The sequence below is a fragment of the Mesorhizobium sp. M1273 genome, from assembly GCF_040318195.1.
In the GTDB taxonomy this organism is placed as follows: domain Bacteria; phylum Pseudomonadota; class Alphaproteobacteria; order Rhizobiales; family Rhizobiaceae; genus Mesorhizobium.
In genome coordinates this window covers 1-57,671 of the sequence record NZ_JAMYLV010000033.1, presented here as the reverse complement: position 1 = coordinate 57,671, position 57,671 = coordinate 1, and the positions used below count along the sequence as shown (strand labels likewise).

44 protein-coding genes, 1 tRNA gene and 2 pseudogenes are annotated in these 57,671 nt (G+C 60.9%); 33 read left to right on the top strand and 14 right to left on the bottom strand.

Annotation, left to right across the window (positions count from 1 at the left end; translation table 11 throughout):
* Positions 1-189: 189 nt before the first annotated feature.
* The gene (locus tag NKH30_RS26340) at positions 190-1,461 is read right to left on the bottom strand and encodes an extracellular solute-binding protein (protein ID WP_352997488.1); all 1,272 of its coding nucleotides are present in this window, start codon (positions 1,459-1,461) and stop codon (positions 190-192) included.
* 106 nt (positions 1,462-1,567) lie between these two features.
* On the opposite strand from NKH30_RS26340, the gene NKH30_RS26335 reads away from it, so the two are divergent.
* Entirely contained in the window at positions 1,568-2,440 is an 873-nt protein-coding gene (locus NKH30_RS26335; protein ID WP_352491733.1) for a helix-turn-helix domain-containing protein, read from the top strand.
* 9 nt (positions 2,441-2,449) lie between these two features.
* Here NKH30_RS26335 and NKH30_RS26330 read toward each other — a convergent pair whose 3' ends face one another.
* Both NKH30_RS26330 and NKH30_RS26325 read right to left on the bottom strand, forming a co-directional pair.
* Positions 2,450-3,688, bottom strand: coding sequence for a M24 family metallopeptidase (locus tag NKH30_RS26330; RefSeq protein ID WP_352491732.1), 1,239 nt, complete (start codon positions 3,686-3,688; stop codon positions 2,450-2,452).
* A 187-nt stretch (positions 3,689-3,875) separates the two neighbouring features.
* Positions 3,876-4,214: a hypothetical protein gene (locus NKH30_RS26325; RefSeq protein WP_023675950.1), complete on the bottom strand. Its 339-nt coding sequence runs from the start codon at positions 4,212-4,214 to the stop codon at positions 3,876-3,878.
* A gap of 401 nt (positions 4,215-4,615) precedes the next feature.
* Between NKH30_RS26325 and NKH30_RS26320 the strand changes: the two are divergent.
* From NKH30_RS26320 to NKH30_RS26305, 4 genes and pseudogenes are all read left to right on the top strand, one after another.
* Positions 4,616-4,920, top strand: a pseudogene (locus NKH30_RS26320) (ferritin-like domain-containing protein); the annotation flags it as partial.
* Between the two features lie 493 nt (positions 4,921-5,413).
* Positions 5,414-6,628 carry a glycosyltransferase family protein gene (locus NKH30_RS26315; protein ID WP_352450264.1) on the top strand — a complete coding sequence of 405 codons (1,215 nt, stop codon included), beginning with the start codon at positions 5,414-5,416 and terminating at the stop codon, positions 6,626-6,628.
* Between the two features lies 1 nt (position 6,629).
* On the top strand, positions 6,630-7,874 hold the full coding sequence (locus NKH30_RS26310) for a glycosyltransferase (protein ID WP_352541931.1): 1,245 nt from the start codon (positions 6,630-6,632) through the stop codon (positions 7,872-7,874).
* Positions 7,871-9,049, top strand: a complete 1,179-nt coding sequence (locus tag NKH30_RS26305; RefSeq protein ID WP_352491730.1) for a glycosyltransferase family protein — start codon at positions 7,871-7,873, stop codon at positions 9,047-9,049. Before NKH30_RS26310 ends, NKH30_RS26305 begins: the two co-directional genes overlap by 4 nt.
* A 212-nt stretch (positions 9,050-9,261) precedes the next feature.
* On the opposite strand, the gene NKH30_RS26300 is transcribed toward NKH30_RS26305, so the two are convergent.
* Complete coding sequence (locus tag NKH30_RS26300; protein ID WP_352770469.1) at positions 9,262-9,930, bottom strand: class I SAM-dependent methyltransferase; 669 nt, start codon at positions 9,928-9,930, stop codon at positions 9,262-9,264.
* Positions 9,931-10,015: 85 nt separating this feature from the next.
* Between NKH30_RS26300 and NKH30_RS26295 the strand changes: the two genes are divergently transcribed.
* From NKH30_RS26295 to NKH30_RS26280, 4 genes are all read left to right on the top strand, one after another.
* Positions 10,016-10,381, top strand: coding sequence for a hypothetical protein (locus NKH30_RS26295; protein WP_352470896.1), 366 nt, complete (start codon positions 10,016-10,018; stop codon positions 10,379-10,381).
* A 17-nt stretch (positions 10,382-10,398) separates the two neighbouring features.
* Positions 10,399-13,113: an ABC transporter transmembrane domain-containing protein gene (locus tag NKH30_RS26290; RefSeq protein ID WP_352770398.1), complete on the top strand. Its 2,715-nt coding sequence runs from the start codon at positions 10,399-10,401 to the stop codon at positions 13,111-13,113.
* A gap of 157 nt (positions 13,114-13,270) precedes the next feature.
* Complete coding sequence (locus tag NKH30_RS26285; RefSeq protein ID WP_023675957.1) at positions 13,271-13,720, top strand: cyclic nucleotide-binding domain-containing protein; 450 nt, start codon at positions 13,271-13,273, stop codon at positions 13,718-13,720.
* 122 nt (positions 13,721-13,842) lie between these two features.
* Positions 13,843-14,697, top strand: a complete 855-nt coding sequence (locus NKH30_RS26280) for an MBL fold metallo-hydrolase (protein WP_352834883.1) — start codon at positions 13,843-13,845, stop codon at positions 14,695-14,697.
* A 1-nt stretch (position 14,698) separates the two neighbouring features.
* Here NKH30_RS26280 and NKH30_RS26275 read toward each other — a convergent pair whose 3' ends face one another.
* Together NKH30_RS26275 and NKH30_RS26270 are read right to left on the bottom strand one after the other, a co-directional pair.
* The gene (locus tag NKH30_RS26275) at positions 14,699-15,523 is read right to left on the bottom strand and encodes a polysaccharide deacetylase family protein (protein WP_352770393.1); all 825 of its coding nucleotides are present in this window, start codon (positions 15,521-15,523) and stop codon (positions 14,699-14,701) included.
* Positions 15,520-16,608, bottom strand: coding sequence for a glycosyltransferase family 4 protein (locus NKH30_RS26270; RefSeq protein ID WP_352770390.1), 1,089 nt, complete (start codon positions 16,606-16,608; stop codon positions 15,520-15,522). Before NKH30_RS26270 ends, NKH30_RS26275 begins: the two co-directional genes overlap by 4 nt.
* Before the next feature lie 74 nt (positions 16,609-16,682).
* Between NKH30_RS26270 and NKH30_RS26265 the strand changes: the two genes are divergently transcribed.
* From NKH30_RS26265 to NKH30_RS26230, 8 genes are all read left to right on the top strand, one after another.
* The gene (locus tag NKH30_RS26265; RefSeq protein ID WP_352470891.1) at positions 16,683-17,861 is read left to right on the top strand and encodes a DUF3095 domain-containing protein; all 1,179 of its coding nucleotides are present in this window, start codon (positions 16,683-16,685) and stop codon (positions 17,859-17,861) included.
* A 104-nt stretch (positions 17,862-17,965) separates the two neighbouring features.
* Positions 17,966-19,309 carry a nucleotide sugar dehydrogenase gene (locus NKH30_RS26260; protein ID WP_352770388.1) on the top strand — a complete coding sequence of 448 codons (1,344 nt, stop codon included), beginning with the start codon at positions 17,966-17,968 and terminating at the stop codon, positions 19,307-19,309.
* 51 nt (positions 19,310-19,360) lie between these two features.
* Complete coding sequence (locus NKH30_RS26255) at positions 19,361-20,701, top strand: adenylate/guanylate cyclase domain-containing protein (RefSeq protein ID WP_352684409.1); 1,341 nt, start codon at positions 19,361-19,363, stop codon at positions 20,699-20,701.
* A gap of 149 nt (positions 20,702-20,850) precedes the next feature.
* On the top strand, positions 20,851-22,746 hold the full coding sequence (locus NKH30_RS26250; protein WP_352770386.1) for an ABC transporter ATP-binding protein: 1,896 nt from the start codon (positions 20,851-20,853) through the stop codon (positions 22,744-22,746).
* Positions 22,743-24,641: an ABC transporter substrate-binding protein gene (locus tag NKH30_RS26245; protein WP_352770384.1), complete on the top strand. Its 1,899-nt coding sequence runs from the start codon at positions 22,743-22,745 to the stop codon at positions 24,639-24,641. Before NKH30_RS26250 ends, NKH30_RS26245 begins: the two co-directional genes overlap by 4 nt.
* A gap of 2 nt (positions 24,642-24,643) precedes the next feature.
* A complete protein-coding gene (locus NKH30_RS26240) occupies positions 24,644-25,642 on the top strand; it encodes an ABC transporter permease (protein ID WP_023675966.1) in 999 nt (332 codons plus the stop codon).
* A complete protein-coding gene (locus NKH30_RS26235) occupies positions 25,639-26,820 on the top strand; it encodes an ABC transporter permease (RefSeq protein WP_352614641.1) in 1,182 nt (393 codons plus the stop codon). Before NKH30_RS26240 ends, NKH30_RS26235 begins: the two co-directional genes overlap by 4 nt.
* Positions 26,821-27,028: 208 nt before the next feature.
* On the top strand, positions 27,029-27,508 hold the full coding sequence (locus tag NKH30_RS26230) for a class I SAM-dependent methyltransferase (RefSeq protein ID WP_352541938.1): 480 nt from the start codon (positions 27,029-27,031) through the stop codon (positions 27,506-27,508).
* A gap of 37 nt (positions 27,509-27,545) precedes the next feature.
* On the opposite strand, the gene NKH30_RS26225 is transcribed toward NKH30_RS26230, so the two are convergent.
* Positions 27,546-28,961 (bottom strand): adenylate/guanylate cyclase domain-containing protein, encoded by a 1,416-nt coding sequence (locus tag NKH30_RS26225; RefSeq protein WP_352541939.1) that lies wholly within the window; start codon positions 28,959-28,961, stop codon positions 27,546-27,548.
* Between the two features lie 204 nt (positions 28,962-29,165).
* Here NKH30_RS26225 and NKH30_RS26220 point away from each other — a divergent pair, with 204 nt between their 5' ends.
* The 3 genes from NKH30_RS26220 (at position 29,166) to NKH30_RS26210 (ending at position 32,178) form a co-directional block, all read left to right on the top strand.
* On the top strand, positions 29,166-29,972 hold the full coding sequence (locus NKH30_RS26220; RefSeq protein ID WP_352770379.1) for a hypothetical protein: 807 nt from the start codon (positions 29,166-29,168) through the stop codon (positions 29,970-29,972).
* Between the two features lie 91 nt (positions 29,973-30,063).
* Positions 30,064-30,588, top strand: coding sequence for a GNAT family N-acetyltransferase (locus tag NKH30_RS26215; protein WP_352470882.1), 525 nt, complete (start codon positions 30,064-30,066; stop codon positions 30,586-30,588).
* 204 nt (positions 30,589-30,792) lie between these two features.
* The gene (locus NKH30_RS26210) at positions 30,793-32,178 is read left to right on the top strand and encodes a hypothetical protein (RefSeq protein ID WP_352541942.1); all 1,386 of its coding nucleotides are present in this window, start codon (positions 30,793-30,795) and stop codon (positions 32,176-32,178) included.
* A gap of 78 nt (positions 32,179-32,256) precedes the next feature.
* Here the strand turns inward: NKH30_RS26210 and NKH30_RS26205 are convergent.
* Positions 32,257-32,467, bottom strand: a pseudogene (locus tag NKH30_RS26205) (adenylate/guanylate cyclase domain-containing protein); the annotation flags it as partial.
* A 171-nt stretch (positions 32,468-32,638) separates the two neighbouring features.
* Here NKH30_RS26205 and NKH30_RS26200 point away from each other — a divergent pair.
* Both NKH30_RS26200 and NKH30_RS26195 read left to right on the top strand, forming a co-directional pair.
* Positions 32,639-35,938 carry an adenylate/guanylate cyclase domain-containing protein gene (locus NKH30_RS26200; protein WP_352770375.1) on the top strand — a complete coding sequence of 1,100 codons (3,300 nt, stop codon included), beginning with the start codon at positions 32,639-32,641 and terminating at the stop codon, positions 35,936-35,938.
* Between the two features lie 19 nt (positions 35,939-35,957).
* Positions 35,958-36,638 carry a peroxiredoxin-like family protein gene (locus tag NKH30_RS26195; protein ID WP_352470916.1) on the top strand — a complete coding sequence of 227 codons (681 nt, stop codon included), beginning with the start codon at positions 35,958-35,960 and terminating at the stop codon, positions 36,636-36,638.
* A gap of 85 nt (positions 36,639-36,723) precedes the next feature.
* Here NKH30_RS26195 and NKH30_RS26190 read toward each other — a convergent pair whose 3' ends face one another.
* Complete coding sequence (locus tag NKH30_RS26190) at positions 36,724-39,696, bottom strand: trifunctional glycosyltransferase/class I SAM-dependent methyltransferase/polysaccharide deacetylase (RefSeq protein WP_352997487.1); 2,973 nt, start codon at positions 39,694-39,696, stop codon at positions 36,724-36,726.
* Positions 39,697-39,776: 80 nt separating this feature from the next.
* Entirely contained in the window at positions 39,777-39,908 is a 132-nt protein-coding gene (locus tag NKH30_RS26185; protein ID WP_352684428.1) for a glycosyltransferase, read from the bottom strand.
* Positions 39,909-40,058: 150 nt separating this feature from the next.
* On the opposite strand from NKH30_RS26185, the gene NKH30_RS26180 reads away from it, so the two are divergent.
* The 6 genes from NKH30_RS26180 (at position 40,059) to NKH30_RS26155 (ending at position 47,893) form a co-directional block, all read left to right on the top strand.
* Positions 40,059-40,277: a hypothetical protein gene (locus NKH30_RS26180; RefSeq protein ID WP_352500816.1), complete on the top strand. Its 219-nt coding sequence runs from the start codon at positions 40,059-40,061 to the stop codon at positions 40,275-40,277.
* Positions 40,278-40,315: 38 nt separating this feature from the next.
* A complete protein-coding gene (locus NKH30_RS26175) occupies positions 40,316-40,981 on the top strand; it encodes a DUF3450 domain-containing protein (RefSeq protein ID WP_352470876.1) in 666 nt (221 codons plus the stop codon).
* Positions 40,982-40,988: 7 nt separating this feature from the next.
* Positions 40,989-43,646: an OmpA family protein gene (locus NKH30_RS26170; protein ID WP_352770367.1), complete on the top strand. Its 2,658-nt coding sequence runs from the start codon at positions 40,989-40,991 to the stop codon at positions 43,644-43,646.
* 15 nt (positions 43,647-43,661) lie between these two features.
* Positions 43,662-44,153, top strand: a complete 492-nt coding sequence (locus tag NKH30_RS26165) for a Rab family GTPase (protein WP_352997486.1) — start codon at positions 43,662-43,664, stop codon at positions 44,151-44,153.
* A 3-nt stretch (positions 44,154-44,156) separates the two neighbouring features.
* Positions 44,157-45,227 (top strand): adenylate/guanylate cyclase domain-containing protein, encoded by a 1,071-nt coding sequence (locus NKH30_RS26160; RefSeq protein ID WP_352470874.1) that lies wholly within the window; start codon positions 44,157-44,159, stop codon positions 45,225-45,227.
* A gap of 440 nt (positions 45,228-45,667) precedes the next feature.
* A complete protein-coding gene (locus NKH30_RS26155) occupies positions 45,668-47,893 on the top strand; it encodes a mechanosensitive ion channel family protein (protein WP_352770363.1) in 2,226 nt (741 codons plus the stop codon).
* Between the two features lie 132 nt (positions 47,894-48,025).
* Here the strand turns inward: NKH30_RS26155 and NKH30_RS26150 are convergent.
* Positions 48,026-48,100 (bottom strand) — tRNA-Gly (locus NKH30_RS26150).
* Positions 48,101-48,330: 230 nt separating this feature from the next.
* Here NKH30_RS26150 and NKH30_RS26145 point away from each other — a divergent pair.
* From NKH30_RS26145 to NKH30_RS26130, 4 genes are all read left to right on the top strand, one after another.
* A complete protein-coding gene (locus NKH30_RS26145) occupies positions 48,331-48,828 on the top strand; it encodes a prolyl-tRNA synthetase associated domain-containing protein (protein WP_352458336.1) in 498 nt (165 codons plus the stop codon).
* Positions 48,829-48,913: 85 nt separating this feature from the next.
* Positions 48,914-49,906 (top strand): thioredoxin, encoded by a 993-nt coding sequence (trxA, locus tag NKH30_RS26140; protein ID WP_352458335.1) that lies wholly within the window; start codon positions 48,914-48,916, stop codon positions 49,904-49,906.
* 163 nt (positions 49,907-50,069) lie between these two features.
* Positions 50,070-50,741, top strand: a complete 672-nt coding sequence (locus NKH30_RS26135) for an LON peptidase substrate-binding domain-containing protein (protein ID WP_352470870.1) — start codon at positions 50,070-50,072, stop codon at positions 50,739-50,741.
* Between the two features lie 84 nt (positions 50,742-50,825).
* On the top strand, positions 50,826-51,062 hold the full coding sequence (locus NKH30_RS26130; RefSeq protein ID WP_352470869.1) for a Trm112 family protein: 237 nt from the start codon (positions 50,826-50,828) through the stop codon (positions 51,060-51,062).
* Between the two features lie 41 nt (positions 51,063-51,103).
* Here the strand turns inward: NKH30_RS26130 and NKH30_RS26125 are convergent, their stop codons facing one another.
* Genes NKH30_RS26125 through NKH30_RS26115 form a run of 3 tightly spaced genes read right to left on the bottom strand, consistent with a single transcriptional unit; the run spans position 51,104 to position 56,902 of the window.
* Positions 51,104-54,412 (bottom strand): error-prone DNA polymerase, encoded by a 3,309-nt coding sequence (locus NKH30_RS26125; RefSeq protein ID WP_352770358.1) that lies wholly within the window; start codon positions 54,410-54,412, stop codon positions 51,104-51,106.
* Positions 54,409-55,887: a DUF6504 family protein gene (locus tag NKH30_RS26120; RefSeq protein ID WP_352770355.1), complete on the bottom strand. Its 1,479-nt coding sequence runs from the start codon at positions 55,885-55,887 to the stop codon at positions 54,409-54,411. The genes NKH30_RS26125 and NKH30_RS26120 overlap by 4 nt, the downstream gene beginning before the upstream one ends.
* Positions 55,820-56,902, bottom strand: a complete 1,083-nt coding sequence (locus NKH30_RS26115; protein ID WP_352770353.1) for an ImuA family protein — start codon at positions 56,900-56,902, stop codon at positions 55,820-55,822. The genes NKH30_RS26120 and NKH30_RS26115 overlap by 68 nt, the downstream gene beginning before the upstream one ends.
* Before the next feature lie 183 nt (positions 56,903-57,085).
* Between NKH30_RS26115 and NKH30_RS26110 the strand changes: the two genes are divergently transcribed.
* Positions 57,086-57,508 (top strand): metallopeptidase family protein, encoded by a 423-nt coding sequence (locus tag NKH30_RS26110; protein ID WP_023680515.1) that lies wholly within the window; start codon positions 57,086-57,088, stop codon positions 57,506-57,508.
* The last annotated feature ends 163 nt before the right edge of the window (positions 57,509-57,671 follow it).

The window sequence follows — 57,671 nt, the reverse complement described above, 5'->3', positions numbered from 1 at the left end:
TGCTTTCAAGTTCTTGCCTTCTCCCCTTGTGGGAGAAGGTAGATCGGCGCGTAGCGCCGAGACGGTTGAGGGGTGATGGCCGGAGTGCCGCCGGCGCCAAGCTGGAGCACCCCTCATCCGTCGCCTTCGGCTCCCCTTCTCCCACAAGGGGAGAAGGGGAGCCGCGCGCTCGGAGCCGCCTCGTCTAGATCACGACTTGACGGGCAGGCCGGTCGCCGCGGCGATCTGGCTTGCGGCATCGTCGAGCGCTGCCTTGGCGTCGGGATAGCCGCCGGCCAGATATTTGGTCTGCACCGCGCGGATGATGATTTCGGCGTCGCTCTGGAACGGCGTGCCGCGGCTGGGGACGACCTTGGGCAAGGTGCCGAGGATGTCCTTCCACACGGCTTGGCCACCCCAATAGGGCAGGCCCTCGGAGACATAAGGGTCGTTGAGCGCCGAGATCAGCGACGGCACCAGGCCGAAGCCTTTCAGCATGGTGATCTGGCCCTCATTCGTCGCAAGCGTGTATTTCAGATAGGCGTAGGCGGCTTCCTTGTTCTTCGACACCGAGGTGATGGCGAGCGAGGAGCCGCCGAGATTGGCGGCGCGCGGACCGTCGGCGGTCAGGCTCGGCATCAGATAGACGCCCCATTTGCCTGCCCCATCGGGCGATTCGGTGCGCACGGTGCCTTCATACCAGCCGCCATACATCTGCGTGGCGACCTTGCCGGCGGTGTTGTTGGTGATCTTGGTGCTCCAGTCGGCAGAGGAAATGATGCCGGCGTCCTTCATCTCCTTGATCTTGGTCATGGCATCGACGCATTTGGGCTGGTTGACCGTGATCGATTGCCCGTCGGCGGAGAAGTAGGCGCAACCCTGCTCGTTGGAGATCATGCGGAAGAATTCGGAATCGCCGTTGAAATCGGCGTTGGTCATCGTGACGCCGGGATTGGCGGCCTGGATTTTCTTGGCGGCGGCGATGAAGTCGTCCCAGGTCTTGATCGAGGACTGATCGACGCCAGCCTTCTCGTAGAAGTCGCGGCGGTAGAACATCGCCACTGGACCGGAATCCCAGGGCATCGCATAGGCCTTGTCGTCAACCTCGAGCTCGGTACGCTTGAAGTCGGGGAATTTTGCCTGGTCTTCCGCGGTGTAGCCGAGCGTATGCAGGTCGACGAAGCAATCCGGGAACTGGCTCCAGTAGTTTTCGGCTTCGCCGTTCTCGATCGTAACGATGTCAGGCAGCCCCTCGCCGCCGGCGGCACAGCCGGCGATTGATTTGTCGTAGGTCGGCTGGTTGCCAAGGTCCTCGACCGTCACCTTGATGTCGGGATACTGCTTGTTGAAGCCCGCTATGGTGGCCTTCAGCGACGAAGCGGCGATATTCCAGCTCCAGATCGTGATTTCACCGGACTGCGCAAAGGCCGGGCTGGAGCCCAAGGCAAGCGCGAGCGCGGCGCAGGTCAATTTTATGCGCATTGAAATCCTCCCATTTCAGTTGCTCTCTGTTTGCGAGCGTGGCTAGACTAGGCCTCGGGAAAGCCTTGTCCGCGACAAAGGGAATAAGAAATGAGCGGAAAGTAAGATGCCGGAAAGGCCGTTTTACCAGCCTGGCGCCAGCAGCGTGGAGGGCCTGCCGCTGCTGCTGCAGATGTTCCACACCCAGCCCCTGGTGATGCTAAAGCCGCATTGGCACGCCCAGGTCGAGGTGAATTTCATCGTGCGCGGCGCCGTGCATTACCGCATGGACGGGCACGGGCTTTCGCTTTCTGCGGGTGACATGTGCCTGTTCTGGGGCGGCCTGCCGCACCAGATGGACGAAGCGTCCGACGATGCCATCTATGCCGGCGCGCATTTGCCGCTGGTGCATTTCTTCCGGCTGCATTTGCCCGTCGATGTCCGCAACAGGCTGATGACCGGCGCGACGCTGGTGACCGACGCCACCGACCGGTCGGACGACCACAATTTCGAGCGCTGGAATCGCTATGCCCGCTCCGGCGACCCGGTCAAGGCCGAGCATGCCGTCAACGAGCTTTTGCTGCGGCTGGAGCGGGTGCGCTTCGAGCCTTACCGGCTGGTGCCCGAAACCCCGGTCGAACAGGAGATAGGCAGTCCCTTCGATCAGCAATCGCTGCGCAATGTCGGGCGCATGTGCGACTTCATCGCCGAGAATTTCCTCTACGAGATCGATTGCGTCGACATCGCCGCGGCGGCCGATATCCATCCCAAATACGCCATGAGCATATTCAAGAAATCGACCGGCATGACGCTCAATGAATATGTGAACTTGCTGCGCCTCAGCTACGCGCAGGCGCTGCTGATGCATCAGGATGCCAATGTGCTGCGCGTCGCCATGGAATCGGGCTTTGGCTCGCTCAGTGCCTTCAACAAGTCGTTCCGCAAGCTTTCCGGCATGTCGCCGTCGGATTTCCGCAGGGGCGTGGCCAGCGCCAGATAACGGCTGGATTCAAGCGATAATATCCAGGCGCCTCGGCAGGCGGTTCATCGGCGACGGCCCGTTGGCGGTGATCAGGAACTGGTCCTCGAGATTGAAGCTGGCGAGACCGTCGATGTAGAGCGGGATTTCGAATGCCAGCACCATGCCGGCCTCGATCACGACATTGCTGTCGGCCGAGATGAACGGCCATTGCTCGGAAAACACGGAATTGCCGACGCCGTGGCCGAAATGGCCGCGGCGATAGGAACGCAGGCCCTGGCGCGCCAGGCTTTCGCTGGCGGCGCGATGCACGGCGGCTAACGGCTTTCCGGGCATAAGCGCGGCAAGCCCGTCGGCGAAGGCGCGTTCGGCTATCGCATGCAATTCGGCCTGTTCGGGCGACGGCGGCCCGAAGGTGAAATTCCGCGACATATCCGAGGCATAGCCGTTCACGCTGCACACCATGTCGGCCTTCAGCGGATCGCCGGCGGCGGCGACGACGTCGGCGCCTTTTGGGCGAGCGCCCAGCGTGACGTATTCCGCCGTCGAGATTTGCTGCGACGACCCGGCGGCTGCATCCGCGACGCCTTGCCGGTAAAGCGCGACCAGCTCAGACTGACGCATGCCGGTCGTCGCATGCTGCTGCAGCCGCGACAGGCCGGCTTCCGACAGGGCGATGCCCTGCTGCAGAAGGTCGATCTCGCTCTGCGATTTGATTGCCCGCAGCCTGTCGAGAACCGGCGAGCCGTTGACCAGGGCAGTGCCCGGCAACATTGCCTGCATCGCGGAAAAATCGCTGGCCGAGACGAAATCCAGCTCGATGCCGAGCGTCGCACGCTCCAGCCCGAATTCTGCGAGGATCGTTTTCAGCTCGCGGACGGAGCGGGCAAGCTCGAAGGTCGCCGGACGTGAAAAACCGGGGGCGCGGCCAACCAGGCCGGCCTCGATGCGCTGCGCAACAGGCCGGTCGGCCGTCGCCGGCTCGAGCGACGCCGATTCGATCCAGATCGCATGCGTGCGCAGCACGGCGCCGGCCATCGCCGCCCGGAGCCGGGCAGCCTGGAAATCCGCCACCACGACGCCGAGCGGCAGGTCGCCTCGCTTGGGAATAACGACGAAACCGGCACCGGCCCGCCGGAACAGGCCGGCCGGGCCGATCCAGGCACCGGTGGCATATTGGAACGCCTCGGGCTCGCAAAGCACCAGCGCCTCGATGCCGGCGCGCTGCATCAGGTCAGTTGCGCGCTCGCGGTCGACAAAGCCGGCCATGGGATCTCCTCGAATGCACTCGAATCCGACGCCGATGCGGCGTCGTTTGGCCTTAGCGTAGCTTCAGTGCCGCCGTGGAGCAGCTTTTTTCTGGAAGCGCTGTTCACCTTGAGAGTTCGTCGTCGGGAAACGAAAAAGCCGCGGCGAACCACGGCTTTCAACGCGACAAGTGGTCTGTTTGGAATGCTTACTCGGTTTCGTCAGAGGTGTCGTCGGCAGTGTCTGCCGCGTCTTTCGCGGCCTTCCTGTCCAGCGCTGCCTGCAAGGCCAGCGTAGCCTGCGGTGAGGCCGGTGTCGTGGCAACGACCGCCATTGCATGAGCAACGCCGGTCGTCGACTTGTCCTTGGCCGCGGCGGAAGTGGCGGCTCCGTGTCCCTGCGAGCCGGCCCCGGCCGAGTTTCCGCCGTTACCGTTGCTGCCGCCATTGCCGTTGCCATTGCCATTGCCCCCGGGAGCAGCGAGTACCGGAGATGCGACAAGGGTGAGAGCGGCTACAGTCGCGAATAGACAGGTGCGCGTTTTCATAGTTCCTCCTTCGAGTCGCCCTCCCGCCAGGATGGGTTTCAGATGAAAAACGTCAGGACTTTCGAATCCGAAAGTCGGCTGTTACCTAGCTTTGTTCAAATACAGTATTCTACAAGACGGACCTTGGTCCGAAATCGATACGCAAAAGTCCTGGATTTTATCGACAGCGTACTTCGGACGACCGCAGCGGCGGGATTTTTGCTGCCGGCAGATCCGGCGCCGCTACAGCGCAGTGTGCGTCGGCTGACATCAGGCTAGGGTCGAGGAAACCTAGTTGCTCGACCATCGGTGAGATCATTCAAGGCGATTGAGAAACATTCCACATCTCCTGAAGTTGGGAGCGCAGGTGCGCTTTTGAGGTGCCAAAATGTTTGATGCCGGCGGGCTTTTGGGAGGAAGCCATGATCCGCGTCACGCCTGCATTTCGTGTTTCGCGCCGCCGCGCGTTGCAGTTTGGCCTGGGAGCAACGCTCGCTTCGGCCACCGGCCTTGCCCCGGTTTCCCGGGCCTATGCGCAGGATGAGGTCAAAGACGAAGACATTTTTTTCCGGTTCGCCCTCAATCTCGAATATATGCGGAAGCCGAATATTACCTGCGCGGTACAACCGGAAAAGGGATCGAAGACTCGGATACTGGCCCGAAGGCCGGCGCTGTCGTTGGCGGCAAACAGGTCAGCTTTGACACGCCTGCAATCGGCGAGTTCATGTGCCCATGGCGTCCAAAAAGCTAGTGAGTTCAATTGGCTCGCCCGAAAAGAGTCGAACTCCTGACCCTTAGATTCTGGTCTGAGAAGTCAAGATCTAGGCGGTTCGAACGTGTCCCCTACTCCGTCAACGCTCCGGCTTCCCACCGCCAAGGCACATCATGGTTTAGGAGCTTGGCTTAGACGCTCGAAGTGAAGTACCCAGCCCATACCTTATTCCATTCTGGAGTTTCCACGTTTTTCGCAGCGGTCAAGGCCGCCGAGAATCCGAGATGGTCAATACCAGTGAAATGATGCAGGTTCTTCTGGACCACGTGGCAAGCAGGCCGCTGAGCAGACGTAGCTTCCTGGTTTCAGCATATGGACCCTCTTTGTAATACGAATTGAAAATTGCGCCCTCATGTTTCAGAACAGGTCGGTAGACCCGCGAGGATGATTTCGAATCCTGCGGGTCGCTCACGGTCCTCAAGGCGAGAATTCTAAGAGACGTTCAACAATGACCCAGCACGCAGAAAACGCTCGAATTCTCATGTACAGCCACGACACGTTCGGGCTCGGCCATTTGCAGCGCTGCCGGACTATCGCGCATTCGCTGGTCGAGGATTTCCGCGGACTTCAGGTGCTCATCATTTCGGGTGCGACTATCGCTGGCGCCTTCGATTACCGCGCCCGTGTCGACTTCGTGAAGATCCCCAGCGTCATCAAGCTGCGCAACGGCGAATACACGTCGCTGGAAAAGGACATCGATCTGCATGAGACGCTAAGGATGCGCCAGTCGATCATCCGCCATACAGCTGAGACCTTCCGGCCCGATATCTTCATCGTCGACAAGGAACCGCTCGGCCTGCGCGGTGAGATTGAGGACACGCTGTCCTACCTCAAGACGCGGGGCACCACGCTGGTGCTTGGCCTGCGCGAGGTGATGGATGCGCCGCATCTGCTCGAAGCAGAGTGGGCGCGCAGAGACGTGATGCGCAAGATAGGCGTCTTCTACGACAAGGTCTGGGCCTATGGTCCGCCGGATTTCTACGATCCGTTGACGGGCTTGGATGTGCCCCCGGCTGTCAGGGCAAAGATGAGGTTCGTCGGGTTCCTGCAACGGAGCCTGCAGCGGAACGAGTTGCCCGGCCACCGGCCCGAGGGCGACTATATCCTCGTTACTACCGGTGGCGGCGGTGACGGCGCCGATCTGATCCACGACGTCATCGATGCCTATCAGCAGGATCCGCAATTGCAGCATAGAGCCCTGATCGTGCTTGGGCCTTACATGCCGGCGCGCAAGCGCAACAAGCTGCTCAAGAAGGGGTCCAAGATCCCCTACATCAAGATCATCGAGTTCGACAACCGCATGGAAGACCTGATTGCCGGCGCCAAGGCGGTAGTGGCGATGGGCGGCTACAACACCTATTGCGAGATACTGTCTTTCGACAAGCCGGCGCTGATCGTGCCGCGCGTCGAGCCCCGCCGGGAACAACTGATTCGCGCACGGCGCGCAGCCGAACTCGGCCTCATCGAGATGCTTTTGCCGGAAGAAGCCGAGGACTCCCGGCGGTTTGCCGATGCACTGAAGGTGCTGCCGGACCGGCCCCGCCCATCGCAGAGCAATCCGCATCTGACGCTCGAAGGGCTGCCTCATATTTCCGAAATCGTCGCGGAACTGCTCGACCGGCGGGCCGGCCATCACCTTTCGGTCATTGAAGGAATGACCTGAGTTGCAACATCGCAAGATCGTCGTGGTTCTGAAGGGTTATCCGCGGCTGTCCGAAACCTTCATCGCGCAGGAACTGCTCGGTCTTGAGCGTGCGGGGTTCGACCTGATACTCGTCGCGCTCAGGCGGCCGACCGACGAAAAACGCCACCCCGTGCATGACGAGATCAAAGCGCCCGTCCATTATCTGCCGGAATATCTGCATGAAGAGCCGCTGCGCGTGCTTCGCTCGCTGTTTGCCTGTCTGCTGCGTCCGGGCTTCTGGCGCGCGCTCGGATGGCTGGCTGCCGATATGCCCCGCGACTTTACGCGCAATCGCGCGCGGCGCTTCGGGCAAGCGCTCGTGCTGGCGGCCGAATGGCCGGAAAACGCGGGCTGGCTGCATGCACATTTCGCGCACACGCCTGCATCGGTGACGCGCTATGCCAGCCAGCTTCGTGGCCTGCCGTGGACCTGCTCGGCCCATGCCAAGGACATCTGGACTTCGGCGGACTGGGATCTGGCCGGCAAGCTTTCCTCGGCGCGCTGGACGGTCACTTGCACGAAAACCGGCTTCGACCGTCTGAAAAAACTCGATAACGGCAACTCGTCCGTGCATCTGAGCTATCATGGGCTCGACCTTGATCGCTTCGGCAGTTTCGGCGAGGCGCGAAAGCAGCATGACGGCTCGGCTCCGGACGAACCGGTTGTCGTTCTGAGTGTCGGGCGCGCCGTTGAAAAGAAAGGTTATGATACGTTGCTGGAGGCCCTTGCCCTGCTGCCCGGCGATTTGGCGTGGCGTTTCGAGCATATCGGCGGCGGCGAAGAATTGGAACGGTTCAAGGCGCTGGCGCAAAAGCTCGGCCTGGATGGTCGCGTCTCTTGGAAAGGCGCGCTTGCGCAGGAGGAGGTGCTTGAGCACTACCGCCGCGCCGACATCTTCGCCCTGGCCTGCAGGATCACCGCAAATGGCGACCGCGACGGTCTGCCGAATGTTCTGGTGGAGGCGGCTAGCCAGCGGCTTGCCTGCGTGTCGACCGATATTTCCGGCGTGCCGGAGCTTTTATCGTCGGATGAAACCGGGTTGCTGGTTCCGACGGAAAACCCGCTTGCCCTGGCACGGGCGCTGGAGCGCCTGATCCGTGATCCCGTGCTCCGCGACCGCCTCGGCGACGCCGCAGAGCGGCGCGTGCGCGGCAATTTCGATCATATGGCAAGCATTGGACAGCTCAAGGAACTGTTCGAGCGGGAGTGGCGGGCCGCCGAATGAAGCGGCTGCGCGCTTTCTTCTATGTCCAGCACCTGCTCGGCATCGGCCATCTCGCGCGCGCCAGCCGCATTGCGGCGGCTCTGGTCGATGACGGGTTTGACGTTACCGTCGTGACCGGCGGAGCGCCGATCGCCGGGTTTCCGGGACTGGGTGTACAATCTGTAACCCTGCCACCTGTCACCTCCGGTGATGAAGGATTTTCGGGACTTGTCGACCTGCAAGGCAACCCGATCGACGATGATTTCAAGAAATGGCGTTCAGAGATGCTGCTGCAGGCATTCCGGGATTGCAGGCCTGATATCGTCATTGTCGAGGCGTTTCCATTTGGACGCCGGCAGATGCGTTTCGAACTCTTGCCGCTGATCAAGGCCATCGACGCGACGTCGCCCAGACCGCTGCTGGCGACGTCCGTCCGTGATATCCTCCAGGAGCGCGTCAAGCTGGGCCGAAACGAGGAAACGGTCGATCTCATCAACAGGCATTTCGATCTTGTTATGGTCCACGGCGATCCGGCTTTCGCAACCATCGACAAGACATTTCCACTGGCTGGGGCGATCAGGGCCGAGGTCACCTACACGGGGCTCGTTGCCGCGCCGCCATCGCCCGCGGCCTCCGAGCGCTTCGACGTTCTGGTGTCGGTTGGCGGCGGGGCTGCCGGAAAGAGCCTTGTCAGATCCACCATCGCAGCGGCGCGGAATGCCAACAACGCTTGGAAATGGTGCTTGATCACCGGCCCAAACCTGCCGAAAGACGAGTTTGACGCGATCGCACGCGATGCCACGCCAGGCCTGTCCATCTTCCGGTTCCGCGAGGATTTCGCCAGCCTGCTGACCGGCGCCCGCCTGTCAGTCTCGCAGGCGGGTTACAACACGGTCTGCGATGTCCTGCGCGCGGGTTGTCGCTCCCTGCTCGTCCCATTTGCAGCCGGCGGGGAAACCGAACAGACGGTTCGCGCCCTGATGCTCGAAGAACTCGGTCTTGCAACGGTGCTGATGGAAAAGGATCTGACGCCTGAAGGTTTGGCGCAAGCGATCGAACAAGCGCTTGTGGAACCGACGCCATCCGCGCATCGTCTCGATCTGGAAGGCGCGCGTCGCTCCGCGCAAATCCTGCGCGAGCGGCATCGAACATGGTCCCTAAATGTGGGGCCCGGTTTCGGAAAAGTTCATGATTGAACAGACGATAGATCCTAGAGCGGTTCATCGTTTCACGCAGAACCGCTCTGTCTCTTTGTTTTGACGCAATTCCGGACGGAAAGCCGTTTCCACACTTTCCTGCAAATGCTCTAACGCGCGTCGCGCCTGGTGAGATTCGTGCGACGCGCTTCAAGTCCTGTTTTTATGCGTGTCGTTGTCCCAAACCGCTACGCGCTTTTGGGCGAAATGCATTAAACAGTTCCAATCAGCATGAAGCGCGTATAATTTTTTGTCGGCAGTTCGCCGGAGAACCGCACCTCCCGCAGCGCCGCCATTTCCTCGAAGGCTGCAAGCGAAGCCACGCAGTTGATGTGCGTCGGCTCGCTGAAATAATCGTTCGATTGCAGCAGTACATTCGTGCCCGGCGGAAGCAGAGCAAGCCAGGCGCGCAGATCGGCTATGTGTTCGCAGCTCGTATTGATCATCAGATCGGGCCGCCCGGCCGCATAGTCGAGTGCGTACATATCTGCCGTCAGCGCCCGGAACCGGTCGCCGGCTTCCCGGTTGAGGGTCCGGGCGACCGGCGCGACTTCGGGATCGATGTCGATACTATCGACCGCCGCGATGTCGAAGCGGGCGTCGTTGAAAAGCATTGCCGGCAATACGCCGTACCATCCACCCAGAACCCATATGCGCCCGAAGCGGCGGCCGCCGCTTTCGAATAGCCTGTCGAGCGCCCACATCTTGCAGGCGACCTGCTTGTGGTTGAAGGCGTTGGCGATATCGGCCTTCGGATGCTTGGCGACGACCCGCGCCAGCCCTGCCACGAGAGGGCACTTGACATAAGCAGCAATTCCCCGCGTGAGGTCCAAGGCTTGCTCGTGCCAGTCCATGGCATTGCGTGGTTGCGTGACATCCATCATAATTCGTCTTGTATGTTGGGATTTTGGGCGACACAACGCAATCTTGCCTCCCGCAAGACTGTTTGATTCCGCGGACGTGATCATGCTGCAAGCCGCTTGGCTATTGCCCGGTGCCGGAGAGAGCCTGTTGCATCTGTCCGGATCATCGGCGTCCATCCGCCAGCACCAGCCGCGCAGCTGCGGCCTCGTGCCGCTCGGCTGTTCGCCAAAGCCCTACGAAAGCCGCGGACCGTTTGGCCAGCCGCTGTCTTCGCCGATCAACAATGCCCATGTCGATGCCATCGACCATGCGTCGGAACTGGATCGCGCCGCCTCGCAGGTTTCTTGCATCGTTGAGCGCAGGACAATGTCCGTGCACAGCAGCTTCGAGCTTGTCGTTGGCGATGAAGAAATTGCCGATACGCCATTCGCCAGCAGGTGCTTTTACATCCTGCATCCTTCCAACTGAAGGGTCCACAGTCGCATATGGAAGCCAGCCTAGCCCGCTATATCTGGACGCACACCAAGAAGCAGCAACTCTGGATATTGATGATCGTCGTGCTTTCGATGATCCCGTATTTCATGTCCTTCGACCTGCCGAAGCTGATCGTCAACGGACCGATCCAAGGTCGCGGCTTCGAGCAACCGGGCGCGACCCAGCCATTCATGAGGCTACACTATAACCTGCCGTTCGTTGGAGAGGTCCAGTTCTTCTCCGGTTTTCAGCTCGACCGCAAGGAGACCCTGTTTGCCCTGAGCCTTGTGTTCCTCTTGCTAGTCGTCATCAACGGCCTGTTCAAATTCTACATCAACACCTACAAGGGCCGCCTCGGCGAACGCATGCTGCGGCGTATCCGCTTCGATCTGGTCGACCGTGTGCTGCGTTTTCCGCCGGTTTATTTCAAGCGGGTGAAATCCGCCGAAGTGGCGACCATGGTGAAGGACGAGGTGGAGCCGCTGGGCGGCTTCATCGGCGACGCCTTCCTGCAGCCGGTACTGCTCGGCGGCCAAGCGCTGACGGCCATGCTGTTCATCATGATCCAGAACGTCTGGCTCGGAATGATAGCGGTCGTGATCGTGGCGATCCAGATCGTGCTCATCCCGCGAATGCGGCGGCGGCTGATCGTGCTCGGGCGCCAACGGCAGTTGACGGCGCGCGCGCTTTCGGGCCGGGTTGGCGAAATCGTCGACGGCATCGGCGCGGTTCACGTCCACGATACATCAAACTACGAGCGCGCCGACATAGCTGCCCGGCTCGGGCTCATCTTCAAGATCCGCTTCGATCTTTACCAATGGAAATTCATGGTGAAGTTCCTCAACAATTTTCTCGCGCAGCTCACGCCCTTTCTGTTCTACATGATCGGCGGGTATCTGGTCCTTGAGGGGCGGCTGGACGTCGGCCAGCTCGTGGCCGTGATCGGCGCCTACAAGGACCTGCCCGGACCGATGAAGGAACTGATCGACTGGGATCAGGATCGGCAGGATGTCCAGGTCAAATATCAACAGGTCGTTGAACAGTTCACCGTCGAAGGTCTCATCGCGCCGAAAATCGGGGCATTGACGATCGACGATCCCGATCCGATGACCAAGCCGCTGTCGGCGATCAATCTGTCCGTAGCAGACGATGGTGGTGCAATGCTCCTCAACCGTATCTCCCTCCAGGTCAAGCCGGGTGAGACGGTGGCACTGGTCAGTACCGCAACAGGTGGAGCGGAGGCGCTTGCAGAAGCCTTCGCGCGGCTGACCTGGCCGGACAGCGGAAGGGTCGCTTCGGGCACCGACGACCTGCTTGAACTCCCCGAAGCAGTAACCGGCCGGCGCATGTCGTATGCCTCGTCGGATGTTTTCCTGTTCCAGGCAAGCCTCCGCGACAACCTGCTCTACGGGTTGAAGCATGCGCCGCTGACATCGGTGCCTTATGACGGTGCTGCGGCAGATCAGCAACGCTGGAACATTCACGAGGCGCGCCGGTCGGGCAATCCGGATCTTGATATCCACAGCGACTGGATCAACTATGCTTCCGCTGGCGCTACCGGCCCGCACGACCTCTTTGAAGCCGTGCGCCGGGTGCTCGACGCGGTTGTTCTGTCGCGTGACATTCTGGATCTCGGCTTGCGCTCTTCGGCCGACCTCACGCGTCACACGGAGCTTGCCAGGCGGATCGTCGAACTGCGTGCGGCGCTGCGGACCCGGCTGGAACAAGAGGGGCTGAGCGGACTGGTGGTTCCTTTCGAACCGGGCGCCTACAACAAGGAAGCAACGATCGGCCAAAACCTGCTCTTCGGCGCTGCCGCCGGCCCTGAACTGGCCGACAGGGCCCTGGCGGCCAATCCCTATTTTGCTTCCGTGCTGAGGCAAGCCGGCCTCGACCGAACGCTCTACGAAATGGGCTTGGAGATCGCCAAACAGGCGATCGAGCTGTTTGCCGACCTGCCGCCCGATCACCAGTTCTTCCAGCAGCTCGCCTTCATGAGCGCGGAGGAGATACCCGCCTACGAAACCTTGCTGCAACGGCTCAAGAACCGTCCCTACGAGGCGGTTTCGGAGAACGATCGCGCCATGATCGTCACCTTGAGCTTTGCCTACATCGAGCCCCGGCACCGCTTCGGCCTGCTGAGCGACGAGCTGATGAGCAAGATCGTCGCTGCACGCAACCGGTTCTATGAAGACCTGCCGCCCGAGCTGCACAATGCGGTCGAACGGTATGATCCTGCCAAATACATTGCCGCGGCCACCGTCATGGATAATGTCCTGTTCGGGCGTGTGGGCAACAATCATCCCGACGCGCCCGACCGCATACGCTCCATCGTCTATGACATTCTTGACGAACTTGGGCTTTATGGCGAACTTCTGGATGTCGGCCTGGACTTCAACGTCGGCTCCGGCGGCAGGCGGCTGACCGGTGGACAGCGACAGAAGCTCGATGTTGCCCGGGCCTTGCTCAAGCGTCCCGATTTTCTCATTCTCAACCGGCCGCTGTCGGCGCTCGACCAGCGCATGCAGGATAAGGTGCTGCGAAATGTGCTCGAGGAAGCCAGGCGCGACGGCCATTCGCCGGCAATTGTGTGGGTCGTGACGAATCCGGCAATGGCGATGATGTTCGATCGCGTTATCGTCTTCGACTCGGGTCAATTGGCGGAAGACGGAACACACGAGACACTTTTGGCAGGGAACGGTATCTTCAAGGAACTGTTGTCATAGAGCAACGGACATTCAGATGGGATCATTCTGCCGGTGCACGACATCGGGCTCGCCACCTTTCGCGTGGTTTGTCTCGCCATCCCGGAAAGAGAATTGATTCCATCTGGGCGTCCGTTGCTCTAGTCTGGCAAACGCGAATTTTGGAAGGTTTGCGACAATGCTGCTCAAGGATGAAGTTGGAATGCTGCAACGCGTTCCCTTGTTCTCTGCCATCGAGCCGACAAAGCTCAAGCTGCTTGCGTTCACATCCGATCGTGTGAGCTACAGCGCCGGCCAGATCCTTTTCCGGCAGGGCGACGAGGGAGACGCCGCCTATGTCATCCTTTCAGGCAGGGCGGATATTCTTGTCGATTCCGACAGCGGACCGATAAAAGTTGCCGAACTGGAGCCAAATTCGATCGTTGGCGAGATCGCCATATTGTGCAACAGCTCCCGCACTGCCACCGTCAGAGCGGCAAGTCCGCTGGAAGCCCTGAGAATCCGCAAGGATCATTTCCTGAGGCTTATGAGGGAGTTCCCGGAAATGACCATCGAGATATTGCGGGTTCTTGCCGATCGCCTAAGCCATACGACCGCGGATCTCATCGACGCACGAAGCGCCAAATAACGAAGGACGTGCGCTCGATCCTCGCCGTCGTGACGGCACTGTCCTCTCGCTGAGAAGATCACCCGGAGAAAGCCTGTCTCGCCTAGCAGCAGTTGTTTGGATATGATGGGCGAAGGGGTAGCATGGACGACAACGTTTTCCAGGTCAGGTTTTGGGGTGTCCGCGGCAGCATTTCGGTATCAGGGCCAGAATTCTCTCGCTATGGCGGCAACTCAATCTGCGTCGAGATGCGATGCGGCAAGCATACGCTTCTGTTCGACGCAGGCTCTGGCCTACGGCCTGCCGGCGCGGCGCTTCAGGCGTTGGGCGTGACCGATTTCGACCTGCTTTTCACCCATTGCCATTACGATCACATCATCGGGCTGCCGTCTTTTGCGCCGATCTATGACCGGGGCGCCAAGGTTACGCTTTGGTCCGGGCATCTTGCAGGACACATGACGACCCGGCAGATGGTCGATGAGTTCATGCGGCCGCCGTGGTTTCCGGTGAAATTGGAGGCCTGCAAGGCAAGCCTCGACTATCGCGATTTCGTATCCGGAGACGTGCTTCGCCCGCGCGAAGGGGTGGTGGTCCGAACCGGCAGTCTTATGCATCCGGGCGGCTGCATAGGCTACCGGGTCGAATGGGGTGGCGGCGTCGTGGCGGTGATCACAGACACTGAGCACGACCCGGACAAACTCGATCAGACGGTGCTCGGCCTGATCGAAGATGCCGACCTCGTCATCTACGATTGCACCTACACCGAGGAGGAAATGGAACGCCGCCGCGGTTACGGGCACTCGACGTGGCAACAGGGCGTCAAACTCTGTGAGGCGGCAGGTGCGCGGAGGCTTGCGCTGTTTCACCACGATCCGACACGCACCGACAAGGAACTGGACAAGATCCAGAAACTGGCCAAGGACAGGTTTACCGGCGCTTTTGCCGCGCGGGATGGCCAGACGCTCAACATTCCAGTCTCATTGCGCAAAAAGCGCTGAGCTATTTTCCTCTATCTCTTTGTCTTGACGCAATTCCGGACGGAAACCGTTCACACTTTCCTGGAATTGTTCCACCGGCGCTGCGCCCGATCAATGTCCTGATCGGAAGCCATGCGCAGGCTTCAGTCTGTGCGGTGACTGTGAACAGCCGTTCGAGGAAGAGCCAGGCCGATTCATCATGTACGAGATGGTGGGTGAGCAGGCCCACCGGTTCGCCCCTATCGAATGCATGCTGCAAGTGCGCGATGATAGCCTGAACCAACAGGCCATGATCGCGGCACCCGCGCGTGCCATGCCAATCCATGATGTCGACATTGCTGTTGATGACCGCAAGTGAAGCCGGCATTGGCGGCCCGTAGACCGACAATGCCGAAAATCCTATCGATCCAAGGTCGGATACCAAGCCGGCGTCGATCCTGTTCCAGGGTGGCACCAGCATCGGAACGGCACGTGCGCCGTGCAGGCCGGTTACGTGCGCCAGCCCGCGAGCCAGATCATCGAGCACCGCCTCGCGTGGCCGATGCGCGCCGAGCTCCTGCTTCTTCTGGCCCTCGGGCGCATGATTTCGGTGCGCCCAGCCATGGATGGCGACCGTGGCATGCGGCGCCTCGTCAAGCCGAACGACAAGCTTCTCGTCAGTCAGGGCGGGAATGACGGCCAGAGTCACCGGAACCGCGAATTCACCGGTGAGGTCGAGCAACCGATCAAGCGCAGGCGTCGGATCCACGGCGTCATCGTCGCGCAGCCAGAACTCTGCCTTACGGTCCGCGCATTGCCGGCTCGCCAGTTCCTCCACCAAGGGTTGCCAGATCTGATCGGATGTCATGAGACCGGGATCTTCGCAAGAAGTTCGGCCAGACGCGCCGCTGCAGCACCGATAGAACGTTCTTCGAGGATGAAACGTCTGGCTTCTGCGGCCATGATGGATCTTTCGTCGTTACGGGCCAGAAGCCTTTCAATGGCAGAAGCGAACGCCGCCACATCGCCCGGCGGGGTGAGAAACCCGGCCTGGCCATCCCGCACGACCTCCGGCACGCCGGCGATGTCCTGAGCCACAACCGGAAGGCCGGCGGCCTGTGCTTCAAGATAGGCAACGCCATAGGCCTCGCCGAAACCCGGCCAGACGTAAATTCCCCCACTGTAGAGGACATCCGGCACGGCGGCTGGCTCAATCGCGCCAAGCCATTCGATACGGTCGGCGGGCAAGCTGGCGAATTGCGCTTTGATCTCCTCGCGGGCAGGTCCGTCCCCGACGACCGACATCGTCCAGGGCAGGTGACCGATCGAACCGAGCGCCTGCGCCAGCATGCCATAGCTTTCGACTTTGTCGCCCGGGCGCATCATGGCGACCGTAACGAGGCGCGACGGACAACCCCGTGCCGGCGTTTCCCGGAATAGCGATGTGTCGATGAAGGGCGAAAGCATGCCGAAAGCGGCGTCGGGTACCGCATCTGCCAGTCCCTGACGATCCCTTTGCGTGAAGCAGATGTTCAGCGCCGCCTGTTCGACGGCTCGCGCCACCAACGCTTGCGTATCGGCCCACAAACCGGTGTTGCGCCGCCTCGAATAGGAGGCTTCCGCTGTCACATAGGGGACACCAAAGGCCAACGCCAGTTCGGGCCCGATCAGGTCGGGTGCCTTGTAATAGGGATGATAGGTGAACCACAGATCGGGCTTGCCGTCACGATCCCAAAGCCTTGCCAGCCGCGCGGCTTCCTCCCGGGCCTCGATCTTGAGCGCATCGAAACTTTTCGAATCCGGTTCGCGTAGATAGAAGCGCAATTCGGATGCCAATTCGACGCTATGCCTTCCATGCTCCAGTGCCTTGACCAGCATCCGTGCCATCTGGCGGTCGCCGGAGGCAACGGGATGATTGGGCGACTTCAGCGGCGCATAGAAGGCAATTCGCATCGCCGGACCCTATCATCGGAAAGCCTGCGCAAGTCAATTTCGAAGCATGATCGACTTCACCCTCAAGCACTGGAATGTGCTATCTGATGCTCATGGAAACAGCTGCCGCGTCCGATCCGTTTGTTGCTTCTCTGCCGGTCTTCGCAAAGTTCGAAAGCGTTGCCGATATCGATAACTATCGGCCTCTCCCCGATGGCTGGGCGCTGGCCACCGCAGACATCGTCGGCTCGACCAAGGCGATCGAGGCGGGGCGCTATAAAACCGTCAATATGGCCGGTGCCAGCGTCATTTCGGCGCTGCTCAATGCGCTGGGTAGGCAAGATCTTCCCTTTGTCTTCGGCGGCGACGGTGCGCTCGTGGCGTTTCCCGGCTCGGCGCTGGAGATCACCCGCAACGCGCTGGCGGCTGTCCAGAGATGGGTGGCGGACGAACTGGACCTGACCTTGCGTGCCGCAATCGTGCCGATAAAGGATATAAGAGCGCAAGGCCTCGACGTTCGCGTGGCGAGGTTCCAGGCCTCCGATGCGGTCTTCTATGCCATGTTCGCCGGAGGTGGTGGCAGTTGGGCGGAAGCCGAGATGAAAGCGGGGCGCTACCGCATCGATCCTGCGCCGGCCGGCGCGCGGCCGGACCTGACCGGCCTCTCGTGCCGCTGGAACCCGATCGAAGCCCGCCATGGCGAAATCGTCTCGATCATAGCCATACCGGGGGCGTCGCGCGACTTGCGCGGTTTTCAGTTTCTGGTTTCCGACATCATCGCCCTTGCCGGCAGGCAGGAACGCGATGGCCACCCGGTGCCGGTGAACGGGCCGGACTACAGTATGCTGCCCGCCGGCCTCGATATCGAAGCGCGAGCCACGGCGCCGGCAGGACGGCGGTGGCTGTCGAAGCTGTGGATAGTGTTCCTGATGACTCTTACGGCTGTTACGGATAGATATGGCTGGACGATCGGCAGATTCGATCCGAAGATCTACAAACGCGAAGTGGCCAGCAATTCGGATTTCCGGAAGTTCGACGATGGCTTGAAGATGACCATCGACGTTGACGCGGATGTGTTGCAACGGATCGAGGACCGGCTGAAACAGGCGGAAGAGGCGGGCATCTGCAACTATGGCCTGCACCGCCAGAAATCGGCCTTGATGACATGCCTCGTCGCATCGCCGCTGCAGCGCGATCACGTTCATTTCATCGATGGCGCCGCCGGCGGCTATGCGATGGCTGCCGCAAGCCTTAAGGCGAAGGTGCCGGTCTGACGCTTGCGGACATCGATTTTCCGCAATATGCCTCGGGGCTCTTGTGAGCGGTGAGCCTCACCATGGAAGCAGACGGCCTGTCCGAATTAACAGAAAGCAGATTGTTGGACGCCTCACGATCGATATATGACCGTCTTCTGACCCGGATTTCGACGCGCGCCGCGCAAGTCGGCGTGATCGGACTGGGCTATGTCGGGTTGCCGCTGGCGGTTGCGATCGCACGCGCCGGCTTCCCGGTTTCCGGCTTCGACATCGAAGGCCAGAAGGTCGAGAGCCTGAACAACGGACAATCCTACATCGAGGCGGTGACGTCGACAGCCCTTGCCGGCCAGGTGGCGAGCGGACGGTTCCGCGCCACTGCGGATTTTGCCGAACTGGCCGTCTGCGATGTCATCATCATCTGCGTTCCGACACCACTGACGAAACACCGCGAGCCGGATCTCTCCTTTGTCAGGAACACCGCAGGCACCATCGCGAAGCATCTGCGTCTCGGCCAGCTGATCGTGCTGGAATCGACCACCTATCCCGGCACCACCGACGACGTGATCAAGCCCATCCTGGAAAAAACCGGCTTGCAGTCGAGGATAGATTTCTTCCTCGGCTTCTCGCCCGAACGCGAGGATCCCGGCAACCGCAGCTTTGAAGTCGCGACGATCCCCAAGGTCGTGGCAGGTGACGGCATTGAAGCGGCGACGCTCGTGCAGGCTTTCTACCATGGCGTGGTCAAGACCGTCGTTCCGGTTTCCACCACGGCGACCGCCGAGGCGGTCAAGCTGACGGAAAACATCTTCCGCTCGGTCAACGTCGCCCTCGTCAACGAGTTGAAGATCGTGCTCGGTGCGATGGGAATCGACATCTGGGAGGTGATCGAGGCGGCAAAGACCAAGCCCTTCGGCTACATGCCTTTCTATCCCGGCCCTGGACTTGGCGGGCACTGCGTTCCGATCGATCCCTTCTACCTGACGTGGAAGGCTCGCGAATACGAACTGCCGACCCGCTTCATCGAGCTGGCGGCAGAGATCAACACGGCCATGCCGCGTCATGTGGTCGATGAACTGGCGAAGGCGCTGGACCGGCGCTGCGGCAAGGCGCTCAGCCGCTCGAGCATTCTCATCATCGGGCTCGCCTATAAGAAGAATGTGCCCGACATCCGCGAAAGCCCCTCATTGCGGCTCATTGAACTCATCGAGGAATGGGGCGGCAAGGCGGAATTCCACGATCCGCATGTTGCCGAAATCCCGGCCACACGGGAGCATATGGCGATCAAGGGGCGTCGCTCGGTCGAATTGACCGAGGCGGCCTTGAAGGATTTCGACGCTGTCGTCGTTGCAACCGACCACGACGCGATCGACTATCAGGCGATCGCGGATCACGCTCTACTGATCGTCGACACACGCAATGTTTTTGGCCGCCTCGGGCTAGCCCGAGAGACGGTGGTGAAGGCCTGACGGCGTCCGAGCCGGCGAATTTGTGGCAGATCAAGGAGATTTCGAGATAGCATGAGCACAGCGCAAGCAGAAATTTCTGCCATTCTCATGGATAAGGTTGCCGATTGGCTGACCCAATCGGCGTTGGCGGGCAACGACCTGGAAACATTGGTAAGGGGCTTTTGTGAACGGCTGGCTGCTGCCGGCCTGCCGTTGAAGCGGGTGCATTTGAGCTTTTCGATGCTTCATCCGCTTTATGACGCGCTCGGCTTCACCTGGCTCCGCGGCCAGGGCCTGGAAGTGGAAGGCTTCCGCAAGGAGAACGGCGTTCATTCCGACAGATTCCTGACCAGCCCATACTACCATCTGCTCAGCCACAAGCTGGACCATCTGCGGCGCCGGCTCGACCCGTCGGTGCCGTCGGAATTTCCTGTTTTCGATGACCTCAAGCTGATGGGCGTCACCGATTACATGGCTTTTGTCCATCCCTTCAGCGGCAACACCAGTCAGGGCATGATCGGGTCTTGGTCCACCGACAGTGCTGCAGGCTTCAGCGACAGCATGATTTCGGCGCTGCTGCGCATCCAGAACCATCTCGCTATCGCAACCAAGATGGCGGTGCTCACCAAGCTTGCCGATAACATGATGACCACTTATCTCGGCGGCGACGCCGGCAGGCGCGTGCTCGAAGGCCAGATCAAGCGCGGCGAGGGTGATACAATCCGGGCGGCACTGGTCATGGGCGACATGCGCGGGTCGTCAAGACTTGCCGAAACCTCCGGCCGCGAAGTCTATATCGATACGCTGAACCAGTTTTTCGACGCCGCTGCTGCACCTTTCAATCGCAAGGGCGGGCAGATCATGAGTTTCATAGGTGATGGCTTCATTGCCGTCTACCCTTGCGCAAGGCACCGTTCACAGTCCGAGATCGCCTGCCAGGCTGCTCTTGCGGCAGCGCACAAGGCCACCGCGCGCATGATGGATCTCAATCTGCGCAGAAAGCAGCAGGGATTGAGCGACATAAACTATGGTATCGGCCTGCATGTCGGCAATGTGATGTTCGGCAATGTCGGGCTTACCGACCGGCTCACATTCTCTGTCTTCGGCTCGGCTGTAAACGAGGTCCAGCGCCTCCAGACCCTGACCAAGAAATATCCGCACAGCGTTCTCGCCAGCAAAGACTTCGCCAGCTATTGCGGCGCCAACAACTGGCTGGCGCTCGGCATGGAGGAACTGGCGGGCATCAGGCAGAAGCTAACGGTGCTTTCACCCGATTTGTCGGGTGCTCTCGCACTCGATGAAGACGGTGCGCTGGAGCCGATTTACGACCGCATATCGGACGCCGAGCAGGTCATGCTGCTTCATCGCAATGCCGCGCGGCCGTCCGCGGGCGACCCGAGGAAGCTCCAGTAACCGCCACGATCTGATCCGAACGCGTTTGGTATGCAGTCCGGTCGCCGGTTCCGCCAGGGAACTGGCGACTGTTCGAATCCAAGTTGCTCTAGGCTGGCAATGCGTTAGTCTCGCCTTCTGGACGTGCCAGAGTGGGGGCTGGTGTGAGAATGAATTTGGGCGTTGATCTGCTGCGGATCGAGGATGTTGGCATCTCTTTTGCCATTATAGGGGGACCGTTGCATGCTGTCAGGCGTGCAAATCTTCGCGTCCTGCCCGGCAAGGTTACCGCGCTTGTGGGCGAGTCCGGTTCCGGAAAATCGGTTCTCAGCCAGGCAGTGATGGGCATTTTGCCGAACACAGCCCATGTTCGCGGCCGTATCCTGTTTTCCGATCCAAAAAAGCCCGGTACGACGCAGGATATCCTGCAGATGCCGCGTGACGGAACCGAAATCCGGGCGTTGAGAGGCAGCCGCATCGGCAAGATATTTCAGGAGCCGATGACATCGCTGTCGCCGCTGCATACGATCGGCAACCAGGTCAGCGAATCCCTGCAGATTCATACGCCCATGGCCCGGGTGGAGCGCAAGGCGCGGACCGAGGAAATGCTCGGCCTTGTCGGCTTTCCCAACCCCAAGCGCGCCTATGACATGTATCCCTTTGAACTTTCGGGAGGATTGCGTCAACGCGCCATGATCGCCATGGCGCTTATCTGCCGGCCCGCCCTGTTGATTGCCGACGAGCCGACGACGGCGTTGGACGTGACCATCCAGGCGCAAATCCTGCAATTGCTGCGCGAGCTTCAGACGAAGCTGAACATGGCGATGCTGCTGATCACGCACGACCTTGGCGTAGTCGCCAATGTCGCCGACGAGGTGGTGGTCATGTACCATGGCGAGATCATGGAAGCGGGACCCGTGGAGGCGATATTCCGCCGGCCGGGCCACCCTTACCTGAAGGGCCTGATGGCAGCCGTTCCGCATTTCGACCTGAAGCCCGGCGAAAGGCTAAAGGCGCTCCGCGAGGTGCCGGTGAATGTCGGGAACCTGCTCGGCAAGCAGACGGCGCCGGCATCGAAGGGGCCGAACGACCTCCTGCTATCGGTCAGCGATCTGACAAAGACCTTCACGATCCGCAAGTCCGGATGGTTCGGCGGAGATCATCAAACCTCTGTTCGCGCCGTGGACGGCGTGAGCTTTGATATCAGGCGGGGTGAGTGCCTGGGTCTTGTCGGCGAAAGCGGCTCCGGCAAAACCACCGTCAGCAAGATCCTCATGCGGGCTGTCACCCCTACCGGCGGCTCTGTGATCTTCAATGGCCGCGATGGTCCGATCGACGTCTTGGAAGCCGAGGGAGACGCCCTGCGCATGCTGCGCGCGAAAATCCAGATGGTATTCCAGGATCCGGTTTCGTCGCTTTCACCCCGCATGACGGTGGAGAACATTTTGAGCGAGCCGCTGGAAATCCATCGACGTGGCAATGCCGCGTCCCGACTCGCCACGGTCAAGAGCCTGATGCAGGCAATCGGGCTCGACCCGCGCTTCATAAAGCGTTATCCGCATAGTTTCTCCGGCGGGCAGCGTCAGCGTATCGGCATCGCGCGCGCGTTGGCGCTGGGGCCTGAACTCCTGATCTGCGACGAGCCGGTTTCGGCACTCGATGTCTCTGTCCAGGCGCAGATCCTGAACCTTCTGAAGGACCTGCAGAAGGAACTGGGCCTGACCTACCTGTTCATATCCCACAACCTCGCGGTGGTGGACTACATGGCAGACCGCATCGCGGTGATGTGCGGCGGGCGTATCGTCGAGCTCGCGCCGCGCGAAATTCTGCTTAGGAAACCGGTCCACCCCTACACGCGCTCACTGGTCGCCGCAGTACCTTTCCCCGATCTCGACAGGCCGATGGATTTCAAGACGCTGAAACTCAGCGGCGCTTCCGACACCAGCGCATGGGGATCGCAATTCCGCGACGAGGGCGACGAGGATATGCTGTCGCCGCTCGATCTTGGCGGCGGCCACCTCGTGCTGGCCCGACGTTCGGCCGATGTCAGCGAGCTACGCCATTGATCAGCCGGCGCACCGTCCTTGGACTCATGGCTTCGGCATTTCTGCCGGGCACGTTGCGCGCCGGCGATCTGGAGCCGGAATTTCTTGAGCCGCAGCTGAAGGCCAGAGCGCTGCCGGCACTCGCCGAACGCCTGCCCAAGCGCCCTCGCGCGTTGAATCTCGCCGCGATGGGCCGGCAGCCCGGCCAATATGGCGGCACGCTGCGCACGATCATCGGCAGCCAGAAAGACATCCGGATGATGACAATCTACGGGTACGCTCGCCTGGTCGGCTATGACGAAAAGCTTAACCTGCAAGCCGACATTCTCGAAAGTTTCGATGTAGCGGATGATCGTGTCTTCACTTTCAAGATACGAGAAGGACATAAATGGTCTGACGGTAGCCTGCTGACGTCGGAGGATTTTCGCTATTGCTGGGAAGATGTCTGGCTTAACGATGAGCTTTCGCAAGGCGGGCTCGCCCCGGCCCTGCTGGCGGACGGCAAGCCGCCACGCTTCGAGATCGTCGATCCGTTGACGGTCCGCTATAGTTGGGATGCGCCCAATCCCGACTTCCTGCCCAAGCTCGCCGCTGCTTCGCCCCTATCGCTTGTTCTGCCGGCCGCCTATCTCAAGCAGTTCCACAAGAAATACCAAGATCCATTCCGGCTCGCCGGCCTAATGAAGGAGAACCGGGCCCAGAAATGGACGCTCTTGCATATCCGCATGTCGCGGCAGTATCGCCCGGAGAACCCGGAACTGCCGACGCTCGATCCCTGGCAGAACCGGACCAAGCCGCCGGCTGAGCAGTTCGTCTTCGAGCGGAACCCGTTCTTTCATCGAATAGACGAGAATGGCCGGCAACTGCCTTATGTCGACCGGATTGTCATGAATGTCAGCTCGTCGGCGATCATTTCCGCCAAGACCGGTGCGGGCGAGAGCGACCTGCAAGGCATGGGAATTGACTTCACCGATTACTCCTTCCTGAAGGATGCGGAGAAGCGCTACCCGGTGAAGATGCATCTCTGGAAACGCACACAAGGTTCGCGGCTGGCGCTGCTGCCCAATCTGAATTGTGCCGACCAGGTGTGGCGTGGCCTTTTTCGTGACGTGCGCGTGCGCCGCGCACTTTCGCTCGCTGTGGACAGGCGCGAGATCAATTTGGCTGTGTTCTACGGATTGGCGCAGGAAAGTGCCGATACGGTCCTGCCGGAGAGCCCGCTCTACCGGCCGGAATTCGCGAAAGCCTGGGTCGCCCATGATCCCGACCAGGCCAATGCCCTGCTCGACGAGGTCGGGCTTCAGGCGCGTGACGATGACGGCCTGCGGATACTCCCCGACGGACGCCCGGCGCAGCTCGTAGTGGAAACGGCCGGCGAAAGCACGCTGGAAACCGACGCGCTCGAGCTCATCACCGATCACTGGCGCAAGATCGGCATCGCCCTGTTCATCCGGACTTCGCAGCGCGACATCTTCCGCAGCCGCGCGCTTGGTGGCCAGATCATGATGTCGATGTGGTCGGGCATCGACAATGGCGTGCCGACCGCCGACATGAACCCCTACCAACTCGCCCCCACCGTCGATGACCAGCTGCAATGGCCGCTCTGGGGTGCTCACTACTTGTCCCGTGGCAAGGTCGGCGAAGCGCCCGATCTTCCGCCCGTGGTCGAGTTGATGGCTTTACTCAAGCGCTGGAACGCATCGATCGAAGCCACGGAGCGCGCCGAGATCTGGAATTCAATGCTGTCGATCTATACCGATCAGGTGTTTTCGATCGGCACGGTAAACGGAACGCATCAGCCGATTCTGGCGTCCTCGCGGCTGCGCAATCTGCCTGACAAGGCGCTCTACGGCTACGACCCGACCGCCTATTTCGGTGTCTATATGCCGGATACATTCTGGCTTGGAGAGTCCTGAGCGTGCTTCGATATTTTGTCTGGCGTATCGCCGTGATGGTTCCAACGCTGCTGGTCATATCGGCACTGGTGTTCACGATCATCGAACTTCCCCCAGGCGACTATTTCGACAGCTATGTTGCCGAGCTTCGGGCTCAGGGCGAAGCGGTGGATTCCGATCGCATCGAGATGATGCGCAAGGAATATGGTTTCGACAAGCCACCGGTCATTCGCTACTTCTACTGGGTCGGCGGGATGCTGCACGGCGATTTCGGCTATTCCTTCGAATATGAGCTGCCGGTTCGCGACGTCGTCGGGGACCGAATGTGGCTGACGGTGCTGGTTTCCTTCGTCACGATCATCTTTACCTGGCTCATCGCCTTTCCGATCGGCATGTACTCCGCCACGCATCAATACAGCTGGGGCGACTACGGCCTGACTTTCTTTGGCCTTCTCGGCCTTGCGATTCCGAACTTCATGCTGGCGCTGATCCTGATGTATTTCGCCAACATCTGGTTCGGAACGTCTATCGGCCATCTCATGGACCAGCAATATCTCGGCGAGCCGATGAGCTGGGCCAAGGCGAAATCGATCCTCGCCCATCTCTGGATTCCGGTCTTGATCATCGGCACCGGGGGCACGGCAAGCATGATCCGGCGGCTGCGCGCCAATCTGCTCGATGAGCTACATAAGCAATATGTCGTGACCGCGCACGCCAAAGGCCTTCATCCCTTCAGGGCGCTGGTCAAATATCCGCTGCGCATGGCGCTCAATTTCTTCATTTCGGATATCGGCTCTATCCTGCCGGCCATCATCTCCGGTGCCGAAATCACGGCGATCGTGCTGTCTTTGGAAACGACCGGGCCGATGCTGATCAAGGCGCTGCAAAGCCAGGACATGTATCTCGCAGGGTCGTTCCTGATGTTCCTCGCCTTCCTGACGGTCATCGGCGTCCTGATTTCCGACCTGGCGCTGGCGCTACTTGATCCGCGAATTCGTTTGCAAGGCGGCAGCACCAAATGAACACGCAATCGCCGCTGCCCGCTCCGGGTGCCCCACTGCAACACTACGTTTCCATCGAGCCCTTTGACCTGCAGTCGGTCGAGGCGATGACGCCGGAGCAGGAGAAGGTCTTTCAGGCGTCGCAGTTGCGGCTGATGTGGTGGAAATTCCGTCGGCACCGGCTTGCCCTTGTATCCGGCATATTCCTGGCAGCGCTTTATTTCGGGATACTGATCTGCGAGTTCCTGGCGCCCTACGATCTGCACACGCGCAACATGGACTACATCTATTCGCCGCCGCAGCGGGTGCACCTGTTCCACAACGGCGAGTTCGTCGGGCCGTTCGTCTATGGCCGCCAGATGACGCTGGATATGGACACGCTCAAGCGGAACTACATCGAGAAACAGGATGATGTTCAGCGGATCCGTTTCTTCTGCAAGGGCGATAAGTACCGGTTCTGGGGCCTGATCGAAGGTGACAGGCATTTTGTCTGCCCCGCCGAAAACGGCCAGCTCTTTCTGGCCGGCACTGACAGGCTGGGGCGCGATGTGCTCTCGCGCATCATCTATGGCGCCCGCATTTCACTGACAATCGGCCTCGTCGGCATCAGTTTCAGCTTCCTGCTCGGCATTGTCATCGGCGGACTGGCCGGCTATCACGGCGGTATCTTCGACCTGATCGTCCAACGGATAATCGAAGTTCTGCAATCGATCCCCAGCATTCCGCTATGGCTGGCTCTGGCGGCGATCATGCCGATAACCTGGAGTCCGATCCTGATCTATTTCGGCATCACCGTCATCCTCGGGCTGCTCGACTGGACCGGACTGGCGCGGGCCGTGCGTTCGAAGCTTCTAGCCTTGCGCGAGGAGGATTACGTTCTGGCCGCGCAATTGATGGGCGCCAGAAGCAGCCGCATCATCGGGCGGCATCTCATTCCTGGCTTCATGTCGCATCTGATCGCGACGGCGACGATCTCCATACCCGGCATGATCCTGGGCGAGACGGCGCTGAGCTTCCTCGGGCTCGGCCTGAGGGCACCGATAACCAGCTGGGGCATCCTGCTCACCGAGGCGCGCAGCGTCAGCGTGATCGCGTTCTATCCATGGCTGCTTTTGCCGATGCTCCCCGTCGTTCTCGTCATCTTGGCGTTCAACTTCCTGGGCGACGGGTTGCGGGACGCCGCGGACCCCTACAAATGACATCGCTGTTCCGCCGCGCGCTGCGCCGCCGATTCCACCCGGTATGATCCTTGTCGGCAGCCTGTTCGCTTGTTGCAGTGTTCATCGTTCGCCTCTACACGCGGCAAGACTCGATCGGGGTTTAGCTCGTCGGCCTGGGTTTCAGCCGCGAAACGCTCTGGTCGGGGGCAGTTGATTTCGTGAACTGGTTCTGGACATACAATCGCACATGAGTCGCCTTGACAGTTTCATCCGGAGGATGACCGCACAGCGCGACATACTCGATCATGTCTGCGCCGAGGTTGCGAAGATGGAGGGGCCCGTGCTCGAGCTCGGCCTCGGCAATGGCCGGACGTTCCACCATCTGCGCGAGCGCCTGCCCGGACGCCGGATCGTAGCGTTCGATCGCGCACTTGCCGCACACGCCAGCTCAATTCCCGAAGCTGAAAACCTCGTGCTCGGCGAAATACGCGAGACGGCGAGCAGGTTCATTGGCATCGACGCCGCTCTTGTTCATGCCGACATCGGCACCGGCTATGAAGATCGCGATGCAGTGACCTCTACCTGGCTTCCCGATCTGACCGCGCGCCTGCTTCGCGTCGGCGGCATCGCGGTCAGCGGCACGCCGCTCGATCACCCGCAGTTGCAACGCCTCTCGCCGCCACCTTCGATTGCCGCCGATCGTTATTTTATCTGTAGGCGCGTGTGAGGGGCCGGGACGAGCCAACTCTTCAGGGGCCAAGCCTTCAGGGGATCGTGTATACTGCTATCTCCCGGTCAATGCCGCGCAGCGAGACCTCGTGGGGCACGGGCGTCAGCGCGTTCCTATGTAAGAGATCGGCGGTGAGATTGTCGTCGACCACCGCTCGAGTGGCGAAGATCGCCTGTGCGTTGGCAAGGTTCTGCACCCGCGAAGCAATGTTGACCGTCTGGCCGAAATAGTCCTGTCGCTCATTCATCGACACGGCGATGCAGGGGCCGGCATGGACTCCGATCTTGAGCAGCAGATCCTCGCGGCCGCTCTTGTCGTTGAGCGTACGCATGGCATCGCGCATCCTGAGGGCTGCAGCAATCGCACGATCAGGCGTCGCGAAGGTCGCCATCACCGCATCACCGATCGTCTTCACCACCGCGCCTGCCTCCGCCGTGACGATCTCGTGCAGAACCTGGAAATGCTCGCGCACGAGATCGAAGGCTGAAAGGTCGCCCACCCGCTCGTAAAGCTCGGTCGATCCGCGCAGGTCGGTGAACAGGAACGTCAGGCTGGTGATCTTCAGGCGCTGGTTGATGTCGAGTGTATCCGTGCGATAGAGATCGCGGAACGTCTGGTTGGTGAGCAGGCGCTTGGCGGTCAGGAAGGGCCGGCGTTTTCCCAGGAAATCATGCAATGTCTGGCCGGCGATGAAGACTGTCGGCAGCACGCGGGTGTCGGTCCGGTTTTCCAGCGAAATGCGCAACGGGCCGGGTTGCATCTCCAGCGTCTGGTTCTGGACATGGTCGCGGTCGAAGGCCAAAGAGAGGCTCCGGCGCTCCTTTGTTGGTTCGCCCTTCCCGTCGATGAACTGCGCTGAATGGGTGACCGGCTCGAAGACGATGATGAATTCAGACGGAAGCTGTATGGTCAGAACCGCCTTTTCACCGGGCGCAAGCTCGATATCCTCCAGCGAGAACGCTTCCAGCTTTTCCGCGAAATCCTCTTCCGGCAGATCGACTCCGGACGCCCAGTAGATCTGGCGGAAATATTCCGCCACCGGCAGTTCGTGTGGATTGTGTGCGGCAATCCTGCGCACGCGGGGACTGACGGTGAATGTCACCTCGACCATCTCATCGAGAGTCGGTGAATAGCCCTCGGAGCACAGCGCGCAGGTGTATTCGTCCTTTTGCAGGGTTTTCAGCGTGGCGTTGGTGTCGAGCACGCCGCCGCAGCCGGGACACAGAACATTCCAGGAAATGTCGAAGATGCCCACCCGCGCCGCATGGAGAAAGGCGCCTATTGCGCGCTCCTCGTCGAGGTCATGCTTGCTGGCGAAGGCTGGCGCATTGATGCGGCAAAGTTCGCGGTCCTCGCCCTCCGCGATGGTTCGCTTGATCGCGTCGATCGCCTGCGGATCGACATCGGCCGATTGTCGCAGAAGTGAGAATAGATCCTGAGCTTCGTTCATCGTGCAGGCTCCGGAAAATGCACCTCGAGGCGTTTTGACCGGACCGATCTTTGGTCCGAGTGTTCCATCTTACTTCGAAACGGACCGTACGGCCATTCGAATGGATAAGCCTGGTGACCGTTCAATTTCCATTCGGCGGATTTTAACCGGCCGCAAGCAGCACTATGATGGTCCATGGAGCATTCATCTTTGGGATTTTCTCCCATGCCGACATCAGACAATCCGCCATTTCCCGCGGTCCTGCGCCTTTTTTCTGCGGGGGTCATCGTCGTCCTGATCGTAGGCGCCGGCCTGTTTTTCATGCCTGCGCTGGTGAAACCGGGCTGGCCTTGGGCCGTCACGCCGTTCAATGCGCGCTTCCTCGGTGGCTTCTACACCGCCGAAATGGTCGTGATGGCGGCACTGCTGGTCTGGAATCGCTGGTCGCCCGGCAGGCTCGTGCTCGTCATGGCCTTCATCTTCACCGTCATCGTGTCGGCGGCTTCGTTCATCAATCTCGGCTATTTCAACTTCGAGCGCAAAGCGCCTTGGCTGTGGTTTTTGGTCTATCTTGCTTCGGCCGCGGTATCCGGGCTGTTCCTGTGGCGGGCCAGGGCCCGTCCTTCTGCAAAAGGCGTGACCTTAAATCCCGCATGGCGCGGCTACATGCCGGCGGAATCCGCGATCCTTGGGCTCTATGGCGTCGGCCTGTTGCTGTTTCCCCTGACATTCAGTGGCATCTGGCCATGGCCGATCGATGCCTTCCACGCTCAGGTCTACAGCGCCATCTTCCTCGCCGGTGCGGGCGGTATATATCTCGTCTGGAGAAGCGCGCCGCGCGAGGAACTGCTGGTGCTCGGGTTGGCCCAGTTTCTGGTTGGCCTGCTTGCTATCCTCGGCGTCGTCATCACCGACGCTGCGGTGCACCGGATCGACTGGACGGCGACCGGGACATTGTGCTGGCTCGCCCTTTTCGGCTGGATAGGCATCAGCGGCGTCTTCAAACTCTACGCTGCCTCCCGGTATTTTTAGCCCGCAATCGGTATCATAGGTCAGAGACGGCTGGATTTTCAGGTGGCGTCCGGTGCATCGTACCGGGCCGATTGCCTTCGCCGGGAACGCCATGACCAGCACGACCTCGCCACCCGCCGAGAAAATCCAGCCGCTGCTGCGGTCCGTCCGGTCAAGCGATGCGGAGGCGCTTTGCGCTATCTTCAACATGCCGGGCTTCCGCTGGGGCACGCTCAGGATGCCTTTCGAGATGGTGGAGCAGGTGGCGCGGCGCATTGCCAAGTCCGGCCCGGAAACCACCTGGATCGTTGCCGAGCTGGACGGCAAGGTCGTCGGCCATGGCAGCCTGGTCGTGCAAGGTTCACCGCGCCGTTCGCACATCGGCGAGATCAATATCGGCCTTGACGATGCCTTTGTCGGCAAAGGTATCGGCTCTGCCATACTTGGCGCGCTGCTTGACGTGGCCGACAACTGGCGCGCCCTGAAGCGAGTCGAATTGACCGTCTATGCCGACAACGAAGCGGCCCTCCGTCTCTATAAGAGCCACGGCTTTGAGATCGAAGGCCGGCATGTGAAGGCCGGCTTTACCGACGGGCAGTACCACGACCTCCTGAGCATGGCCCGGCTGCGGTTCTAAGATCCGCTGTTTGCCTTAGCTGTTTGGCCAATCTGACAATTCGTGCCGAGGCAGCGAACAGGGGATTGCTCAAGGAGAATTGCGTAGGATACGGTCATTTCGTCTCACACCACCTTGATCGAATTGACGATCTATGTGGGCCGGCCGCATCCAGCAAGTCTGGTCTCGCTTGGCGTTTACACCGCAAGCGGCTAGACGGGACCAATGACCGCCGTCTTTGATCCAACCCCTACCCCTCCGCGGGAAATTCTGGCTGTGCTGTCGCTGCTCTGCCCGGAGGTCGTGCGCGACATCGAGCAGAACTGGAATGCACCGGTTTCCGACTACGCCCGCCATCTTTGGCGGCCGGTGGCAAAGCCTGCATCGGGCCCGGCGATCGCTGCCCGCTCGATCCTGCGCGAAGTCCTGCATCAGCGCCTCGGTAGGATCATGCAGCCTGAGAAGATCGGCAAAGCCCTCGACGAGTTCGAGCACAGACCGGTGATTCAGTCCGGCCTGCACTGCCTGCTTCTGATGGACCGGATCACCTTCGATGCTCTTCTGCTTGCCTGGCTCGGCGCGGTCGAAAACGGGCTGTCGGCCTTCGTCGGCTTCATGGGAACGACGATGACCATGGAGACAGTTGGCCGGGAGGGGCCGGGATGGCTCGATGTCGGCGACGACAAGGTCAACCTGTTTGGCATGGGACGCCACAAACTGTGCCGCAAAAGCGCCTGCGTGGCCGGTCCCGTCTCCCTCAACAAGCGCGCGCTCGAAGCGGTGGGCGATGAAACGGATGGCAGCCGCTGGCTGGGCACACTGCTTGCCAGCCGGGACAAGGTGTTTGAAACCGCCGCCGATGCGCTGACTGAACTGAATGAGGATCTGGTCGCCAATTGGGATCGTGCCAGCATGGCCCTGCCGGTTTTCGTCGATGATCGGGTCGCCGCGGCTGCCATGGCGCGGCATCTAGAATATGACGGCAGCCTTCTTTCCAGGCTGCTGATTGAACCCGCAAGACGCCAGCGTCTCGAACATGCCTGGCAAGAGGCCGCATCGAGCCCGTTTGGCAGATTCCTGCCCAATGCCACGGACTATTTCTGGGGCATCCGCGAGGAGCGTGTGCGCAAGCTCGTTCTCGAGAACGGGCACCTGATCGAGCCCGACAGGCCGCAAGGTCTTTCCATCCCGTTCGAGCGGCCGTATCTCAGGCAGGCGCTGCTGGACGGCGTGCTGCTGCCGAACTTGTTCCTGACGTTCCTCGTCCTTGCCATATTGCCGCGCGTGCGGGTCGTGGGCGGCCTGAGACAGATTGGCTATGTAGCGCTTTTCCACTCGATCCTCCTGGCCGTGCTGGACGAAAACGTGCCGGAAGAGCGCGATCTGGCCGCGGAACTGCAGGTTCGGGAAAATGCCTGGGGCATGCGGGTCATCGATGAAAAGATCTCAGTCCGCGAGCAGCTTGCCGTCCTGCCGGAAGGAGCGCTCTTCCCGGACCTGCTCCGGCAATACCGATTGCGGACATTTGCCGAGACGACCGACGACCTGAAACTGGTTCGCGAAAACGCCAGATGGCGCAAGATCGGCCAGGCAGAGATCAAGCCGACCTGAGCCTAATTCGCAACCGCAAGCGACGGCGATCCATCGGCGAGCCTCTGGCGTCTGACCCCGCCGCACAGGCCTCACCTGTCATTGCACCACACCGCCCTTGCGGAGCCCATCCACCACGTGTTCGAAATCGACCGGTTCTTGTGGCAGACCAAGACTTTGTAGCGGTATCCAGCGAATAGTCGCGATTGACGCGAAGCACCTCCTGCCATGGCGCGCGGGCCTCGGCGAAGCGGCCCAGATGACCGTAGCTGGCGGCCAGAAACGCGCGCGAGACGTCGGTGACAGCGTTTGCGAGCCAGCCGTTGCATCAGAGGTCATGGGTAGCGCTCTGCCACCGGACCCACACGGATCGCCCGCTGCCGCTTGCCCGCCGACGGCTATCGGTGCATCCTTGTGAATAGCCTGGCCGTGAAGTGCGAGCGAGATCATGCCGTCACGGCCACTAGTGAGGTCTTGTTCGATGGACTGCTCGGGCTGCGGTTTCGAGATTGAGGGCGGTTACGCCTTCTGTCCGAGGTGTGGCAGGCGCCAGCCCGTGCCATGCGCCAGTTGCGGCTACACCTGCGCACCTGATTTCGAGTTCTGTCCGAAATGCGGGGCAAGCGTCGGTGCGCCCGCAAAAGCCGTCGAACGGCCTGCTCCGGCACCAAGCCGGACCATTGTGTCGCCTTCTCGAACTCCGTCGCTGCTTCCGAACATCGAAAGCGAAGAAGGGCTGCATCCCGTCTCTGACGCCGATCGCCGGACGGTAACGGTCCTGTTCGCCGACCTTTGCGGCTTTACGACACTCAGCGAGCAGCTCGACCCCGAGGTCATGCAAGCGCTGCAGAACAAACTGTTCAAGGAATTGACGGCGGCCGTGCGAAACTTTGGTGGGTTCGTCGACAAATTCATCGGCGATGCGCTGCTCGCTTTGTTCGGTGCGCCGGTCGCGCATGAGGACGATCCGGAACGCGCGCTTCGTGCCGCTCTCGACATGATCGCCCGGACGGCGCGGCTCGGCGAAAGCACCCCCCACTCCGGCTCGCCTCTGTTACTCCACATCGGCATAAACACTGGTCCGGTCGTTACTGGCGGGTTGGGCATCGGCGCCGCCAGATCCTATTCCGTGACCGGCGACACAGTGAATACCGCGCAACGCCTGCAATCGCTGGCCGCACCGGGTGAGGTGCTGGTAGGCGAGCTCACTCACAGGCTGACCCGGCATGCCTTCTCTTACGAGTCGCTGGGTGATGTCGTGTTTCGCGGCAAGGCTGGCAGCGTGCTCGTTCATCGACTGGACGCACCGCTAGCGGTGCCGCGTGCAGCGCGCGGGCTCGAGGCGCTCGGCCTCAGTGCGCCGCTAATAGGTCGTGGGGCGGAGCTCAATAGAATGATGGCGAGCCTTGACCAGGCGTGCGGCGGCTCGGCCCAACTTGTCCGCCTCGTCGGAGAAGCCGGCATCGGGAAATCGCGGCTGGTGAAGGAGTTCGTCGCCCGTGTCGGCGACGAGGAGCGTTTTCGCAACGTCGCCGTGCGGCAGGCCACGTGCTCACCGCTGGGTGAACAATCTTTTGGCGCCTTGGGCGCAGTGGTGCGCAGCGCTGCCGGGATGATGCAAAACGACAATGGGGACGAAATGCGGGGGAAGCTCGCAGGCTTGCTTGCCGATCTCGGCCTGCAGGGCGAGGAGGCGAAGCGGCTGATGCCTTTGCTCTACCATGTGCTTGGCCTTGGCGACCCCGATGCCACCTTGCAGCATGTCGAGCCCGAGCAGCTGCGGCGGCAAATTCTCTACGCAGTCCGCACAATCATCGAACGGCGGCTTGCGTTGTCGCCGCTATTGATTGTCGTCGAAGACCTGCACTGGGCGGACGCCGTGTCGCTCGAGGCACTACGTTTCGTGATGGACAGGTTGGAACGCACGCGGTTGATGTTGCTGGTCACGCATCGTCCGGCGCCGGACAACGACCAGCTCGACTCAAGTCGGGTCAGTCACACAGCGCTCAGGCTTCCGCCACTCAACAATGATGACGGACGCAGCCTGCTGGCAGCGCTTTTCGGCGAGAGCTGGGTAAGCTCCGCGGGAGGGCTTCTCGACCAGATCCTCGAGCGCGCGGGCGGCAACCCCCTTTTTGTAGAGGAAATCGTTCGCGGCCTTATCGATCGCGGTGTACTGGTGCGAGAGGGCCAGCGATGGCGGACTGTGGCAGGCGAAGTCGCAACCGGCATCCCCGCCACTATCCAGGCAATGTTGCTTGCCCGCGTCGACCGGCTGCCCCAAGAGGTGCGCCGGTTGGCCCAGGAGGCCGCGGTAATCGGCCCGCGCTTCGATGCCACACTTCTGAAAACCGTGACAGCCGACCCCGGCCGGCTCGAAGCCGGCTGCGAACTGCTTTGCGATGCGGAAATCATCGAGGAAGTTGCCGGATCAGGCTCGGTCTCGTCTCAAAGCTACCGCTTTACGCAAACATTGCTGCAGGACGTGATCTATCAGAATCTGCTCCTGCAACGCCGGACCGAAATCCACGGGCGGATCGGTGCTGCCTTGGAGCAACTGTGCGGCGACGAGCCGGAACGGCTCGAGGATTTGACCGTGCTGGGTCATCATTTTGCACAGAGCGCCGAGCGGGAGAAGGGCGCGCATTACCTGCAGGCGGCAGGCGATCGCGCTCGCATGATATATGCCAACGACGACGCCCTTCGTTTCTACGAGCGAGCACTGACTGCGTTGGGCGCGATCGGGCAAACACCGCTCAAACTGGCAATTGCAGAGCGCATTGCCGATTTGAGCGGCCCGGCAGGCCGCCGTGAGATCGCGCACCACCACTACGAGACGGTGTTGCAGGCATACCGCGAGTCAGCCAATCGCGTCGCCTCGGCGCGAGTTTTGCGTAAGATCGGTCGGCTACTCTGGGATGTCGGCAAGCGGGACAAGGCAGAACCCCGCTATGCCGAGGCGGCAGCGCTCCTCGATGGAGCGGATGCCCCGATCGAGCAGGCGCATCTGTGGCAAGAACGTGGCCGACAGGCGTTCCGTAGCGGAGATCACGCTCTCGCGGCAAAATGGGCAGACGCGGCGCTGGATTGCGTAGGCACACTGACAACGGAGCATGTCTCCGAGGTAAGGTGTGATGCCACTCTTGTGACCGCCGAGGCACTCAATACCAAGGCTGTCGCGCTGGCTCGCCTTGGGCGAAACCGTGAGGCCGTGCGTCAGGTTGAGCGTAGCATTGAATTGGCCGAAGCCGCCGGTCTGCTGGGCGCGGCCTGCCGCGGCTACACCAATCTCGGCGTGCTTTACACGACCATCGATCCCGCAAAGGCAATGGAGGTCTGTCGGCGCGGTCTTGAAGTGGCGCGCCGTATTGGTGATTTGGGTTTCCAGGCGCGCCTCCTCGCCAATCTGGCGGTCGCTTGTTGTACTTTCACGGATCGCTGTCCAACGGAGGGCGTACCCGCTGCCGAGAAGGCCATTGAGATCGACCGTGCGCTCGACCAGCGCGAGCACCTGCCGGTGCCTTTGATCGTGCTTGGGCAAATCCACCAGTGCAACGGCCGCCCGGACCTGGCGGTTGGGTTGTTCCACGAAGCACTGGACGTAGCTCGCGAAACGGGCGAACCCCAACTGCTGTTTCCGTGTTATGATGGTCTCGCAACGCTTAATCTCGATCTCGACAATCTGGCCGAGGCCGAACGCTACTTTTCCCTGGCGCAGGGTATATGCGCCCAGCACGGGCTCGACCCGGAAGCGCTTGTGGTGCTGCCTTTTCTCGACTAGCCGGGGTTGGAGGTTGGAAATGTCCGCGCGTAGTGACTTGGTGCCGCTTCAACCGGGCGACCGTGCGCCAAACGTGGTACTCGACGCCATTACCCAGGAAGGCAAGATCGCGCTTGACGATTTTCGCGGCCAAAAACCGGTGCTGGTCGGCCTGTTTCGAGGTCTGCATTGCGCGTTTTGCCGGCGCCATATCGCCGCCCAGGCGCGGCTTGATCCGGAGCTGCGCGAAAGGGGCGTGGAGAGCCTGACGGTGGTCAACACGCCGATCGAACGGGCGCGTCTCTATTTCCGCTACCATCCGATGCCGAATCTGCTTGCGGCCTCCGATCCTGAACGCGCTTCACATCGTGCTTTTGGACTGCCCAATCTCGAATTCACCCAAAACGAGACGAACTGGCCGTACAAGGTCTCGATGGCAGCGGCAAAGGATATGCGGGTCGACATACCAGGCGAGTTGCCCGGTCCTATGGATCCTCTTGCGGCCAGTGAAATGCTCAACAAGAGGGACCATTACGAGCTGACCGAAGCCGACGAGCAGATGCTAGCAACGGGACACGGACAATTGGTCGGTCAGTTCCTGCTGGACCGGCAGGGGATCGTCCGCTGGAGCTTCACGGAGGTTCCAGAGGGTGGGCGATACATGTTTGGGGCGCCAAGCCCGCAGGAGCTGATGTCAGCCGTATCGCAAGTGGCCCAATAGACTTGCGAACGAGGTAAGCGGGCGGGACACGGAACAAAAAGCGGAACCAATTTGTTACGAATCTAGACACTGACAAGTTCACGGTTCATGCGAGCACGGCCTCGACAACGGCAACAAAGTCATCGAGCGAACGATCCCCACGAATCTCGATGCGCGGAAGGTCGATGGGATCGCAATCGAGGTCCGCCGGTCCGTGTCTGCCGCCGAAGCCGATTCGATAGCCGCACTCCTTGGCCAGCCTGCCAAGCCGTCGGTCGGTGACAGAGAAGGGTGCCGCGAACGCCGCGGTTGGCCGACCGGTCCACCGTTCGATGAACATACGAGAGCGCAGGAGCTCGGCGGCCAAGTCAGAGCTCGACAGACCATCGATCGCGCGATGCGTCGCCAGATGGCTTCCGAAGAACGCACCTTCGCCGGCGAGGCGTCGCACCGTCCCGGCGTCCATAAGCTGCGTCGGCGGGCCGCTGTAGGCGTCCCACTGTGCACTTTCACCCACCAAGTCCGTCACCAGGAACACTTCCGCGGTCAGGTCGTTCGCGCGCAAGGCCGGCCAGGCATGGTCGGCAAAGTTCTGGAAGCCGTCATCGAAGGTGATGAGCACTGGGCGGCCAACGAAAGGCTGACGGTTGGCGATGAACCATTCCAGCTGCTCGGAGCTAATCGCGTGAAAGCCATTGGCGCGCAGCCATGTCATTTGGCTGGCGAATGCGGCGGGCGCGAGCCGAAAACGGGCGAGCGCGGCCGGACCTTCATCGGAGACACTGTGATACATGAGGACAGGGATACGCTGCCGCCGCTCGCTATGTGCGACGTCGCGGCGCAAGGCCCGCGCCCCGCCCCAGACGATATTTCGTGCGACTCCGATTTCGACGGGTGCGCGGATTGGCACATGATCTATCGTCGGTTCCGTCGCCACGTCGCCTGGTGACAGGCGGCGGAAGCGGTCTATGCGGTAGAGCTCGGTCTGGATCGATTGCTCGAGAACGAGGCCGTGGCCCGCTGCCAGCGTCTCTGAGATCGCTTGTGCACCGAATGTGTTCCAGTCGAAGCCCGTCCTTTCAACATTGTCTCGTAGCACGAATGCGTGTGCGCTGATGAAACTGCCGCCAGGCGCCAACGCCTCAACAAGTTTTTTGGCGATGCGCCGCAACTCGGTGAGATCGTCCAGGTAGTAGAGCACTTCCGAACAGACGATCAGATCCATCTCGCCCGGCAGCGTGTCCGCAGAAAAATCCAGTACGCCGAACTCAACGTTCGGCTGATCACTGCATCGCGCGCGCGCCCGCCCGACGGCTACGGCGGAGATGTCAGTTGCGGTCAAATGGCCCACGCGCGGCGCCAGCTGCCGCGTGAAGTGGCCCTCCGCGCAGGCCAGCTCAAGCGCCCGTCCGATGGGACCGGCAGGCAGAATTTCGAGCTGCCGCTCATATTTTTCCTGCTCATAGGGCGAACCGTAGTTCCAGGGATCCTCGATCGCAAAATGGCGATTCCAGAAAGATGTGCGGTCATTGTCGCGCCCATCCGCGGCCCGTGCACGGCGCGGCGCTGCAAAAGGCTCTTTAGTTTCGGCGCTCGACCGAACCAGCGCCTGCGCTTCCGCGGCCAATCCCGCAAGTTTGCCGAAATGGCTGTCCTGATCAGACCGGCGTCGCGCCATGGACAACAATGCCTCGGCTGCAGACATGTTTGACTTGTCGGCACCGGCGCCCTTTTGCGGTGCATCTACAGGCGATCGCCTCGCAAGTCGCGCGGCACTGTGCATAGGCCGCTCAGAGGGCAGGAAATTCAGGATCAATTCAATCCAATGACGCCTCGTCACTCTCCCGAGTACGCCGAACTGCACGAGAGCCTCGATCTGGCCATCGATCATCAGATGGGCATAGATTTGATCGATTCCTTTCGGTACTTCGATCGAGGCCGGATTTCGCACGTCGACACGAATTCCAAGTGTCCGCGCCAGCCTGCGCGGCGCGGCAAGATCGTCGACATCGAGCAGCATTTGCTCAAAGTGATACTGCACGCGGCGAGCCGCGTCCGGATTATTCCAGACCTTGCCGAGTTCGAGGATCAACTCGGTGAGGGAAGCGCCGAACCTGTCCCACCTGGCAGCCAATTGCGCTGGCACCGACAGGCTTCCTACCATAAGGCCATCGACGGCCACCTTGGCGATCTCACGCGCCCACTTACGTCCTGCCGGGAGCGCGCGCAGGGACTGCGGGTTGATCGAGCGCGAGCCGCAGCCGCAATCCGATGCGGCGTTCCACAACGCGAACCACGCGAGTGCTTCTGAAGCGGTGTGGCCGTTCGCGTCGGTCGCTCCATTGGCGTGAGCCGATGCCGGGTGTTTGACCCTGGGATCGGCGGAAAAGCCGCGAGCGATCACGACTTCGCCATCTGCCAGCATCTGCGCCGAATTGCGGTTGAGCGCGTTGGGGCTGGCCCGATAGAAAGCGAGCGGCTCGTCGACCATCACCCAATTTTTGCCTAGACGTGCGAGGCGCTGCCACAGATCCCAGTCCTCGCAGGTGCGCAGCGACACGTCGAAACCGCCCAACTCGACAATTATCTCCCGATCGACCAGCAGCGCGTGAGTGCGGACGGCACACCGGCGGGCGAACGTTTCGAAGGGTTGAATCGCAACCTCCGTTGCGATGCTCGACGCCGTGAGTTCGCCATCGGGCATCACGCGTCGGGAACCGCAATAGGCAGCCACTGCATCGGGAGCGGATTTCAGTGCGGCCAGCATTTTGGCAAGGAAGCTGGCATCCACCCAATCGTCCGCATCCAGAAACATGAGCCAGTGGCCGCGCGCCTTCGAAATCCCGCTATTGCGCGCGCCGGCGGGGCTATGCGCGCAAGAGCTCAACATCCGAAATCGGGCATCGTGCTCTACATAACCGGCGATGATCGCAGGGGTGCGGTCCGTGGAGGCGTCGTCGACGATGATCGCCTCCCAATCCATTATTTCCTGATCAAGAAGACAATCGAGTGAGCGCGCCAGCGTTACCTCCGCGTTGTGCGCAGGAACCACGATTGAAACCAAGGGATCATGCGCCACGCCGTCTTACCCGCGCCTGGTTCGAGGTAGAACAAGATGTGTTGAACTTTCTCGGCGTAGGCCGTCACAATCGACGCCGATCAGTCCGTCGACCCATCGTCCATCGCCACTATATCCAGTATCTGGCAGGTCTGCCGGCGGATGCCGGCAAGCATGGCGCCGACGGTTTGCTCGGCATTGAGCATCGGTACCACACCGCGTTGCGGTAGCATCCTGGATCATCGAGCTTTCGTTTTCTTCGGCAAGAGTTGGCAAATGTCAAAACCGGATGACGGCATCGGCTGGCAGCACTGCCCTGTCAAGATAAGGGCGAATTAGAGGCGGGCAAAAAAGACTTGAACACAGGCTGAATGGCAGCGCGAATGCCCGACGGCTTGGAGCTGGGGTCGATGCGCCAGGGCATCTCCGCTCTCGCATTTCATCTGCATAAAGATGATCGCGGGCGAAGACGCGAGCGCGAGCTGATCCGGATCGAGCCGCATGTCGAAATCTACCCGAATGGGGACGTTCGAACCGACTTAAGCCGAGAAGATTCCGGCTTGCGGGTCGACAATTTTACTGGCAAGTTTACCAGTTGCTAAATTAGCGCTGTGGCAATGTTCAAAAGAAGGGGCATGGGATGGCCAAGGAATCTTCGAGTACCGCTTCTTCGGCAAATAAAGCGGACGCAAATCTGATAAGTAATGCAGACGGAAGCGGGCTGACCTTCATGGCGGGCCAGGCTCGCGAGAGCGGAGCCCCCGGCGACGCTGTAGGTGTCGACAAGATACGTGATCTGCTGTTCGGCAACCAGATGCAGGACTATGACCGCCGCTTTTCCAAGCTTGAAGAACGGGTCTTGCAGCGCTTCAAGGATGTCGAATCCGAGGCCAAGCGCAATCTTGAAATGTACGAGTCAAATGCAAAGAAGCAGGTTGACTCGCTTGCGGCGCAATTGCGGAACGAAAAAGACGCGCGAGCCGACGCCGATAAGGAGATTGATCGGAATCTTCGCGAGCAAAATCAGGCGCTCGAAAAGCAGGTGCGCGCGTTGTCGGATCAGTTGAGCGAGCTTGAGCGGGAAGTTGCGGACCGGATAAATCGAAACGATCATTTGCTGCGTGAGGAAATCAAGCAAAAGAATGAAAGCATTCAGATGCTGATGGAGAAAATGTTTTCCGATCTTGGCAATGTCAAGACCGACCGAAATCTTTTGGCTGGCCTGTTTGTTGAGGTTGCAAAATGTCTAAATCAGGATCCCGTCGGCAGCAAGAACAACTCGGAGCGTACCTGGAAAGTGAGTTGATCGGAACTTGACGTCGACTGTCGACCCAATCAGCCTCCCTCAAAGAGCAGCTTCGAACGATACAGAGATTGATCGCGAGGCGCTGGCTCGCCTTTTGATCGAAATTGCCCGGAACGTTGATCCGGACTATCGTGCGCGTCTCGACGGAATCCCAACCGCCGACCCTCGCATGGAAACGCTGCGCCAGTTGCTGGTCGGCCGCGAAATTTCGGAGCTTTCACGAGTTACGCACCTGCTCGACGAACCCGAGCAGCTTGCGGCTGCAGTGGGGAGCGTTCTCCCCAGTGCAGCCGCACGTGCGCCTCATGCGCAACTCGGAGAGGCCCTTGCGCCAGCTGTCGAGAGGGCCGTGCAACGGTCCATCCAGAAGAGCCCGCGTACGCTGACGGATATATTGTACCCGGTGTTTCTGCCGGCTATTCGCAAGTCGATCGGCGAAAAGATCGACCAGACCTTTCAATCGTTGAATGAAACTTTAAGACATATATTTACCTGGCACGGGCTCAAGTGGAGACTTGAAGCGTGGAGAACAGGAGCAAGCTTCTCAGAAGTTGTTCTTAAGCATTCTCTTGTTTATCGTGTAGAACACGTCTTTCTAATCAATCGCAATTCCGGGCTTTTGATAGCGCATGTAACTGCCGATAATGCAACTAGCGAAGATCCTCAACTCATTTCTTCTATGCTTAGTGCAATTCAAGATTTTGTAAAAGACTCATTTAACGAGAAAGAACAGAGCGGCCTGGATACCATTCGTTTCGGAGAGCTTCGTCTCTGGTCGGAAGTTGGACCGTTTGCGACCTTGGTTGCGGTGATCCGGGGAAATCCGCCGGAGGAATTACATGAAATAATTCGCGATGTATTGCTTCGCATCCATGATGAATGCTCACAGGCTCTAGAGCAGTTTGACGGCGACAGTTCGCAGTTGGCCGGCGTAGAGACGCAGTTGCAGACCTGCGTTGAACTGAAGCAGGAGGAATCAAACCAGGGATTTCCGTGGCTGGTCGTGGCTGCAGTCCTGCTGGTTTTGATTCCGGCAGGCGGTTGGTTCTTTCTTTCCTGGCAATCCGTGCAGCGCTGGCAGACCTATGTGTCGCGACTGGGGACCCAGCCGGGCATCATCGTTGCCGAACAAAAGGTGCGTGATGGCCAATTCTATATTGCCGGTCTGAGAGACCCGCTTGCCGCCGACCCGCAGTCGCTGTTGGCCGGAACGCAGGTCGATCCCGCCCGCGTTCATTCACAGTGGCAATTCTATCAGAGTCTTGATCCGGAGTTCGTATTGAAGCGGCTAACGGCGTCGCTGGTTCCGCCGGATTCAGTACGACTTTCGATCGTCAATGGTCGCATCGTTGCCGAGGGTGAGGCTCCCAACACCTGGATAGATCGGGCGCGCGCAGCGGCCCAACAACTTTCGGCAGGCGGACCGGAATTCGACATCTCCAGGGTTCGTGATGTGAGCCCCGAAGCACGCGCGGCGGAGCACTGGCAGACTTATGTGTCGCGACTGGAGGCCCAAGCGGGAATCATCGTCGCCCAACAAAAGGTGCGTGATGGCCAATTCTATATTGCCGGCCTGAGAGACCCGCTTGCCGCCGACCCGCAGGATCTGCTGTCCGGAACGGAGGTAGATCCCGCCCGCGTTCATTCGCAGTGGCAATTCTATCAGAGCCTTGATCCGAAGTTCGTCCTGAAGCGGCTGATGGTATCGCTGACCCCGCCGGATTCAGTACGGCTTTCGATCGTCAAGGATCGCATCGTTGCCGAGGGTGAGGCTCCCGACATCTGGATAGACCGCGCACGCGCAGCGGCCCGACAGCTCTCGGCAGGCGGACCGGAATTCGACATCTCCAAGGTTCGTGATGTGAGCCCCGAGGCACGCGCGGCGGAGCACTGGCAGACTTATGTGTCGCGACTGGAGGCCCAAGCGGGAATCATCGTCGCCCAACAAACGGCCAGGGGGGGACATTTCTATATTTCCGGCCTGAGAGACCCGCAGGCCGCCGACCCGAAGGCTCTGCTGTCCGGAACAGGGGTCGATCCTGCTCGCGTTCATTCACAGTGGCAATTCTATCAAAGCCTTGATCCGAAGTTCGTGGTGAAGCGGCTGATGGCGTCGCTGACTCCGCCGGATTCAGTACGGCTTTCGATCATCAAGGATCGCATCGTTGCCCAGGGTGAAGCTCCTGCCGCCTGGATAGATCGGGCGCGGGTCGCCGCCCAACAGCTGTCCGCGGACGGACTCTCTCTAGAACTCTCCGAGCTGCGTGAGTTGACCCCTCCGCAACTCACTCATTTGAGGGAGGCTATTCAAGCGGTCAACATTTTCTTCGATTCTGGCAAGGCTGTACCGGGACCAGAGCAACTGCCGGTTCTCGACAAATTGGCGAATCAGTTGAAGGAATTGGCCGAGGACGCCCGCAAGGCAGGCGTAACAGCACAGTTCATGTTGACCGGCCATTCGGACGAGACGGGCCGTGAAACGGCCAAGTTGTCGATCAGCGCCGCGCGCGCGGAGACAGTTCGTGCGCTTCTCAAGAAGCGCGGCGTCGATCCGGAGTTGCTCTTGGTTCGCGGCGCGGGCACCTTTGAGCCAGCGGAGATTGAAAATAGCCGAACCGGGAACTCCGCCAACCGCAGAGTTTCGGTTACGGTAAACTTCCACTAGGCGGAGCCCAGGATATTGCAAAAGAAGATCTGTATGTTGGGCGGGTTCGCTGTCGGAAAGACGAGTCTGGTTCGCAGGTTTGTGCAAAGCATCTTTTCAGAAACCTACTTGACCACGGTGGGAGTGAAAATCGACAAGAAGAGTGTCGCATTCCCGGACAAAACCGTGGATCTGATTTTGTGGGATTTGGCCGGCGAAGACGATATCGGCTCATTCCGCGTCAGCTATGTGCGAGGTGCGAGTGGGCTCGTGCTTGTCGTCGATGGAACACGCGCTGCTACTCTTGCCGTTGCGCTCACGTTGCGCGAGCGGGCCGAGGCTGAATTCGGCGCTATGCCGTTTGTATTGCTGTTCAACAAATCCGATCTGGCCGATCGGTGGGCAATATCGGATAGTGAAATTGACGAACTGAGGCAACTTGGATGGCAAATCTATCTGACAAGTGCGCTTTCGGGCGAAAATGTTGATGATGCGTTTCGTCAACTTGCTTCGATGGTCAGCAAATAAACCATGGATGTCTTGCCAAGAGAAGTTAGAAGCTGGATTTACGATTTCTTCTACAAGGAGCGCTCGGTCGCATATCTGAAAATCGACGCCCAGCTTTGCATAGCTGCGAAGGGCGGTAACGTTAACCATTACGGACTCTCGTCAGTTCGCATAGGTAAGCCTGTTGCCGAGCAGCTTGAATTCATGGAAGGTTTGTTGCCCTGCCCGGAGCTTCCATATGATATGGCCATGGTCGAACTGCCCAGCGGGCGTGTCGCGGACCTCCATCTTTTTGCTGACAATGCCTGCGTGTGGCTGCTCTTTCTTGACGCCACTGCCGAACGCGACAATAGGCAGCGGCTTCAACAGAAGGCTTATGAAATGACGCTTCTGCAAGAGAGGGAGCGTCAACTCAACGAGAAATTACAATCGACAAACGAGGCGTTGAGGGCGAGCCAAGAGGGATTGTCGCGTGAATACCAGCGCGCCGAAGCCCTACTCCTCAACATTCTTCCGGCGTCGATCGCGGAGCGGCTAAAAGCGCACGAACAAATTGCAGACAACCATGCGGAGGTGAGTGTGCTTTTTGCCGACATCGTCGGCTTTACGGAAAGAGCGCGGAGCGTCGGAGCCGTGACGACGCTCGCTATTTTAAATTACTTCTTCAAGGCGGCGGATCTGCTCTCGGAGCGATACGGCTGCGAAAAGATCAAGACAATCGGCGATTGTGTGATGGTGGTCGCTGGCCTGCCCACCGCGCGATCCGATCATGCGGAAGCCCTTGCGCACTATGCACTTGAACTGCGGAAGGCGGTTAAGCGCGAACGCTTCGCAGGAGAACCGATAAGACTCAGAATTGGAATTCACTCAGGACCAATCGTGGCGGGCGTCATAGGCAAAAGGCGGTTTGCCTATGACCTATGGGGCGACACCGTTAATCTCGCCGCACGTATCCAAACGTCCGCGGAGCCCGATGAAATCCGCATTTCGGATGCAACTCATCAACTGCTTGGACCAAATTTTGCTTGCGACCCACTCCAGGAAACGGAATTGCGTGGTACAGGTCGTGTGCGAATGTGGCGGCTCCCGGCCTGATTTGCCGCATGGCAGTGCCGACCCGGAAGCGCATTGCATCTCAAGCAACATCATGGTTTCGAATGTCCGCAGCGGTGCGCGAAGCAGTTGACCACCGAGTGACCGCCAAAGGTCTGTCCTGGTCATCTCAGGAAATCAGTTCCTGAGATTTAACGTCGATGCCCAGTTCATAGAACGGCCGGAGGCCTGGGCCGAGGTCGGAATGCCCTGCCCCCGGCGGCTAAATAAACACCGCCACGTACCCGGCACAGCGGTCTGGCTCGGAACGATGACGTCTTGCACCGCAACATCGGTTTCTTCAAGGTAGGGCAACAACGGACATAGATGTCGTTGCTCGCCGATCTGATCGGAAGGTTAACAGCACGATGCCACTCATGACTCGACGATTGGGAGCCAGGAACCTGGCGCGCCCGGCACGGCGTCTCGGAGACCTGACTGCGATGTTTGCCCTGATTGCCAGGCCGCTCGTCTTTGGGATCGCCCTTTTGTTGGCTGGTCAGGCGCAAGCGCAGGCGCCGGCGACCGTCCCGCCTGAAAGGGTCAAACAATTGTTCGAGCTTCTCGACGATCCGTCAGTGAAGGCCTGGGTGGCCGAACAGCGAAATCAGGACGCCGGGTCAACGGGAGCGCCCGCCGAGAGAGGGGCTTCGCCGACCGACGCATCGTCCGGCGCCGTGGCCGCACCAGGCCAGATGAATACGATGGCATCCTCGACGCTCGATGGGATCAGGCATCATATCGAAAGAATCATGCGAACTTTGCCCTTGCTGCCAGGCCAGTTCGCGCGCGTTCGGGCAGAGACGATGGAGGATATGTCCAGCAGGGGGCCCGCCGGCGTATTTGTGCTGATTGCAATGTTCATCGCTGCCGGCCTGGCACTCACTTGGGCAACGTTCAAGCTCACCCGTCCATTTCGTCTTTGGATTATCGCGCAACCGAAGGATACGCCCGTTGGGCGAGCCAAGAAGATTGGTGGCCGCCTGCTTTATTCCAGCATGCTGATAGTCTCTTTCGCACTGGGCAGCGCCGGCGCGTTCATGTTGTTCGACTGGCCGATGCTTATCCGCGAGATTGTACTGACATTTCTGATGGCGGCAGTCGTTACATGGGGTGTGCGCATGTACGTCATGGCCACACTCGTCCCTTCCTTCATGAACGTCGAGAACGCCGTCGAGGTTCGTGCTTTGCCGATCACCAACGAAGCGGCTGAGCATTGGTCCTATTGGCTACCCCGGATCGTCGGCGTCTTCGCCTTCTTCGGCGCCGCGTTTATCCTCTTGCCAGGTCTCGGCATCGATCAGGACGGAATGACGGTCCTGTCACTGGTCGCCGATTTCGTGCTGCTGCTGCTCCTGCTGCTCGCCATTTGGCGTCGGCCAAGAACGCAGCGAGACGGTGCGCGCCACATCGGTCACACGGAAGCGACATGGCTATTGACTGCTTATTTCGTCGTCCTGTTCCTGCAGCGTATTGCCGGCCTTTATACATACTTCTGGTTCACCTTCGCCGCATTCTTCCTGCCTTTGGCAATCGTGGTGACGCAGCGCGGGGTTAATTTCGTTCTGCGGCCAGGTTCGGAAGATGTCGGCCGGCCCACGATCCCGGCGGTGACGATCGCTGTCATCGATCGCGGAATCCGAATGATTTTCATCCTGGCGGCGGCTTACCTTCTCGCACGTGTCTGGGGTCTGGACATGCAATCCATGCGGGGCAGTGATACGACGACAACATTCATATTGCGCGGCTTGATCAATGTCGTGGTCATTGCCCTTGCCGCCGACTTCGGCTGGTCGATCATCAAAGCTTTGATCGAACGAAAGCTGGGCATCGAAACACCGCACCCTGTGATCAGCGACGAGGACGTCCCGATCCTCGATCCGCAGCAGGCGCGGCTGCATACGCTCTTGCCGATCCTCCAGAATATTCTGCTCGCATCGATCATCGTGATGGCGGTGCTTATGATGCTCGCCTCGCTGGGTATCCAGATCGGCCCATTGATCGCCGGCGCTGGCGTCGTCGGCGTCGCCGTGGGCTTTGGGGCACAAACCATTGTCAAGGACGTCATTTCAGGCGTGTTTTTTCTGCTCGATGATGCGTTCCGTGTTGGCGAATACATTTCATCGGGCAATTACAAGGGTACTGTGGAAAGCTTTTCGCTGCGCTCGGTGAAGCTGCGCCACCATCGTGGTCCGCTGTTCACAATACCTTTCGGTGAACTCGGGGCAGTCCAGAACCAGAGCCGTGACTGGGTTATCGACAAATTCAACATCACCGTTGGTTATGACACCGATATCGACTTCGCTCGCAAGCTGATCAAGCGGATCGGCCTCGAACTGGCGGAAGATCCCGAGTTCAAACACTGGGTGCTCGACCCGATCAAGATGCAGGGCGTACAGGAGTTCGGCGAATACGGCATCGTATTGAGGGTCAAGGCCACAACCAAGCCGGGAGGCGCCTTCGGTATGAAACGCAAATTCTATGTACGCCTCCGCCAGGTCTTCAAGGAGCAGGGCATCGAACTCCCATTTCCGACCGTCCAGGTCCAGGGGCTACAGAACCAACATGGGGCAGAGAATGCACCGTTGGAGATCACGCCCGAGTTGAAAATGGCCGTCGCGCAGTCGCACACTATTCGGCGCAGAAAAAAAGCTAGCACAACGGAATAGAAGAGCTGTGACACCTGCTGGTCACAGTGCGGCTTTCCGCGCATCGCTCATGGCAGGGACACTCTTTTCGCCACGTAAGCAAAAGGCGCCCCGAAAGGCGCCTCTTAATCGCTTGGTTCCCCTCAAGGAAACTGGAGCGGGTGAAGCGATTCGAACGCTCGACCCCAACCTTGGCAAGGTTGTGCTCTACCCCTGAGCTACACCCGCTCGCGCGGCTTTTGGGCCGCAAGCCGCGCCTATATGGCTGAAGAGCGCGGCGATTGCAACAGGGAATTCGCAGGCTTTTTGCTTCGTCGACAATGCGGACAAGCCTCCTGCGAGACGTCGCAAGGCAATCGCCCCCGCGTTGCGCGACGGGCTTGTCTTGGCAGCATCATTGGCCGTAAACGGCGTTAGTCGAACAAGCAGTTGAAAGCGGGCCATCAGAAGAAAGACCGATGCCGAAGACCGAAGCCGAACTTTTCGCCTTTCTTGCCGGACTCGGGATCGAGGTATCGACGCGGCGGCATCCGCCGCTGTTCACGGTCGCCGATTCGCAGGCGCTGCGCGGCGAGATTGCCGGCGGCCACACCAAGAACCTGTTCCTCAAGGACAAGAAGGACAATTTCTTCCTGGTCAGCGTCGACGAGGAGGCGGTGGTCGATCTCAAGCAGATCCACCATCTGATCGGCGCTGCGGGGCGCGTGTCTTTCGGCCGGCCGGAGATGCTGATGGAGCTTCTCGGCGTCGTCCCGGGCGCGGTCACGGTGTTCGGGCTGATCAACGACACCGAGCGAAGGGTCAAGGTCGTGTTGGACGAGGAGCTGATGAGCCATGCGGTGGTCAATGCCCACCCGCTGACCAACGAAGCGACGACTTCCATCGCTGCCGCGGACCTGGTCAAATTCGTCGAGGCAACCGGACATGATGCTGTTATCTTGAAAGTCTCGGCATGATCGCCACATGGGTGACTGAAACCGGGTTCTAAAGAAGGATGTTGCGCCCGTCCCTTGGCCGGCGGCGCGACCGAAAGGCGACGAGATGAGTGATAGCAACCCCTTTGGCGGCCCATTTGGCAGCAATGGCGGCCGGTATGCCACCACCGTGCAATATGGCGGCACCGATGCCGCGCGTGAGAAGGTCGCGCTTGCGGAGGCGCCGGCCGACGTCATCAAGGACACAACGACCGCTGGATTTGCCGCTGACGTGATCCAGGAATCGCGTCACCAGCCGGTGCTGGTCGATTTCTGGGCGCCGTGGTGCGGCCCTTGCAAGCAATTGACGCCACTGCTGGAGAAGGCGGTGAAAGCCGCCGGTGGCAAGGTCAAGCTGGTCAAGATGAATATCGACGACCATCCATCGATCGCCGGCCAGCTTGGCATCCAGTCGATACCGGCGGTCATTGCCTTCAAGGACGGCCAGCCGGTCGACGGCTTCATGGGCGCCATTCCCGAGAGTCAGATCACGCAATTCATCCAAAAGGTCGGCGGCAAGAACGGCGGTGCGCCGCAAGTTGCCGAGGCGCTGGCCGCGGCCGCCGAAGCGCGCGACGCCGGGGACGTGCAGACGGCGGCCGACATTTACGATGCCATCCTGGAACAGGCGCCGGAGACAATCGAGGCGATCGCTGGCTTGGGCGATCTGCTGTTCGAGGCCGGCGATGCCGAAGGTGCCGAGGCGGTGCTGGCGCGGGCGCCGGAAGCAAAGAAGGATGCGCCCCAGCTCGCCGCGCTGCGGGCCAAGATGGCGCTCGCCGCGCAAGCAGCAGTGCTCGGCAATCCGGCGGAACTGGAACGGCGGCTGGCCGAAAATCCCGGGGATCACCAGGCACGGTTCGAGCTTGCCATGATCCAGAACGCCAAGGGTGATCGCATGGCGGCGGCCGACAATCTGCTGGCGATCATCAAGGCCGACCGCTCGTGGAACGACGACGGCGCCAGAACCCAGTTGCTGCAGCTCTTCGAGGCATGGGGCATGACCGACGAAGCAACGCTGTCGGCACGGCGCAAACTGTCGTCGCTGCTGTTTTCCTGAGCCGGCGCAGACTGTTTTGTCGCGCGGGCTTGCGGTAGGCCGCGGCTGCGCCAGATTAGGTTTTCGGACGGCGTTCGATTTCAGGTTTCCGGTGTTGCGCCTTGTGCCGGCCGGGAGGAGACGGATTTTGTGCGCTTCCTGACAAAGCGATCGGAGGATTGAGGTGCAGGCGGGAAACGCGCATTACCGGCTCGCTGCGGACTTACCGTCGACCATGCCGATCTTTCCGCTTGAGGGCGCATTGCTGCTCCCGGGAGGCCGCATGCCGCTCAACATCTTCGAGCCGCGCTATCTGCAGATGGTCGACGAGGCGATCGCCGGGCCGCGGCTGATCGGCATGATCCAGCCCAGCCTTAACGGTGCGCTGCGTCCCGACGGCGAGCCGGAGCTCTGCAATGTCGGCTGCGCCGGGCGCATCATTGCGCTGTCCGAGAGCGGCGACGGCCGTTACCTGATTTCGCTGCAGGGCGTGTGCCGGTTCCGTATTGTCCAGGAGCTCACGGTCAAAACACCGTTCCGGCAGTGCCGGTTGGCACCCTTTCTCGCCGATCTCGACGAGGAGCAGGCAGACGCCGAGATCGACCGGCCGGCGCTGCTCAAAGCGTTTCGCGCCTATCTGCAGGCTAACGATCTGGAGGCCGACTGGGAAAGCGTCAGCCGCGCCGAAAACGCCATGCTGGTCAACGCACTGTCGATGATGGCGCCCTACGGGCCGGCCGAGAAACAGGCGCTGCTCGAAGCGGCCGATCTGAAGACACGCGCCGAGACCCTGATCGCCATCACCGAAATGGCGCTGGCGCGCGACAATGAGGATTTCGGTTCGAGTTTGCAGTAGGTTCTTGCCTTCTCCCACAAGGGGGAGAAGGGGAAGTCCGCGCTCGAAACCTTAACCGATTGCCTTGTGGAAAGGATGGATCGAATGGCGGATGGACGTGACGGGAACAGGACCGTCGACCCCAAGCTGCTGGAACTCTTGGCCTGCCCGCTGACCAAGGGGCCGCTTGCCTGGGATCCGGAGCGCGGCGAGCTTATCTCGCGGGTGGCAAAGCTTGCCTATCCGGTGCGGGACGGCATTCCGATCATGCTGCCATCGGAAGCGCGTGTCATCACCATAGATGATGCCATGCCACCGCCGCGCCTGGGTGGAACACCCTGAGTGTGCGGTTCAGAGCCGCTCCGTCGCGATCTTTCGCGCCTCTATTGAAAATTGCGCCCTTTGGGCATGACCTTCTCCGCCTTTCCCAATAGTTCCGTTTGCGCGATGGTGTCAGGCTGAGCCTCGTCTGCACTGCTCGACAGTCTGTCCGCGGGCCTTGCCTGTTCAAGCAGCACCGACAGCCACGGCGTCAGATCCTCGACCTTCTCGGCGACGATATGGATGACGTCAGATTCCGATTGCAGCTTGCCGGTGACGCGGATGAGACGCGCGCCCATGACGATGGGGCGGAAGCGGTCAAAAGTCCTTTCCCAGAAAATGATGTTGGCGACCGCATTCTCGTCTTCCAGCGTCAGGAAAATCGCCTTGCCATTGCCCGGCCGCTGCCGCACCAGCACGAGGCCGGCGACCGAAACGCGCCGGCCGTCCCGCACCTGGCCGAGCCGCACATTGGGCGTAACGCCGGAACGATCCAGCCTTTGACGCAGGAAGGCGACCGGGTGCGCCTTCAGCGACAGGCCAAGCGAGCGGTAGTCGTGGACGACGTGCTCGCCGAGCGGCATTGTCGGGAGCCTGGTTGCAGGCTCCAGATCGCGCAAGCGGATCGCCGGCTGGTCGAACAGCGGCAGCTTTTCGGCGGCACTCTTGCCGTCGAGCGCGCGGACCGCCCATAGAGCGTCGCGACGGTTCAATCCAAGCGACCGGAAAGCGTCGGCCTGCGCCAGTTTTTCGATCTCGTCGACGTTGAGGCCCGAGCGCAGCCAGACGTCGCGTATGGATGCATAGCCGGCGCCGCGCCTCGACACAAACGCTTCCATGCGCTCCTTCGACAGGCCCTTGACCTGGCGAAAGCCGAGCCGGACGGCATGGCTGGTCCGGATGACGCCGCGCATCTGGGCATGGCGGTCAAGGATACGATCCGGATCGAAAGGCGATTTCTCCAAGGCGCAATCCCAGCCGGAAAAATTGACATCGACCTCGCGGATCTCGACGCCGTGATCATGCGCGTCGCGGACAAGCTGGGCCGGCTGGTAAAACCCCATCGGCTGGGAATTCAGGATCGCGGCGCAGAACACGTCGGGATAGAAGGTCTTGAACCAGCAGGAGGCATAGACCAGCAGGGCGAAGGAGGCGGCGTGGCTCTCGGGAAAGCCGTATTCGCCAAAACCCTCGATCTGCTTGAAGCAGCGCTCGGCGAAGTCTTTTTCGTAGCCCTTGGCGACCATGCCGTCGACCATTCTCTTGCGGTAATTGCCGATCGTGCCGGTGCGCTTGAATGTCGCCATGGCGCGGCGCAGTTCATCGGCCTCGCCCGGTCTGAAGCCGCCAGCAACGATGGCGATCTTCATCGCCTGCTCCTGGAACAGCGGCACGCCCAGCGTCCTGCCGAGTATTTTTTCCAGTTCCGGCTTGGGATATTCGGGTTTCTCCTTGCCTTGCCGGCGGCGCAGGTAAGGGTGGACCATGTCGCCCTGGATCGGGCCGGGCCGCACGATCGCCACCTCGATGACGAGGTCGTAAAAGCTTTTCGGCCGCAGCCGCGGCAGCATCGACATCTGCGCGCGCGATTCGATCTGGAAGACGCCGATCGTGTCGGCACGGCAGATCATGTCGTAGACATGCTTGTCCTCGGCAGGCAGAGTGGCCAGCACATAGGGCAGGCCGTACGCGTCCCGCGCCTGCGGATAATGATCCTGGAGCAGGGTGAAGGCGCGCTGCAGGCAGGTCAACATGCCGAGCGCCAGCACGTCCACTTTAAGGATTTTCACCGCGTCGAGATCGTCCTTGTCCCACTCGACCATCTTGCGCTCGTCCATCGCCGTCTTGACGATGGGCACGATCTCGTCGAGCCGGTCCCGGGTGATGACAAAACCGCCGACATGCTGCGACAAATGACGGGGAAAGCCCATGATCTCGTTGGCGCATTCGATCACATGCCTTGTCGATGGATCGGTCTGATCGAGGCCGCCGGCCTTTGTCTCCTTTTCGCCGAGCTCCGAGGTCGACCAGCCCCAGATCGAACTGGACAGCGCGCCCCGGACGTCGTCCGACAGGCCCATCGCCTTGGCCACTTCGCGCATCGCCGAGCGGCCCCGGTAGCTGACGACGGCGGCGGCCAGCGCGGTGCGCTTGGTGCTGTATTTGGAATAGATGTACTGGATGACCTCCTCGCGCTTTTCATGCTCGAAATCGACGTCGATGTCGGGCGGCTCGTTTCTTTCCTCGGAAATGAAGCGTTCGAAAAGCGTTTCGATCCTGTCCGGGCCGACTTCGGTGATGCCAATGCAGAAGCAGACGATCGAGTTGGCGGCAGAGCCGCGCCCCTGGCAGAGAATGTTCTGGCTGCGGGCGAATTTGACGATGTCGTGGACAGTCAGGAAATAGCGCGCGTAGTTCAGACGCTCGATCAGAGCGAGCTCCTCCTCGATGCGCTGCGTCACAAAAGCGGGCACGCCCGAGGGGTAGCGGATGGCGGCTCCCTCCTTGGCCAGCCTTTCCAGTTCGGCCTGCGGCCCAAGACCCGATTCCGTCGGCTCGTCGGGATAGTTGTATTGCAGGTCACTGAGCGAGAAGGTCAGCTCGCCGGCAAAACGCAGCGTTTCCGCCAGCGCTTGCGGATGCCTGCGAAAAAGCCGTGCCATCTCCAGCGGCGGCTTTAAGTGACGCTCGGCATTGGCCGCCAGCTCCAGCCCCACCTCGGCGACGGGCACATTGAGGCGGATCGCCGTCAGCACGTCCTGCAGCGGGCGCCGTTCCGACGTATGGTAGAGAACATCGTTGGTCGCCATCAACGGGATGCCGGCCAGCTCCGCCATCGCCGCCGCCTGCTCGATACGGAAGCGGTCGTTGCCGCGGTAATCCGGCGAAACCGCAAGCCACAGGTTTTCACCGAAACGATCCTTGAGCCGGCTAAGGAGTGCGAGGCTGGTTTCCGCGTCCGCCGACACATCCGGCAGTATGGCGAGCGACAGGAGATCGCCCCATTCGAGAAGATCGCTCTGTTTGAGGAGCGTCGCCCCTTTTTCGTTCTCGTCACGCAGATTGGCCTGCGTCAGCATGCGGCAGAGATGACCCCAACCCTTGCGATCCTGCGGGTAGGCGAGGATGTCCGGCGTGCCGTCGCAAAAAACCAGGCGGCAGCCGGGATGATAGGAAACACCCTCCACCTTGGCCTGCTGCCAGGCGCGCACCACGCCCGCCACCGTGTTGCGGTCGGCGAGACCGATCGCCGAAAACCCCAGGAATTTTGCCGCGACCACCAGCTCCTCCGGTTTCGAGGCACCGCGCAGAAACGAGAAGTTCGACTGGATGCCGAATTCGGCATAGGGGTTGGCCGTCAGCGCATTCATGCGAAGATCCCATGCATGAACCAGCGCGGCGAGGGCTGCGAGGCGCCGTAAAGGCCCTGGCGATAGAGCCAGTAACGGCGGCCGTCGGCATCCTCGATGCGGAAATAATCCCGGGTCGGGGCATCTTCTCGTCCCGCCGCCCCTCGCCACCATTCCGGCGCGATGCGCTCCGGCCCTTCGGCGCGCGCGACCCGGTAGAGCGCGCGCCGCCAGCGGAAGTTCAAAGGCGGGCCTTCCGGCATTTCGGTGGCCGGCACCTCGATCGGCTCGGGCGAACGGAAAAGCCGGATCGGCCGTTCCGGCTGGAAGACGGTCATGGGAGCGTCCTTCGCCTTGTCCGGCTGCTTCGGCGGCGAGCTTCTCTGCGGCGCCTCCGTGAAGGGAAGGGTGGCGACGGCGCGCTCCGGCAAATGGCTCTCGACGGCGACCGGCTTCAAGACCGCGCCTTCGCCGAGCCGGGCGCGAATGCGGTCGGCAAAAAGCGCGATATCGGCACCGTCGTCGCTCGTCTCGCCGGCAAGGTCGGCCTGCTGCATGTCGAAGGCGGCGGCGGTCAGCACCGAAAGGCGCACGAGATCGAAGCCATAGCCGGCGTCGATATCCTGTTCGAGCGCGGCAAGCCTTTCGTGGAACAATTTCTGGATCAGCCGCGGCTCGCGCAGAGGCCGCGAGGTGCCGACGGCGATGCGGCTGACGCCGCCATCGACACGGAAAAGCAGCAGCGCCAGCCGCCTTGCGCCTTCGCCGCGACGCTCGAGGTCGCTCTTCAAGGTGGTCGCCAGCATGCCGGTCAGCCGCTCGATGTCCTCGGTCAGCATGATCGGCTCGGCAAGGTGACGCTCGACCGAAAGCGGTGCCACCGGCAGGCGCGGCGACACGGCCTCCTCGAGGCGGCCAAGCGCCTGGTCGAGGCGCAAGAGCAGCGATGCGCCGAAGCGGCGGGCCAGCGGCGCGCGCGGTGCCGCCATGACGGCGCCCGCCGTGCGCAGGCCGACGCTTTCGAGGCTGGCGCGTACCTCCGGGTCGATGCGCAGCGCCGCCAGCGGCAAGGGCGCGAGAAGCGCTTCCTCCTCACCATCGGGCACGATGCGGTCGCCAGCAAACCGCGCCGCCGCCCAGGCAGCACCAGGCGTGGCGGCAAGCCCGGCGCGGACATCGAAGCCCTGATGGAAAAAACGCGACAGGATATCGTCCAGCATCGAGCGTTCGCCGCCGAAAAGATGGGTGCAGCCGGTGACGTCGAGATAGAGGCCGTCGGTCCCGTCAAGCGCCACCAGCGGGGTATAGCGGTCGCACCAGTCGGCGAGGCCTTCGAGCAGGCGCCGGTCGGCCTCCGGATCGGCCTCCACGATGTCGATCGAGGGATGCATGGCGCGTGCGTCGGCTATGCCCATGCCGCGCTTCAGATTAAGCGCCTCGGCCCGCTCGTCGAGGGCGGCGATGCGCTGGGCGTTCCGGTCGCGGTGACTGATCACCAGCGGCAGGTGATCCGACGGCCGGGAACGCCAGGACCGCCCCAGACGCTGCCGCAGGATCCTCTCGGCGGCGAGATGCGGAAACCACAGGGATAGGATTCTTTGGCCGTTCTGGGGTCCATTCCTGAGACCTTCCTTGCTCGCCCCGTCTTTCTTCGAATATGCGTTCATCGGGGTTCCACTCCAGTGTGAATTTTCCGGACAAGGCCGTGCGGCTCTTGCCGATAGCGACGGTGAAGGCGGGTCGGCCGATCGAGCCGGCGAGCGGCCCGGCAAGCGTCTTACGCGTTGCCGCCGGTGCCGCCGACAGGATGAGGCGGACGGGCGCTGCCGTCGGTTCGGGCTCGCCGGCCTGGCGCAGCAGGAACAGCGGCCGGCCCGCACTCTGCGCGCGGGCGTGCAGCCGCCGCGTCGCGGTGAGGTCAAGCCGCTGCGGGCTGCCGCGGATTTCGAGGATGACGGCGGCCAGCGCCGTCATCCGGGCAGCCTCCTCGGCGATCCACAGCGCATCGAGCAGCCTTGGCGCCTCGGAAAACAGCAATTGCTCCGGCTCGATGCCGAAGAAGGCGTGAAGCCCCCTGGCATAGGGAAAGCCGGCCTCGCGGAAAACCTCTGATGTGCCGATCCACAGCACCGGCAATCGCGGCCCCTGGCTTAGGATCAGGCTGACGAGCGACAAGGCAAAACCGGCAACGGCCCCGGCATCGCGGGTCGCGGCGCCATGAAACTCGCTCACCGCCGCCCTCGGCAGGCCGCCGCTCAGCGCAGCATCGAGGCGCTCGGCGCCGGTGCGCAAAAACGCATCGGGCGGCGCCACGGCAAGGCCGCGCCGGACAATGGTCAGATTCCGAGCGGGTGTCGGATGCCGAGAGGGTGTCAGACTCTGACGAGGGACATCCGCGTCAAACGACGAACTGGCCGGCGCCTCCAGGCGCTCGGGCAAGGTCCCTTCGATCTTCGCGATCTGGCGGCGCAGGGCAAAAACAGTCTCCCGCGCCACGGCGCTTGTCGCCATGACGGTCAGCTTCCACTCACAATTGTTCCTGTTATGTTCTCTAGGATTCCAGAGGTCGCCCGAAGAGTCAAGCGGAGTCATGGGGAATTTATTCCTGTAGTGGGGGCATGGCACGGGCACTCCAGCCCGACCATTTGCCGAGTCCGGCCTGAAAGCCTATATGCCGGGATCAAAGGACAAAGCATGGCTCGCATCTACCAAACACGCATCTGGCACGACCAGCTTTCGCCAACGATGGAGGAAATCGAGCTCCTGGCGCTGGAGGCCTATGCCCATCTGCCGGAGGACTTTCGCAAGTTGACCGGCGAGATCGTCATTCAGATCGCCGAATTCCCGACCGACGAGATCATGGACGACCTTTCGCTGGAAACGCCCTTCGACCTGCTCGGCCTGTTCGAGGGGCGCGGCATCGCCGAGCGCTGGAATCCGCAGACCGGCGAGGGGCCGAACCGCATCACCCTCTATCGTCGCGCCATCCTCGACTACTGGGCCGAGAACGAGGAAACGCTGGGCGACATCGTCACCCATGTGCTGATCCACGAGATCGGCCACCATTTCGGCCTGTCGGACGACGATATGGAGAAGATCGAAGAGGCAGCAGAGTGAGCGACCCCGCTCCTCGTCATCCTGGGGCGGAGCAAGGAGCGAAGCGACGCGGCGCAGACCCCAGGATCCATATGTGGACGGCGCCCTGCCTGCAACGGTTGTTTTGCGTCGTTTTCGATCGCTTGCGTCCATATGTCCGGCCTTTGAGCACGGTCCTTGCGGC

Coding starts and splice junctions, on each gene's coding strand:
- NKH30_RS26275 (WP_352770393.1), bottom strand. CDS start 15,523: ATGACATCCGATCAGATCTGGCAACCCTTGGTGGAGGAACTGGCGAGC.
- trxA (WP_352458335.1), top strand. CDS start 48,914: ATGAGTGATAGCAACCCCTTTGGCGGCCCATTTGGCAGCAATGGCGGC.
- NKH30_RS26225 (WP_352541939.1), bottom strand. CDS start 28,961: ATGAACGAAGCTCAGGATCTATTCTCACTTCTGCGACAATCGGCCGAT.
- NKH30_RS26125 (WP_352770358.1), bottom strand. CDS start 54,412: ATGAATGCGCTGACGGCCAACCCCTATGCCGAATTCGGCATCCAGTCG.
- NKH30_RS26210 (WP_352541942.1), top strand. CDS start 30,793: ATGACCGCCGTCTTTGATCCAACCCCTACCCCTCCGCGGGAAATTCTG.
- NKH30_RS26175 (WP_352470876.1), top strand. CDS start 40,316: ATGGCCAAGGAATCTTCGAGTACCGCTTCTTCGGCAAATAAAGCGGAC.
- NKH30_RS26160 (WP_352470874.1), top strand. CDS start 44,157: ATGGATGTCTTGCCAAGAGAAGTTAGAAGCTGGATTTACGATTTCTTC.
- NKH30_RS26250 (WP_352770386.1), top strand. CDS start 20,851: ATGAATTTGGGCGTTGATCTGCTGCGGATCGAGGATGTTGGCATCTCT.
- NKH30_RS26280 (WP_352834883.1), top strand. CDS start 13,843: ATGGACGACAACGTTTTCCAGGTCAGGTTTTGGGGTGTCCGCGGCAGC.
- NKH30_RS26335 (WP_352491733.1), top strand. CDS start 1,568: ATGCCGGAAAGGCCGTTTTACCAGCCTGGCGCCAGCAGCGTGGAGGGC.
- NKH30_RS26285 (WP_023675957.1), top strand. CDS start 13,271: ATGCTGCTCAAGGATGAAGTTGGAATGCTGCAACGCGTTCCCTTGTTC.
- NKH30_RS26290 (WP_352770398.1), top strand. CDS start 10,399: ATGGAAGCCAGCCTAGCCCGCTATATCTGGACGCACACCAAGAAGCAG.
- NKH30_RS26155 (WP_352770363.1), top strand. CDS start 45,668: ATGTTTGCCCTGATTGCCAGGCCGCTCGTCTTTGGGATCGCCCTTTTG.
- NKH30_RS26235 (WP_352614641.1), top strand. CDS start 25,639: ATGAACACGCAATCGCCGCTGCCCGCTCCGGGTGCCCCACTGCAACAC.
- NKH30_RS26295 (WP_352470896.1), top strand. CDS start 10,016: ATGCTGCAAGCCGCTTGGCTATTGCCCGGTGCCGGAGAGAGCCTGTTG.
- NKH30_RS26330 (WP_352491732.1), bottom strand. CDS start 3,688: ATGGCCGGCTTTGTCGACCGCGAGCGCGCAACTGACCTGATGCAGCGC.
- NKH30_RS26270 (WP_352770390.1), bottom strand. CDS start 16,608: ATGCGAATTGCCTTCTATGCGCCGCTGAAGTCGCCCAATCATCCCGTT.
- NKH30_RS26215 (WP_352470882.1), top strand. CDS start 30,064: ATGACCAGCACGACCTCGCCACCCGCCGAGAAAATCCAGCCGCTGCTG.
- NKH30_RS26110 (WP_023680515.1), top strand. CDS start 57,086: ATGGCTCGCATCTACCAAACACGCATCTGGCACGACCAGCTTTCGCCA.
- NKH30_RS26185 (WP_352684428.1), bottom strand. CDS start 39,908: ATGCTACCGCAACGCGGTGTGGTACCGATGCTCAATGCCGAGCAAACC.
- NKH30_RS26265 (WP_352470891.1), top strand. CDS start 16,683: ATGTGCTATCTGATGCTCATGGAAACAGCTGCCGCGTCCGATCCGTTT.
- NKH30_RS26115 (WP_352770353.1), bottom strand. CDS start 56,902: ATGGCGACAAGCGCCGTGGCGCGGGAGACTGTTTTTGCCCTGCGCCGC.
- NKH30_RS26325 (WP_023675950.1), bottom strand. CDS start 4,214: ATGAAAACGCGCACCTGTCTATTCGCGACTGTAGCCGCTCTCACCCTT.
- NKH30_RS26255 (WP_352684409.1), top strand. CDS start 19,361: ATGAGCACAGCGCAAGCAGAAATTTCTGCCATTCTCATGGATAAGGTT.
- NKH30_RS26340 (WP_352997488.1), bottom strand. CDS start 1,461: ATGCGCATAAAATTGACCTGCGCCGCGCTCGCGCTTGCCTTGGGCTCC.
- NKH30_RS26130 (WP_352470869.1), top strand. CDS start 50,826: ATGGCGGATGGACGTGACGGGAACAGGACCGTCGACCCCAAGCTGCTG.
- NKH30_RS26220 (WP_352770379.1), top strand. CDS start 29,166: ATGCCGACATCAGACAATCCGCCATTTCCCGCGGTCCTGCGCCTTTTT.
- NKH30_RS26180 (WP_352500816.1), top strand. CDS start 40,059: ATGCCCGACGGCTTGGAGCTGGGGTCGATGCGCCAGGGCATCTCCGCT.
- NKH30_RS26305 (WP_352491730.1), top strand. CDS start 7,871: ATGAAGCGGCTGCGCGCTTTCTTCTATGTCCAGCACCTGCTCGGCATC.
- NKH30_RS26230 (WP_352541938.1), top strand. CDS start 27,029: ATGAGTCGCCTTGACAGTTTCATCCGGAGGATGACCGCACAGCGCGAC.
- NKH30_RS26195 (WP_352470916.1), top strand. CDS start 35,958: ATGTCCGCGCGTAGTGACTTGGTGCCGCTTCAACCGGGCGACCGTGCG.
- NKH30_RS26300 (WP_352770469.1), bottom strand. CDS start 9,930: ATGGATGTCACGCAACCACGCAATGCCATGGACTGGCACGAGCAAGCC.
- NKH30_RS26145 (WP_352458336.1), top strand. CDS start 48,331: ATGCCGAAGACCGAAGCCGAACTTTTCGCCTTTCTTGCCGGACTCGGG.
- NKH30_RS26200 (WP_352770375.1), top strand. CDS start 32,639: ATGGACTGCTCGGGCTGCGGTTTCGAGATTGAGGGCGGTTACGCCTTC.
- NKH30_RS26315 (WP_352450264.1), top strand. CDS start 5,414: ATGACCCAGCACGCAGAAAACGCTCGAATTCTCATGTACAGCCACGAC.